This window comes from Pseudomonas sp. HMSC067G02 (genome assembly GCF_001813485.1).
In the GTDB taxonomy this organism is placed as follows: domain Bacteria; phylum Pseudomonadota; class Gammaproteobacteria; order Pseudomonadales; family Pseudomonadaceae; genus Pseudomonas; species Pseudomonas aeruginosa.
The window spans coordinates 1-54326 of record NZ_KV812622.1 but is presented as its reverse complement, the minus strand read 5'-3'; the positions used below and the strand labels follow the sequence as shown (position 1 = coordinate 54326).

Annotated in this window: 56 protein-coding genes, 2 tRNA genes and 2 pseudogenes (1 of these 60 running past the window's edge); 32 read left to right on the top strand and 28 right to left on the bottom strand. The window is 66.0% G+C overall.

Annotation, left to right across the window (positions count from 1 at the left end; genetic code table 11):
- Nucleotides 1–789 carry the 5' portion of an Mks condensin complex protein MksB gene (gene mksB, locus HMPREF2914_RS01745; RefSeq protein ID WP_003095037.1) on the bottom strand. It extends 510 nt beyond the left edge of the window, so the window shows 789 of its 1299 coding nt (coding positions 1–789); it begins with the start codon at nt 787–789; the stop codon falls past the left edge of the window.
- Nucleotides 790–1073: 284 nt separating this feature from the next.
- On the opposite strand from mksB, the gene HMPREF2914_RS01740 reads away from it, so the two are divergent.
- The 8 genes from HMPREF2914_RS01740 to can all read left to right on the top strand — a co-directional run bounded on the left by HMPREF2914_RS01740 (nt 1074) and on the right by can (nt 8071).
- Entirely contained in the window at nt 1074–1676 is a 603-nt protein-coding gene (locus HMPREF2914_RS01740; RefSeq protein ID WP_003095035.1) for a hypothetical protein, read from the top strand.
- A gap of 204 nt (nt 1677–1880) precedes the next feature.
- The gene (locus tag HMPREF2914_RS01735) at nt 1881–2927 is read left to right on the top strand and encodes a DUF6160 family protein (RefSeq protein WP_003095033.1); all 1047 of its coding nucleotides are present in this window, start codon (nt 1881–1883) and stop codon (nt 2925–2927) included.
- A gap of 1 nt (nt 2928) precedes the next feature.
- Entirely contained in the window at nt 2929–3948 is a 1020-nt protein-coding gene (locus HMPREF2914_RS01730) for a hypothetical protein (RefSeq protein WP_023092965.1), read from the top strand.
- 30 nt (nt 3949–3978) lie between these two features.
- Nucleotides 3979–4515 (top strand): DUF6160 family protein, encoded by a 537-nt coding sequence (locus tag HMPREF2914_RS01725; RefSeq protein ID WP_023092964.1) that lies wholly within the window; start codon nt 3979–3981, stop codon nt 4513–4515.
- Between the two features lie 259 nt (nt 4516–4774).
- Nucleotides 4775–5476 carry a protein TonB gene (locus HMPREF2914_RS01720; protein WP_073654283.1) on the top strand — a complete coding sequence of 234 codons (702 nt, stop codon included), beginning with the start codon at nt 4775–4777 and terminating at the stop codon, nt 5474–5476.
- The gene (gene rimI, locus HMPREF2914_RS01715) at nt 5473–5925 is read left to right on the top strand and encodes a ribosomal protein S18-alanine N-acetyltransferase (RefSeq protein WP_003095025.1); all 453 of its coding nucleotides are present in this window, start codon (nt 5473–5475) and stop codon (nt 5923–5925) included. Before HMPREF2914_RS01720 ends, rimI begins: the two co-directional genes overlap by 4 nt.
- 198 nt (nt 5926–6123) lie before the next feature.
- Entirely contained in the window at nt 6124–7362 is a 1239-nt protein-coding gene (locus HMPREF2914_RS01710; protein ID WP_023092962.1) for a C69 family dipeptidase, read from the top strand.
- A 61-nt stretch (nt 7363–7423) separates the two neighbouring features.
- Nucleotides 7424–8071, top strand: coding sequence for a carbonate dehydratase (can, locus tag HMPREF2914_RS01705; protein WP_003095021.1), 648 nt, complete (start codon nt 7424–7426; stop codon nt 8069–8071).
- Nucleotides 8072–8140: 69 nt separating this feature from the next.
- Here the strand turns inward: can and HMPREF2914_RS01700 are convergent, their stop codons facing one another.
- Nucleotides 8141–10369 (bottom strand): TonB-dependent receptor, encoded by a 2229-nt coding sequence (locus HMPREF2914_RS01700; RefSeq protein ID WP_021264080.1) that lies wholly within the window; start codon nt 10367–10369, stop codon nt 8141–8143.
- Nucleotides 10370–10519: 150 nt separating this feature from the next.
- Between HMPREF2914_RS01700 and HMPREF2914_RS32870 the strand changes: the two are divergent.
- The 3 genes and pseudogenes from HMPREF2914_RS32870 to HMPREF2914_RS01695 all read left to right on the top strand — a co-directional run.
- Nucleotides 10520–10645: pseudogene (locus tag HMPREF2914_RS32870) on the top strand (integrase); the annotation flags it as partial.
- A gap of 52 nt (nt 10646–10697) precedes the next feature.
- Nucleotides 10698–10976 carry a type II toxin-antitoxin system RelE/ParE family toxin gene (locus tag HMPREF2914_RS31065; RefSeq protein WP_003113526.1) on the top strand — a complete coding sequence of 93 codons (279 nt, stop codon included), beginning with the start codon at nt 10698–10700 and terminating at the stop codon, nt 10974–10976.
- Nucleotides 10977–10987: 11 nt separating this feature from the next.
- Entirely contained in the window at nt 10988–11293 is a 306-nt protein-coding gene (locus tag HMPREF2914_RS01695; protein ID WP_003111575.1) for a HigA family addiction module antitoxin, read from the top strand.
- Nucleotides 11294–11431: 138 nt separating this feature from the next.
- On the opposite strand, the gene HMPREF2914_RS01690 is transcribed toward HMPREF2914_RS01695, so the two are convergent.
- The 9 genes from HMPREF2914_RS01690 to lbcA form a co-directional block, all read right to left on the bottom strand.
- Nucleotides 11432–11508, bottom strand: a tRNA-Met gene (locus tag HMPREF2914_RS01690).
- A 178-nt stretch (nt 11509–11686) separates the two neighbouring features.
- Nucleotides 11687–12787 (bottom strand): redox-regulated ATPase YchF, encoded by a 1101-nt coding sequence (gene ychF, locus HMPREF2914_RS01685; protein WP_003099270.1) that lies wholly within the window; start codon nt 12785–12787, stop codon nt 11687–11689.
- 40 nt (nt 12788–12827) lie between these two features.
- Nucleotides 12828–13412: an aminoacyl-tRNA hydrolase gene (pth, locus tag HMPREF2914_RS01680; RefSeq protein WP_003099278.1), complete on the bottom strand. Its 585-nt coding sequence runs from the start codon at nt 13410–13412 to the stop codon at nt 12828–12830.
- 41 nt (nt 13413–13453) lie between these two features.
- Nucleotides 13454–14068 carry a 50S ribosomal protein L25/general stress protein Ctc gene (locus HMPREF2914_RS01675; protein ID WP_003095013.1) on the bottom strand — a complete coding sequence of 205 codons (615 nt, stop codon included), beginning with the start codon at nt 14066–14068 and terminating at the stop codon, nt 13454–13456.
- A gap of 116 nt (nt 14069–14184) precedes the next feature.
- Nucleotides 14185–15126 carry a ribose-phosphate pyrophosphokinase gene (locus HMPREF2914_RS01670; protein ID WP_003099281.1) on the bottom strand — a complete coding sequence of 314 codons (942 nt, stop codon included), beginning with the start codon at nt 15124–15126 and terminating at the stop codon, nt 14185–14187.
- Nucleotides 15127–15181: 55 nt separating this feature from the next.
- Nucleotides 15182–15256, bottom strand: a tRNA-Gln gene (locus HMPREF2914_RS01665).
- Nucleotides 15257–15292: 36 nt separating this feature from the next.
- Complete coding sequence (ispE, locus tag HMPREF2914_RS01660; RefSeq protein ID WP_023092961.1) at nt 15293–16141, bottom strand: 4-(cytidine 5'-diphospho)-2-C-methyl-D-erythritol kinase; 849 nt, start codon at nt 16139–16141, stop codon at nt 15293–15295.
- Nucleotide 16142: 1 nt separating this feature from the next.
- Nucleotides 16143–16760 carry a lipoprotein insertase outer membrane protein LolB gene (gene lolB, locus HMPREF2914_RS01655; protein ID WP_003095005.1) on the bottom strand — a complete coding sequence of 206 codons (618 nt, stop codon included), beginning with the start codon at nt 16758–16760 and terminating at the stop codon, nt 16143–16145.
- Nucleotides 16761–16764: 4 nt separating this feature from the next.
- A complete protein-coding gene (gene lbcA / locus HMPREF2914_RS01650; RefSeq protein WP_003135130.1) occupies nt 16765–18537 on the bottom strand; it encodes a proteolytic complex protein LbcA in 1773 nt (590 codons plus the stop codon).
- Nucleotides 18538–18680: 143 nt separating this feature from the next.
- Between lbcA and hemA the strand changes: the two genes are divergently transcribed.
- The 6 genes from hemA to pagL all read left to right on the top strand — a co-directional run bounded on the left by hemA (nt 18681) and on the right by pagL (nt 24075).
- Nucleotides 18681–19949: a glutamyl-tRNA reductase gene (gene hemA / locus HMPREF2914_RS01645; protein WP_003095001.1), complete on the top strand. Its 1269-nt coding sequence runs from the start codon at nt 18681–18683 to the stop codon at nt 19947–19949.
- Nucleotides 19950–19966: 17 nt separating this feature from the next.
- The gene (prfA, locus tag HMPREF2914_RS01640) at nt 19967–21049 is read left to right on the top strand and encodes a peptide chain release factor 1 (protein ID WP_023092960.1); all 1083 of its coding nucleotides are present in this window, start codon (nt 19967–19969) and stop codon (nt 21047–21049) included.
- Between the two features lies 1 nt (nt 21050).
- Nucleotides 21051–21881: a peptide chain release factor N(5)-glutamine methyltransferase gene (gene prmC, locus HMPREF2914_RS01635; protein ID WP_003114694.1), complete on the top strand. Its 831-nt coding sequence runs from the start codon at nt 21051–21053 to the stop codon at nt 21879–21881.
- Nucleotides 21875–22633 (top strand): molybdopterin-synthase adenylyltransferase MoeB, encoded by a 759-nt coding sequence (locus HMPREF2914_RS01630; protein WP_023092959.1) that lies wholly within the window; start codon nt 21875–21877, stop codon nt 22631–22633. The genes prmC and HMPREF2914_RS01630 overlap by 7 nt, the downstream gene beginning before the upstream one ends.
- Nucleotides 22623–23420, top strand: coding sequence for a glutamate racemase (gene murI, locus HMPREF2914_RS01625; protein WP_003099300.1), 798 nt, complete (start codon nt 22623–22625; stop codon nt 23418–23420). Before HMPREF2914_RS01630 ends, murI begins: the two co-directional genes overlap by 11 nt.
- Nucleotides 23421–23553: 133 nt before the next feature.
- Nucleotides 23554–24075, top strand: coding sequence for a lipid A 3-O-deacylase (gene pagL / locus HMPREF2914_RS01620; RefSeq protein ID WP_003094992.1), 522 nt, complete (start codon nt 23554–23556; stop codon nt 24073–24075).
- A gap of 125 nt (nt 24076–24200) precedes the next feature.
- Here the strand turns inward: pagL and phrB are convergent, their stop codons facing one another.
- The 4 genes from phrB to HMPREF2914_RS01600 form a co-directional block, all read right to left on the bottom strand.
- Nucleotides 24201–25646: a deoxyribodipyrimidine photo-lyase gene (gene phrB, locus HMPREF2914_RS01615; protein WP_031277502.1), complete on the bottom strand. Its 1446-nt coding sequence runs from the start codon at nt 25644–25646 to the stop codon at nt 24201–24203.
- Nucleotides 25643–26542, bottom strand: coding sequence for a MerR family transcriptional regulator (locus HMPREF2914_RS01610; protein ID WP_023092957.1), 900 nt, complete (start codon nt 26540–26542; stop codon nt 25643–25645). Before HMPREF2914_RS01610 ends, phrB begins: the two co-directional genes overlap by 4 nt.
- 9 nt (nt 26543–26551) lie before the next feature.
- The gene (locus HMPREF2914_RS01605; RefSeq protein WP_023092956.1) at nt 26552–27508 is read right to left on the bottom strand and encodes a YbgA family protein; all 957 of its coding nucleotides are present in this window, start codon (nt 27506–27508) and stop codon (nt 26552–26554) included.
- 152 nt (nt 27509–27660) lie between these two features.
- The gene (locus HMPREF2914_RS01600) at nt 27661–28644 is read right to left on the bottom strand and encodes an NAD(P)/FAD-dependent oxidoreductase (RefSeq protein WP_003094987.1); all 984 of its coding nucleotides are present in this window, start codon (nt 28642–28644) and stop codon (nt 27661–27663) included.
- Between the two features lie 413 nt (nt 28645–29057).
- Here HMPREF2914_RS01600 and HMPREF2914_RS01595 point away from each other — a divergent pair, with 413 nt between their 5' ends.
- The 3 genes from HMPREF2914_RS01595 (at nt 29058) to HMPREF2914_RS01585 (ending at nt 32647) form a co-directional block, all read left to right on the top strand.
- Entirely contained in the window at nt 29058–29975 is a 918-nt protein-coding gene (locus HMPREF2914_RS01595; protein ID WP_022580118.1) for a TIGR01777 family oxidoreductase, read from the top strand.
- Nucleotides 29972–30994 carry a ferrochelatase gene (gene hemH, locus HMPREF2914_RS01590; protein ID WP_004355227.1) on the top strand — a complete coding sequence of 341 codons (1023 nt, stop codon included), beginning with the start codon at nt 29972–29974 and terminating at the stop codon, nt 30992–30994. The genes HMPREF2914_RS01595 and hemH overlap by 4 nt, the downstream gene beginning before the upstream one ends.
- A 279-nt stretch (nt 30995–31273) precedes the next feature.
- Nucleotides 31274–32647, top strand: coding sequence for a spinster family MFS transporter (locus HMPREF2914_RS01585; protein ID WP_003094980.1), 1374 nt, complete (start codon nt 31274–31276; stop codon nt 32645–32647).
- A 1-nt stretch (nt 32648) separates the two neighbouring features.
- Here HMPREF2914_RS01585 and HMPREF2914_RS01580 read toward each other — a convergent pair whose 3' ends face one another.
- The 8 genes from HMPREF2914_RS01580 to upp all read right to left on the bottom strand — a co-directional run bounded on the left by HMPREF2914_RS01580 (nt 32649) and on the right by upp (nt 40700).
- The gene (locus HMPREF2914_RS01580; RefSeq protein WP_003099330.1) at nt 32649–33596 is read right to left on the bottom strand and encodes a Csu type fimbrial protein; all 948 of its coding nucleotides are present in this window, start codon (nt 33594–33596) and stop codon (nt 32649–32651) included.
- Nucleotides 33593–35968 carry a fimbria/pilus outer membrane usher protein gene (locus HMPREF2914_RS01575; RefSeq protein ID WP_023092955.1) on the bottom strand — a complete coding sequence of 792 codons (2376 nt, stop codon included), beginning with the start codon at nt 35966–35968 and terminating at the stop codon, nt 33593–33595. The genes HMPREF2914_RS01580 and HMPREF2914_RS01575 overlap by 4 nt, the downstream gene beginning before the upstream one ends.
- Before the next feature lie 16 nt (nt 35969–35984).
- Nucleotides 35985–36773: a fimbrial biogenesis chaperone gene (locus HMPREF2914_RS01570; RefSeq protein WP_003099335.1), complete on the bottom strand. Its 789-nt coding sequence runs from the start codon at nt 36771–36773 to the stop codon at nt 35985–35987.
- A gap of 18 nt (nt 36774–36791) precedes the next feature.
- On the bottom strand, nt 36792–37334 hold the full coding sequence (locus HMPREF2914_RS01565; RefSeq protein WP_023092954.1) for a Csu type fimbrial protein: 543 nt from the start codon (nt 37332–37334) through the stop codon (nt 36792–36794).
- A complete protein-coding gene (locus HMPREF2914_RS01560) occupies nt 37334–37867 on the bottom strand; it encodes a Csu type fimbrial protein (RefSeq protein ID WP_003135089.1) in 534 nt (177 codons plus the stop codon). The genes HMPREF2914_RS01565 and HMPREF2914_RS01560 overlap by 1 nt, the downstream gene beginning before the upstream one ends.
- 30 nt (nt 37868–37897) lie before the next feature.
- On the bottom strand, nt 37898–38443 hold the full coding sequence (locus HMPREF2914_RS01555; protein ID WP_023092953.1) for a Csu type fimbrial protein: 546 nt from the start codon (nt 38441–38443) through the stop codon (nt 37898–37900).
- Between the two features lie 332 nt (nt 38444–38775).
- On the bottom strand, nt 38776–40059 hold the full coding sequence (locus HMPREF2914_RS01550) for a uracil-xanthine permease family protein (protein WP_023092952.1): 1284 nt from the start codon (nt 40057–40059) through the stop codon (nt 38776–38778).
- A 2-nt stretch (nt 40060–40061) separates the two neighbouring features.
- Nucleotides 40062–40700 (bottom strand): uracil phosphoribosyltransferase, encoded by a 639-nt coding sequence (gene upp, locus HMPREF2914_RS01545; protein ID WP_003094968.1) that lies wholly within the window; start codon nt 40698–40700, stop codon nt 40062–40064.
- Nucleotides 40701–40867: 167 nt separating this feature from the next.
- Here upp and HMPREF2914_RS01540 point away from each other — a divergent pair, with 167 nt between their 5' ends.
- From HMPREF2914_RS01540 to HMPREF2914_RS01520, 5 genes are all read left to right on the top strand, one after another.
- A complete protein-coding gene (locus HMPREF2914_RS01540; protein WP_003094967.1) occupies nt 40868–41425 on the top strand; it encodes a hypoxanthine-guanine phosphoribosyltransferase in 558 nt (185 codons plus the stop codon).
- 1 nt (nt 41426) lies between these two features.
- Nucleotides 41427–41900: a WbuC family cupin fold metalloprotein gene (locus tag HMPREF2914_RS01535; RefSeq protein WP_003094965.1), complete on the top strand. Its 474-nt coding sequence runs from the start codon at nt 41427–41429 to the stop codon at nt 41898–41900.
- A 62-nt stretch (nt 41901–41962) separates the two neighbouring features.
- Nucleotides 41963–42448 (top strand): hypothetical protein, encoded by a 486-nt coding sequence (locus HMPREF2914_RS01530; protein ID WP_003094962.1) that lies wholly within the window; start codon nt 41963–41965, stop codon nt 42446–42448.
- A gap of 82 nt (nt 42449–42530) precedes the next feature.
- Entirely contained in the window at nt 42531–42821 is a 291-nt protein-coding gene (locus tag HMPREF2914_RS01525) for a PA4642 family protein (RefSeq protein ID WP_003094960.1), read from the top strand.
- Nucleotides 42822–43077: 256 nt separating this feature from the next.
- Complete coding sequence (locus HMPREF2914_RS01520; RefSeq protein WP_003094957.1) at nt 43078–43491, top strand: VOC family protein; 414 nt, start codon at nt 43078–43080, stop codon at nt 43489–43491.
- A 51-nt stretch (nt 43492–43542) separates the two neighbouring features.
- On the opposite strand, the gene mqo is transcribed toward HMPREF2914_RS01520, so the two are convergent.
- Complete coding sequence (gene mqo / locus HMPREF2914_RS01515; protein ID WP_003141615.1) at nt 43543–45066, bottom strand: malate dehydrogenase (quinone); 1524 nt, start codon at nt 45064–45066, stop codon at nt 43543–43545.
- 841 nt (nt 45067–45907) lie between these two features.
- Between mqo and HMPREF2914_RS01510 the strand changes: the two genes are divergently transcribed.
- Nucleotides 45908–46495: a YajG family lipoprotein gene (locus HMPREF2914_RS01510; RefSeq protein WP_003094953.1), complete on the top strand. Its 588-nt coding sequence runs from the start codon at nt 45908–45910 to the stop codon at nt 46493–46495.
- 57 nt (nt 46496–46552) lie between these two features.
- Here the strand turns inward: HMPREF2914_RS01510 and HMPREF2914_RS33060 are convergent, their stop codons facing one another.
- Nucleotides 46553–46759 (bottom strand): hypothetical protein, encoded by a 207-nt coding sequence (locus HMPREF2914_RS33060; protein WP_003094951.1) that lies wholly within the window; start codon nt 46757–46759, stop codon nt 46553–46555.
- Nucleotides 46760–47042: 283 nt separating this feature from the next.
- Here HMPREF2914_RS33060 and HMPREF2914_RS01500 point away from each other — a divergent pair, with 283 nt between their 5' ends.
- The gene (locus HMPREF2914_RS01500) at nt 47043–47321 is read left to right on the top strand and encodes a hypothetical protein (protein ID WP_003094948.1); all 279 of its coding nucleotides are present in this window, start codon (nt 47043–47045) and stop codon (nt 47319–47321) included.
- Between the two features lie 99 nt (nt 47322–47420).
- Here the strand turns inward: HMPREF2914_RS01500 and HMPREF2914_RS01495 are convergent, their stop codons facing one another.
- On the bottom strand, nt 47421–48581 hold the full coding sequence (locus tag HMPREF2914_RS01495; RefSeq protein WP_003094947.1) for a 1-acyl-sn-glycerol-3-phosphate acyltransferase: 1161 nt from the start codon (nt 48579–48581) through the stop codon (nt 47421–47423).
- Between the two features lie 96 nt (nt 48582–48677).
- On the opposite strand from HMPREF2914_RS01495, the gene HMPREF2914_RS01490 reads away from it, so the two are divergent.
- Both HMPREF2914_RS01490 and HMPREF2914_RS01485 read left to right on the top strand, forming a co-directional pair.
- The gene (locus HMPREF2914_RS01490; RefSeq protein WP_003094945.1) at nt 48678–48860 is read left to right on the top strand and encodes a CPXCG motif-containing cysteine-rich protein; all 183 of its coding nucleotides are present in this window, start codon (nt 48678–48680) and stop codon (nt 48858–48860) included.
- Nucleotides 48860–49123, top strand: coding sequence for a putative signal transducing protein (locus HMPREF2914_RS01485; protein WP_003094943.1), 264 nt, complete (start codon nt 48860–48862; stop codon nt 49121–49123). Before HMPREF2914_RS01490 ends, HMPREF2914_RS01485 begins: the two co-directional genes overlap by 1 nt.
- Before the next feature lie 12 nt (nt 49124–49135).
- Here HMPREF2914_RS01485 and HMPREF2914_RS01480 read toward each other — a convergent pair whose 3' ends face one another.
- Nucleotides 49136–49840 carry an MgtC/SapB family protein gene (locus HMPREF2914_RS01480; protein ID WP_003094941.1) on the bottom strand — a complete coding sequence of 235 codons (705 nt, stop codon included), beginning with the start codon at nt 49838–49840 and terminating at the stop codon, nt 49136–49138.
- A 425-nt stretch (nt 49841–50265) separates the two neighbouring features.
- Between HMPREF2914_RS01480 and HMPREF2914_RS01475 the strand changes: the two genes are divergently transcribed.
- A complete protein-coding gene (locus HMPREF2914_RS01475) occupies nt 50266–50880 on the top strand; it encodes an SOS response-associated peptidase (protein WP_003135081.1) in 615 nt (204 codons plus the stop codon).
- 2 nt (nt 50881–50882) lie between these two features.
- On the opposite strand, the gene HMPREF2914_RS01470 is transcribed toward HMPREF2914_RS01475, so the two are convergent.
- A complete protein-coding gene (locus HMPREF2914_RS01470; RefSeq protein ID WP_023092951.1) occupies nt 50883–53021 on the bottom strand; it encodes a methyl-accepting chemotaxis protein in 2139 nt (712 codons plus the stop codon).
- A 162-nt stretch (nt 53022–53183) separates the two neighbouring features.
- Between HMPREF2914_RS01470 and HMPREF2914_RS01465 the strand changes: the two genes are divergently transcribed.
- The gene (locus HMPREF2914_RS01465; protein ID WP_003094932.1) at nt 53184–54005 is read left to right on the top strand and encodes a M48 family metallopeptidase; all 822 of its coding nucleotides are present in this window, start codon (nt 53184–53186) and stop codon (nt 54003–54005) included.
- A 143-nt stretch (nt 54006–54148) separates the two neighbouring features.
- Nucleotides 54149–54326, top strand: a pseudogene (locus HMPREF2914_RS32865) (hypothetical protein); the annotation flags it as partial.

Below are 54326 nucleotides of genomic sequence, written 5' to 3'. Positions count from 1 at the left end.
GGTCACCGCGTTGTGCCGGCGCGCTTCCTCGCGCAGCGGCAGCAATAATTCGCGGGCGCGGCGCAGGGTCAGCTGGGCGTTGGTCTGCATCTCGAGGATGCGCGCGTGGGTGCGCAGCACCAGGTCGTCGTCGACCAGGTGGCCGAGGCGCTGCTGTTCGCCTAGCAGGCGCAGCAGGACCTGTTCGACCCGCCGCACGCCCTGCTCGAAGGCGCCGTCGGCGCTGACCAGCTGGATCATCGGCTCGACGTACTCGTCCCAGGTCGCCAGGACCTCCGCGTAGCGCTGCGCCAGGGGAATCTGCCGGTCGCTGGTCTTGGCCCGCTCGGCCACGCCGATCAGTGCCTGCTCGTCATTGCCGAGCTTCTTCAGTACATCGCGCACGCGCATGTCGAGCAGTCGCAGCTGGCGCGCCAGGTCCTGGCTGTCGCGGGTCTCGAAGGCGTCCTGGATGTACCCGGCGAGGCGCTCCAGATGGCGCAGGTAGGCCTCGATCTCCAGGCACAGACCAAGGCGATGCTCGTGGCGCAGGTAGGCGAGGAAGTCGTGGATCTGCGCGTTCAGCTCGAAACGGTTGGGGCTCTTGGCCACCGGGACCAGGATATCCAGGCGGATCCACTGGTCGAGCAGGGCGGTGATTTCCGCCGGGTTGCTTTCCGGTAACTGGGTGTTCAACTGGCTGCGCAGTTCCGCCAGGCTCAGGGTGCCGGCATCGAAGCGCTCGCAGAGAGGCTCGAGCAGGGCCCAGTGTTCGGCAAGCGCACGCAGTACGCGTCGGGGGTCGATCATCGGGAGGGCCGATCCGTGGAAAAAGCGCCGATTGTACTGCAAAGGCACGGGCGACGCAGACGCCGCCGATGAGTGCGATGCAGGCCGTCGACACGTCTGCGGCGCAGGTACGGGCCCGGTATCGGTGGATGGCATCTGGCTATCACTGAGGTGTCGAAAAGCGGCAGTTTATGACTGCGTAAGGACTTTCCTGCCCCGCCTGGTCCGGGGAATGGGGCTTCCAGGGGCTGGCACGCTTTCTGCTGAAGACCCCTGGCCTGTCTATTCCAAATGAATGCCGACTCTTGAACGACGCCGCCTACGCCGAGGCCCGCTGGGCCGAACTGCAGAACCAGGGTGACCTTGCCTGGGACCTGGATGCCATCACCAACCGCAGCGAGGCGATCGCCTTCCTCAAACGTTTCGAGAACCGCCTGTGCATCTACTCGGCCTATGTCGAGAAGCTCTACAGCAACTACAGTTTCGTGATTCCCGAGAGCGACCATGGCGGCATCACCATCCTGCCCAGCGAGCAGGCCTGGCACGACACCTTCCACGATATCCCGCTGGCCGCGGTGGAGCCCACCGGGATCCATATCCTGCCGGGCGAGACCATGGGCTATCGCGGGCTCTACCTGAAGATTCCCGGCGAGCACCGCCTGGTGGCGTCGAAGGAATTGCCGTTCCAGGAAGGGTTGAAACTGCTGATCCAGCGTTACCAGGCTCACGACGACGTGTTCCTGCCGATCCTGGTCAAGGGCGACCTGCGCGAGTACGAAGCGCGCATGCCCTCGCTGCACCTGCACCGGATCAACCCCGCCCGCCTCAGCGCACACTCCCTGCTCAGCCTCAACGCCATCAAGGGTGCCATCGCCGACCATCTGATCGGTCTGTTCCGCCAGCAGTGAAGGGCTGACGTTACCCCCGTGTGACGATGGGTAACATCCATCCTGGCCGAGCGACCGCTCATCCGCTGCAGCGAGCGCGGCGACCGCGTCGTTCGGCGGTTTTTCTCGACTATGGGTCGGCCCCGATTCGCCCGGGGCTTTCTATAGTGACTACAGGTCGCAGTGTCTCTGCCGTCGGCCACGAGAAGAACAAGAGGTGAGCCCATGTCCCGTCGTCTGCCCTTCCTGCTGCGTTGCGCGCTGTTCTGCGGCGCCGGTCTGCTGGCTGCCACCGCCCAGGCGAGGATGGAGTCGCTGGACGACGACCAGCTTTCCGACGTGGTCGGCCAGGCCTTCATCAACCTCACCACCGACGCCGCCAACGGACTGAACTTCACCCGCATCAACTTCGGCGCCGACATCGAGACCCAACTGAACATGAAGAAGCTGCAGTTGGGCCAGTACAACCGCAGCGGCGAGCTTGCCGGCAGTGCCGACATCGCCATCGACAACTTCGCCCTGGGCACGGTCAACGACGCCACCGGCGCGATCAACCCGTTCCTCATCAGCAATCCCTACATCGAGTTCGCCTACGACGGCAGCAAGATGGTCGGCATCCGTATCGGTTTCGGCGAAGCCAAGGGCTACCTCTCGGGCGATATCAAGACCCTCACCGGCAACGTGCCGGTGGACCTGTACGGCACCGGCAGCCAACTGGGAGGCAGCATTTCCTGCGGCCTGCTGGCCCTCGACTGCCTGGCGGCGAAGACCGCCATCACTCTCACCGGCAGCTCTCAGTACACCGCCCAGGCAGAGCTGGTGAACAGCTCCGGCAACCCCGACCCGATCCGCGCTGCCATGATCGGCCTGAAGAACGGCACGGCCCTGGACATGCACGACAGCACCATCATCGGCAGCCTGGTGAACGTCCTGCTGCCCTTCCTGACCTCCAACGACTGCAAGCTGATGGGCGCCCAGACCTGCTTCAACCTGGCCCAGTACCAGTCGTTCCCGATCGGCACCGTGGATCCGAACAACGCGCAGAACTTCATCGACTCGTCGAAAGGCTTCTTCATCTCGATGCAGAGCCAGAACGTCCAGTGGCGCGACCAGCAGGATCCCTCCAAGCTGGTCGCCGCGCTGGCCGGTGCGTTCCTCAACATGTCGCGCAACGCCGATGGAACGGCGCCGATCAAGGTCGACTTCGGTCAGGCCTTCAATGGCATTCCACGGCAGGACACCTGCCTGGGCGGCCTGAACAAGGGCTGCTGAGATGAGTCGCGCCTGCCTGCTCGCGGCACTGCTGACCGCCCCCTTCGCCCATGCCGAGATGACAGCGCTCGACGACGAGCAACTGTCGGACGTGCAGGGTGCCGGCATCGGCTTCGTCCTCGACAGCGCCATGGTCGACGGCAACAAGGCCACCATCGCGATCAATGGCGTGACCAACACCGCCACCGGGCAGAACGTGCCGATCACGGTAAAGGAGCTGTACGTCGCCGCCACTGGCAGCAACAAGGGCAGCACCCTGGCGCCGGTGACTCTCGGCCGTCTCAATTTCCCGTTCAAGCTGAATCTGGCCAAGGGTTCGGTGCTGACCACCCAGCTCGACGACGGGCGGGTGGTCAGCACTTTGCCGGACACCGCGGACGTGATCGAGCTGGCTTTCCCCAGCCTGGTGAGCGGCGCCGGTGGACAGCCGTGCATCGCTGGTTACGCCGGTGCCGGCAGCAACTGCTCGAGTCGGGCCAGCGAAAAGGTCGACGCCGGCATCCGCTTCGACTTCGGCGTCACTTCCACGCGCACCGATGTGCTCAACCTGGACTTCTCCGAACTGGCGATGGACGGGTCCTACCTGCGCTTCTGGGGCGCCAACGCGCGCAGCCAACTGGTTGGCGAGATGCGCCTGAACCTCTACGCCAAGACTTTCGAGATCATGTCCTGCGGTGCTGGCTCGCCCAGTTGCGTCAGCGCCGCCGAGCAGGCCGCGCGCACCGTCTACCTGACCAACGCCTATGCCAGCGTCGCGCTTGGCTACGGGAAGTCGCAGCCGTTGCTGTTCTCGGTCACCGCCGACGGCAACTTCACTTTCGAACTGCCCAAGCTGACCCTGGCCAACGCCGCCGACTTCTACGCCAATGCGCCGCGCACCAGCCTGGTGATCGAGAACCTCAACATCGGCGGTACCCGGCCAGGCTACGGGCAGGTACCGACCGGCGGCTACAACATGGGCCGCAACGAGATATCCGGGCTCAGCTTCAACTACCTGAAGGTGACGTCGCACAACCTCTGAGGTGGCGGCGCGAAACGAGGTACGCAGCACATGGCCAAGCAGACTCATCCACTGGCAGGCGGCATCGGCATCCTCGCGGCGCTGGCGCTGCTGTTCAGCGCTTCGGCCGGGGCCGAGTTGCGCTCGCTGGGCGATGGCGATCTGGACGACGTGGTCGGCCAGGCCGGGATCAGCATCAGCGCCTCGCTCAATCTCCAGGAAAATCCTTCGCAGACGCGCTGCGCCGGCGGTTGCGGCGCGCGCCTGGCGATCCAGCCGGCCGGCAGCGGCAACAACTACCTGGTGATCGACGATATCAGCGGCAAGTTCAGCTTCGACGAAGTCACCCTGGACGTGGTGACCATCAAGGACGGCTTCGGCGGCGACGGCGCCGCCTTCAACCGCCCGGTGCTGCGCGTCGGCCTGAAGGACACCAGCTTCCAGGACCTGCGCTTCACCATCGCTGGCGCCAACAAGGCGCGCGGTACCGATCCCGGGCTGGTGCAGACCAACCTGGTCAGCGCACGCATCGACGGCACCCTCAAGCTGCAGGGCAACGTCAACATCTTCACCGTCGCCCCGCGTTGAGGGCGAACCGTCGCATGGCGGGACAAAGCCGCTCCGCCGAGGTCGAAGAACCGCTATCATTGCCTGCCTGAACGCCGGGGGCGAAACCGTCCCCGCGCATCGCCTAATTGCCGGTGCCCGAGATTTGATCGAAGAACAGCGTCGCCGCGCCTTCCTGGGCGCGATGCAGATAACCAGTTGGCTGCCCCGCCAGCCGTTGCCGTTCGCCGCACCTTCGCGGCCGGAGTTGCTGGAGACCCCGCCCCGGGAAGAGCCGGCGGTGCCTGTGCGTGCGCGCGCCGCGATCGATGCGCCGCAGGCCCGCGTCCCGCAAGCCGAGGCGCCGGCCAGCGCGCCGAGCGTGGCTCCCGCCGCGCCCGCGGAAGGCCGGGGGATCCCGATCAGCCTGCCGAAGCCGGGAGCCCCGGCGGCGAAGAAAGCCGAGCTGGTCGCGCCGGTCGAAGAGGCCCCGGCCGAGCCGCCGGCGGTCCAGGCCCCGCCGCCGCGCTTCGCCTTGCAACTGCTGCAGGCGGGCTCCTGCACCCTGCTGGTCGAACTGCCCACCGGCGAACCCTTCGCCAGCCGTGATCCGGGTTACCTGCTGCTGCGCGACCTGCTGCGCGCCGCCGGCCTGCCGGACAGCCCGCGGTTGATCGGCGAACCGGTACGCTGGCCGCTGCTGGCGCGCGGCAACCTCGACCAGGGGCCGCAGGCGGCCCTGGAGTTCGTCCAGAGCTTCGTCGCCGCGCGCATGGAGGAGAGCGAGCGTAGCCGCTGCCTGTGGCTGGTCGGCCTGCCGGCGATCCGCTTCGCCGGCGAGGGCGACGAGGGCAGCCTGTTCCGCGAACTGCAGGTGGACGGTCTGGGCGCAACCTGGGCCGTGCCGGGCCTGGAAGCCCTCATGGAAGAACCCGCCCTCAAGGGCGAGCTGTGGCGCGCTATGCGCCGTGTCCGTCAGCGCTGGTCGAGCGAGATTCAATGAGCGATGCGATTTCCTTCCGCCCGATGACCGAGGCGGACCTCGATGCCGTGCTGAAAATCGAATATGCCGCCTTCAGTCACCCCTGGACCCGTGGCATCTTCAGCGAAGGCCTGAAGAACTACCATTGCTGGCTGATGTTCGAGGGTAGCCAGCAGGTCGGCCATGGTGTCATCCAGATCATCCTCGACGAGGCGCACCTGCTGAATATCACGGTGAAGCCCGAAAGCCAGGGACGTGGCCTCGGTCTGCGCCTGCTCGAACACCTGATGCGCGAGGCGGCCGGCCACCAGGCTCGCGAATGCTTCCTCGAAGTGCGCGCTTCCAACCAGGCCGCCTACCGCCTCTACGAACGCTACGGTTTCAACGAGATCGGCCGCCGTCGCGACTACTACCCCGCCGTCGGTGGGCGCGAAGACGCCCTGGTCATGGCCTGTACCCTGTTCGACTGAGGCTTGCTCCGCTTCCCTGCCGGCAACTAGCTATCACTTGGAGTAGCTGGCTGGCCTTCTGGCACCGCCGTACCCTTACCAGCATTCCGATTCTCGCCTGCATACCGCAGGCAGGTCCCTTCATGCGGTAACCCTTCGCGGGAGTGCGAAGTCAGGTCGACAGCGGCCGGTGGCAGGATGCGCAGACTGGAGCCCCCCATGTGCGACACCCTGATCCTTCGCCACCAGGGCCAGACCTGGTTCGCCAAGAACAGCGACCGCGAGCCCGCCGAACCGCAGCGTCTGCTGCGCCTGCCGGCGGTGCGCAACGATCCGGAAGCGCGCTTGCGCACCACCTACCTCGACATTCCCCAGGCCGCCCAGCGGCATGCGCTGGTGATCAGCCAGCCGAGCTGGATCTGGGGCGCGGAAATGGGCGTCAATGAGCACGGCGTGGCCATCGGCAACGAAGCGGTGTTCACCAAGCTGACCCGTCAGCGCGGCACCGCGCTGCTCGGCATGGACCTGCTGCGCCTGGGACTGGAGCGCGGCGCCAGCGCCCGTGAGGCGCTAGAGGTGATCACCGGGTTGTTGCAGCGTTACGGCCAGGGCGGCCCGGCCGGCTACCGCGACAAGCGCATCCGCTACGACAACAGCTTTCTCATCGCCGACCCCGGCGAAGCCTGGGTGCTGGAAACCGCCGGCAACCTGTGGGTGGCGAAGAAGGTCGAGCGCTGGGCCATCTCCAACGCCCTGACCCTTGGCCACGAATTCGACCTGTGCAGCCGCGACCTCGAGGACCAGGCTCGCCGCCAGGGCTGCTGGGATGGTCGCGGCGACTTCCACTTCGCGCGGGTCTTCGACACCCGCCTGCTACCCTGGGTCGGCGGTGCGCACCGGCGCTGTCGGATCAACCAGCGCTTCCTCGACAGCCTGCCTGGCGAGCCGGACTGGCACGCGCTGTTCGCCGCGCTGCGCCACCATGGCCCGCGCGGGGACCACTTCCGCCGCCACAACAACCGCCAGGTATGCATGCACGCCGGCAGCTTCTGGCGGCCTTCGCAGACCACCGCCAGTCTGGTCGCCCGCTTGCGCGACGACGGCCCGCTGCTGGCCGCTACCGGTACTTCGGCGCCGTGCCTGGGATTGTTCCAGCCGCTGTCCTTCGATCCGGCCTCCGGCGCCGCCGTGCTCAGCCAGCCGCGCGAGGCGGTACAGGAGTCTCCCTGGTGGCGCTTCGAGGGGGTGCACCGCCGCGCGCTCACCGACCGCGCCTTCCGCCGGCTCCTGCGCAGCGGCCGCGATTGGCTGGAACGGGAACTCTTCGCCGACCTCGAACAGCCCGACTGGCCGCGCCTGGCAGAGGACGCCGCAGCCTGGCACGCCTGTTGGCATGATCAGGTCGCCATGCAGCCGCTGGCGCAGCAGCGCTGGTGGCGTAGCCACGCCGCGCTGTGACGCTTGTCAAACGGGCATCGCCTTCCGTAAGGTGCTGCACCGGTCAAACGAGGGGCATGCCATGAGCGACTTGCAGCAACTGTTCGAGAACAACGTCCGCTGGGCCGAAGCGATCAAGCAGGAAGACCCGGACTTCTTCGCCAAGCTGGCCCGCCAGCAGACCCCCGAGTACCTCTGGATCGGCTGCTCCGACGCGCGGGTGCCGGCCAACGAAATCGTCGGCATGCTGCCCGGCGACCTGTTCGTCCATCGCAACGTCGCCAACGTCGTGCTGCACACCGACCTCAACTGCCTGTCGGTGATCCAGTTCGCCGTCGACGTGCTCAAGGTCAAGCACATCCTGGTCACCGGCCACTACGGCTGCGGCGGCGTGCGCGCCTCCCTGCACAACGACCAGCTCGGCCTGATCGACGGCTGGCTGCGCAGCATTCGCGACCTCGCCTATGAATACCGCGAGCACCTGGAGCAGTTGCCGACCGAGGAGGAGCGCGTCGATCGCCTCTGCGAGCTCAACGTGATCCAGCAGGTGGCCAACGTCAGCCACACCAGCATCGTCCAGAACGCCTGGCACCGCGGCCAGTCGCTGTCCGTGCATGGCTGCATCTACGGGATCAAGGATGGCCTGTGGAAGAACCTCAACGTCACCGTCAGCGGCCTCGACCAGTTGCCGCCGCAGTATCGCTTGAGTCCGCTGGGCGGTTGCTGCTGAGAGAGGCGGAAGCTCTTCCCTGCGCGTTCCCCTCTCCCTGGAGGGACAGGGGAACTGTCGAGGACGGCTTCAGAACTCCACGCTATACGTCAGGCTGTAGGTCCGCCCCCGTCCCTTGTAGTCGAACAGTCCCGCTGGTGCGAGCCCGCCGTAGTAGACCTGCGCGCGTTGTCCCCAGACCGTGGTGTAGTCCTTGTCCAGCAGGTTCTGGATGCCCGCGGTGAGGGTGCCCACCGGCAGCGCCTGGGTGCCGAGCAGGTCGAACAGCGCGTAGCCGTCGATCTTGTTGCCCGGCTCGTCGTTCAGGTTGAAGGTGCGCACGCCCTGCAGGCGCAGGCTGCGCTGGTCGTCCTTCCAGCCGACGAAGGCGCCGGCCTTGGACGGGCTGGCCGAGGTCACGTCCTGCTTCAGCCAGCGGCCGTCGACCTTCTCCTGGGAGCGGATGGCCAGGCCGTTGACGCCGACCTGCCAGTGATCGTCCAGCCAGTAGGTAGCCTGGCCCTCCAGGCCGTAGTTGCGCTTCTTGGTGTCCTGCTGCAGCACCGCCAGGGTCTTCGAGTCGTACTTGATGCTCTTGTCCGACCAGGAATAGAACGCCGCCACCTGGGTATCCAGGGCACCGTCGGTGTGCCGCCAGCCCAGCTCGACCTGCTTGGTCTTGATCCCGTCCAGCGGCGAGTCGTTCACGCTGACCCCCTGCAACAGCGGGTAGTGGCCATTGCCGTCGGCTGCGCCGTAGCGTCCGAAACCGTAGTACTTGGCCGGGTCCGGCAGCTCGAAGCCTTCGCTGTAGTTGGCCCAGACCTGTTGTTGCAGGTTCAGCTTGTAGATGGCGCCGACGTTGACCAGGTTGACGTCGTAGTCCTTGCTCCCGCCCGGAACCGCGTCGGCGGTCTTGCCGAGGCCGTTGGCGATGAGGATCTGCTGGTTCGCCGCAACGAAGTCGCTGACGTCGGTGCTCATCGACTGGCGCCGCACGCCGGCGCTCAGGGTCAGGTCGTCGGTGGCCTTCCAACTGCCCTGGAGGAAGAAGGCGCGGCTGTCGGTATCGATGTCCGGGTAGCGGCCCAGCTTGGCCTGTTCACTGGCTACCAGCCCGCCGCTGGCGGCGGCGAGCGGCAGGTTGAAGAGCATCTGGTCGGACGTGAATTTTTCCCGGTCCAGGTCCACCCCGTAGGTCAGGCTGGCGCGCTCCCAGGTCTTCACCAGGGCCAGTTTCATCCCGTAGTAGTCAGTGTCCTGCTGCGAGGCCGAGTAGTAGGAAGTGCCGTAGTTGATTGCGCCACTATTGCTGTAGCGGATGGTGGGGAAGGGGTTGAAGGCCATCTTCTCGTTGCGGTAGTAGGCCTGCAGGTAGAGGTCGTGACCCAGCACTTCCGGCGCATGGTAGGTGGCGTTGAACTGATGGCGCTTGCTTTCCGGCTCGCGGTCGAGGTCGACGCCGCCCTTGATCGAATAGGGTGCCCGTCCGCGCAGGGCATCGAAGTTGCGCCCGAGATCGAGGCCGCGGTCGCCGTCGTAGCCGGAGTCGTAGTACTGGAGGCCGAGATCGAGGCTGTGGCCATTGGCGAAAGTGAAGCCAAGGCTGCCCATCAGGTCTACCGACCTGTTGTACTGCAGGTCGGTCTGGGTGATGTCCGTCAGTACCTGGTCGCCACTGCCGTCGTAGGCCGCGCCGTTCTTCTGGTAGGCGATGGCCAGGCGGCCGTTGAACAGGTCGTTGCCGCCGCTGATCGACTGCGCCGCGCGCAGGTCGTGATCCTCGTGGCTCTGGAAGCCGCTGCGGGCGCCAAGCTCGGTGTTGAAGCGAGTGTCGCCGCCGACGCCCTTCTTGGTCACGATGTTGATGATCCCGCCGGTGGCGCCGCCGCCGTACACCGCGCTGGCGCCGGACATCACCTCGATGCGCTCGATGTTGAATGGGTCGATGGAGTCGAACTGCCGGCTGATGCCCCGCGAACTGTTCAGCGACACCCCGTCGATCATCACCAGTACGCTGCGTCCGCGCAGGTTCTGGCCGTTGTTGGTACGACCCTGGGAGCCGATATCCAGGCCCGGGATCAATTGTCCCAACGCCTCCTTCAGGGGCACGCCGGCCTGGGTCTGCTGGTCCAGTTGCTCGCGCTCGATCACCCAGACCGTGCCGGGCAACTCGCTGATGCTGGTCGGCGCGCGCGAGCCGATCACCACCATCTGCTGCTCCACCGGATCGGCAGCCAGCGCAGGAGCGGAAAACGAAGCGAAGAGGGACAGGGAAAGCGCCAGGGGAGCCGGGCGCGAAGGGATGGAGCGGGGCATGAGGAGATGTCCGAGTTGCTGTTGTTTTGATGGGCGGCAAAGCTAAACAAATCGATAATGATTATCAAATGATTCGAACTGTTTCAATGAGGCATGCCTGGCTTCCAAAGCAAGATGAAATGCCTGACACGGGGCGCTGCGCATGGCGTGGCCCTACAGCGGATCCTCGGGCATTCCTCGATGACGATGCGGTATGCGCACCTAACGCCGGAGCACTTGGAATCGGCGATGCGCTTTTCTCCGATTACTCAGTCTGGCTACAAATTGACCACATGAGGATCTGTGGTAATCTGTAGTGAAATTAACGCTTAACGTTAAGGGTTAATGAATGATTCTGACCTTTCGCTGCGACGAGACTCGTCAGCTTTTTGAGACGGGTCTTTCGAGGCGGTGGGGAGCGATCCTCACAGTCGCTACGCGTAAGCTCGCAATGCTTCATGCGGCTACGGAGCTTCGAGACTTGCGCTCTCCACCTGGAAACCGCTTGGAGCCGTTGCAGGGAAAGCGGGCGGGCCAACATAGCATCAGGATCAATGACCAGTGGCGTGTCTGTTTCGTCTGGACGGATGCGGGTCCCGAAGAAGTCGAAATAGTTGATTACCACTGAGGAGGTGGACCATGGCTACCAATGGTATGCGCCCCATCCATCCTGGGGAAATATTGCGCGATGAGTTTCTGATGGAGTTGGATATCTCTCCAGCTGCTCTAGCACGCGCTTTGAAAGTCTCCGCTCCGACAGTGAATGATATCGTTCGTGAGCAGCGTGGTATCTCCGCAGATATGGCGATTCGTCTGGGGCGTTACTTTGATACGTCCGCTCAGTTCTGGATGAATCTCCAGAGTGAGTACTCGTTAGCAACTGCTTATGCGGCGAATGGCGAGCAGATCGAACATGAGATTGAGCCGCTGCTTGCTCAGGGATAGCGGTGACGTTGATCGTAGAGCCCCGCAGATGCGGGGCTTTTTTATGCGAACCGTAAATCGGTAAAGGGGGCGTAGACGGTTTGTAGTCTGCCGACCAAAACAAAAAGGGGTTAGCTTACGCTAACCCCTTGAAAAATATGGTGGCTACACCGGGACTTGAACCTGGGACATCAGCATTATGAATGCTGCGCTCTAACCGACTGAGCTATGTAGCCGAGTGGCGCGCATTTTCCGTATCTCGGGCGGGGCTGTCAACCCCTGGGCCTAGATAATTTTCTGATCTTTCAATCGTTTAGACGGAAGGGGTCGGATCGCCGGAGAGAGGGCGATGGGGAGGGGCAGGAACGAAAAGCCCCGGCGCTTGGCCGGGGCTTTCCTGGGACGGGAAGGGGATTACACGTTGAAGCGGAAATGCATCACGTCGCCGTCCTTGACGATGTAGTCCTTGCCTTCCAGGCGCCACTTGCCGGCTTCCTTGGCACCCTGTTCGCCCTTGAACTGGATGAAGTCGTCGTAGGCGACCACTTCGGCGCGGATGAAGCCTTTCTCGAAGTCGGTGTGGATCACGCCGGCGGCCTGCGGGGCGGTGGCGCCGACGCGGACGGTCCAGGCGCGGACTTCCTTCACCCCGGCGGTGAAGTAGGTCTGCAGGTTGAGCAGGCCGTAGCCGGCACGGATCACACGGTTCAGGCCGGGTTCCTCGAGACCGAGGGACTCGAGGAACATGTCCTTCTCTTCGCCGTCTTCCAGCTCGGCGATCTCGGCTTCGATCTTGTTGCACACCGGCACCACCACCGCGCCTTCTTCCTCGGCGATGGCCTTCACCACATCCAGGTGCGGGTTGTTCTCGAAGCCGTCCTCGGCGACGTTGGCGATGTACATCACTGGCTTGCTGGTCAGCAGGTGGAAGCTGCGTACCAGGCGCTTCTCCTCGTCACCGAGGTTCTTCAGCAGCGAACGCGCCGGCTTGCCTTCGGTGAAGTGGGGGATGAGCTTTTCCAGCAGGGCCTTCTGGGCCAGGGCTTCCTTGTCGCCGCCCTTGGCGTTGCGGGCGACTTTCTGCAGTTGCTTCTCGCAGCTGTCGAGGTCGGCGAAGATCAGTTCGAGGTCGATGATCTCGATGTCGCGCTTGGGGTCGACGCTGTTGGACACGTGGATCACGTTGTCGTCTTCGAAGCAGCGCACCACGTGGGCGATGGCGTCGGTCTCGCGGATGTTGGCGAGGAACTTGTTGCCCAGGCCCTCACCCTTGGAGGCGCCCGCCACCAGGCCGGCGATGTCGACGAATTCCATGGTGGTCGGCAGTACGCGCTCGGGCTTGACGATCTCGGCCAGGGCGTTCAGGCGCGCGTCGGGCATCGGCACGATGCCGCTGTTCGGCTCGATGGTGCAGAACGGGAAGTTTTCCGCCGCGATACCGGATTTGGTCAGGGCGTTGAACAGGGTGGACTTGCCGACGTTGGGCAGGCCGACGATGCCGCAGTTGAATCCCATGCTATGTCCCTCGCGCTCAGACAGGCGCTAGAAAAGTGGTTCAGGCCTTCTGGCTGTGCAGCTTCTGCATCGCCCGGGTCCAGTCCCCGGCGAGCATTTCCGGCAGCACGCCGAGGGCGAAGTCGATGCTGGTGTCGAGCAGTTCCTGCTCGCTGCGCGGGGCGCGGCCGAGCACGTAACCGGAAACCAGGCTGCTGTGCCCCGGATGGCCGATGCCAAGCCGCAGGCGATGGAAAGAATTCTGATTGCCGAGCTGGGCGATGATATCGCGCAACCCGTTGTGCCCGCCGTGTCCACCGCCGGTCTTGAGCTTGGCGACGCCAGGGGGCATGTCGAGTTCGTCGTGGGCGACCAGGATGGCGTCCGGGGCGATCCGGAAGAATCCCGCCAGCGCCGCCACGGACTGGCCGCTGCGGTTCATGTAGGTAGTCGGGATCAACAGACGAACGTCCTTGCCCTGGTGGCTGAACTTGCCGACCAGGCCGAAATACTTGCGGTCAGCCACGAGGCTGACGCCCTGGGCATGCGCCAGGCGCTCAACGAAAAGGGCCCCCGCGTTATGCCGGGTCTGGTCGTATTCAGGACCCGGGTTTCCCAGGCCAACGATCAGTTGTACGGCAGTCACGACGGGAGCCCCTCTCTATAAAAAGGCGATCGAGTAATGAATTACTCGGCGGCGCCTTCTTCGCTACCTTCTTCCTTCACCACGCGGGAAGCGTGGATGTTGGCAACGGCCAGATCGTTGCCGTGGGCCAGTTGTACCAGCTCGACGCCTTTCGGAGCCTTGAGGTCCGACAGGTGAACGATCTGGCCCAGCTCGACCTTGGCCATGTCGACTTCGATGAATTCCGGCAGGTCTTTCGGCAGGCAGGAAACTTCGACTTCGGAGATGGTGTGGGAGATCTCGCCACCGGATTGCTTGACGCCAACGGCTACTTCTTCGTTGATGAAGTGCAGCGGTACGTGGGCGGTCAGCTTATGGTCGGCGACCACGCGCAGGAAGTCGGCGTGCATCACGAAGCCTTTCGCCGGATGGCGCTGCAGGGCTTTGATCAGTACGGTTTCCTTGGCGCCGCCAACGTTCAGGGCGATCACGTGGCTGAAGGCAGCCTCGTTTTCCAGGAGCTTGGCGATTTCGCGCAGTTCCAGGGTTACGGACTGGGGCTCTTTGTCGCCGCCGTAAACGACAGCAGGAACCAGACCGGCGTTACGACGCAGGCGGCGGCTCGCACCTTTCCCCAGATCGGAACGCACTTGGGCATTCAGAATAAAGTCGACCATTGTGTATCTCCAAAAATAACAATGCGCCCGAACGCTTGCGACCAGCGTTCGGGCGATTTCAAAGGCCCCGCCGGAGCGGGGCGTTTTCGTTCAGGCGCGTTCGCCGAGGCTGGACCTCAGCGGAACATCGCGCTGATCGATTCTTCGTTGCTGATCCGGCGCATGGCTTCCGCAACGACCGGAGCGATGTCCAGCTGGCGGATGCGGCCACAGGCCTGGGCAGCGGCGGACAGCGGGATGGTGTTGGTCACCACCAGCTCGTCCAGTACGGATTTCTCGATGTTCTCGATGGCACGGCCGGACAGCACCGGGTGGGTGCAGTAGGCGATGACCTTGGCGGCGCCGTGCTCTTTCAGGGCCTTGGCGGCGTGACCGAGGGTGCCGGCGGTATCGACCATGTCGTCTACCAGTACGCAGGTACGGCCTTCGACGTCACCGATGATGTGCATCACTTCGGACTGGTTGGCCTTGGGACGACGCTTGTCGATGATCGCAAGGTCAACGCCCAGGGACTTGGCCACGGCGCGCGCGCGCACCACGCCGCCGATGTCCGGGGAGACGATCATCAGGTTCTCGAAGCGCTGGTCTTCGATATCGTCCACCAGCACGGGGGAACCGTAGATGTTGTCTACCGGGATATCGAAGAAGCCCTGGATCTGATCCGCGTGCAGGTCGACCGTGAGGACACGGTTGACCCCGACGACGGTCAGCATGTCGGCCACTACCTTGGCGCTGATGGCCACGCGGGCGGAGCGCGGACGGCGATCCTGGCGGGCATAGCCGAAGTAGGGGATGACAGCGGTGATACGAGTGGCCGAGGAGCGGCGGAAGGCATCGGCCATCACCACCAGTTCCATCAGGTTGTCGTTGGTCGGCGCGCAGGTCGGCTGAATCAGGAATACGTCCTTGCCGCGGACGTTTTCGTTGATTTCGACGCTGATTTCGCCATCGGAGAATTTGCCAACTGAAACATCGCCAAGAGGAATGTGCAGCTGACGCACGACGCGTCGTGCAAGATCGGGGTTAGCGTTCCCCGTGAAGACCATCATCTTGGACACGCTACAGGTACCTGTGTCGACCGAAGGGATCCGGATGAAATACAGAAGAGGAAAATGGCAGGGGCGGCTGGATTCGAACCAACGCATGGCAGGATCAAAACCTGCTGCCTTACCGCTTGGCGACGCCCCTGTGGTATTGCTCGAATGCCGTTTCGGCATTCCTTTCTCAGACCAGAGTTTCCAGCTTCCGGTGCAACATCGAAACGTTGCTTCCTTTGGCGACGAACCTCTGAAGGTGGTCTGGAAGAAGGGCCGAGACTTTATCAGCTTCAGCTTTGTTTGGGAAGCTCCCAAACACACAACCTCCAGTGCCGGTTAATCTAGCTGAAACAAATTTGTTTAGCAAGATCAAAGCGTTATGAACTTCTGGGTAACGCCTCTCGACTACCGGCTGACAGTCGTTTCGGCTGTCCCCCTCGAGAACGGTGCGCACTTTAATGGCGGGAGAATCGCGTGTCAACAGTGGATCTGAAAAAATTTCTGCTGTGCTGACAAGTACTTGCGGAACCAAGACGAGATACCAGGGCTCCGGGATGTCCACCGGGGTGAGCTTTTCGCCCACGCCCTCGGCGAAAGCCGCGCGTCCGCGGGTGAAGACCGGCACGTCGGCGCCCAGGCGCAGGCCCAGGGCGGCGATGCGGTCCTCGTCCCAGCCGAGTTGCCAGAGATGGTTCAAGGCCAGGAGCGTCGTGGCGGCGTCGGAGCTGCCGCCGCCGATGCCGCCCCCCATGGGCAAGCGCTTGTCCAGCCAGATGTCGACGCCTTGCAGGCTGCCGGAGGCTTCCTGCAGCCCGCGCGCGGCGCGCACGATCAGGTTGCTGTCGTGCGGCACCCCGGCGATTTCCGTGTGCAGGCGTACCTGGCCGTCCTGGCGGGCTTCGAAATGCAGCTCGTCGCCGTGGTCGAGGAATTGGAACAGGGTCTGCAACTCGTGATAGCCATCGTCGCGGCGGCCGAGGATATGCAGGAACAGATTGAGCTTGGCCGGGGCAGGCAGGCTGAGGCGCACGCTCATGTCAGCGGCCGAGCTGGCGCGGCTGCCAGTCCTTGATCACCAGGGTGACGTCGAGGTCCTGGCCGTGCAGCTTCAGGCGCTCGGGTAGCCAGTAGCCGTTCTGTTCGGCGTAGCGGGTGTATTCGATCTGCCAGCCGTCCTGTTCCAAGCGCGCCAGGCGACTGTCGGCGTCGAGGGTCAGGCGGCTCTTGCTGTCCGGCGCCGGGAGGCCGCGTACCCACCAGAGCAGGTGCGAGACCGGCAGGCGCCAGCCTAGTTGTTCTTCCAGCAGGGCTTCCGGGGACTCCGCCTGGTAGCGGCCCTGCCCGGCGACTTCCAGGCTCACCGCGCCTTCACGCCCGGTCAGGCGTGCTGCGCCGCGGCCGAGCGGGCCGGACAGGCGGATGTCGTAGTAGCCCTGGCGCTGCAGCCAGAACAGGGTGCCGCTGCCGGAGTCGCGCGGGGCGCGGATGCCGACCTTGCCGTCGATCTGCCAGGCATCCAGCTCGCTGAGTTGCTGCTTGTGGGTTTTCCAGGTCTGCGCATCGCCCTGGCCTTCCAGGGCTTCGTGGGAGGTCAGGCCGGCGCAGCCGCTGAGCAGGGCCAGCGCGGAGGCGGCGAGGAAAAGACGTAGACGCATGGTTTCAAGGAGTCTCGGCGCCGGTCAGGCGCTTGATGGTGCGGCGCAGCACGTCGCTGTCGGGCTGCTTGTCGAGGTATTCGCGCCAGATGGCTCGGGCGTCGTCCTGGCGCCCCTGGGCCCAGAGGACTTCGCCCAGGTGCGCGGCGACCTCGTGGTCGGGGTAGCGCTGCAGCGCCTGGCGCAGGTAGCGCTCGGCGTCCGCCAGCTTGCCCTGGCGATAGTTGATCCAGCCCATGCTGTCGAGGATCGCCGGGTCGTCCGGGTTCAGCTTGTGCGCCTTGAGGATCAGCTCGCGCGCCTCGGTGTAGCGGGTAGTGCGGTCGGCCAGGGTGTAGCCGAGGGCGTTGAGGGCCATGGCGTTGTCCGGCTCGCGGGCGATGACGAAGCGCAGGTCCTTTTCCATCTGCGCCAGGTCGTTACGCTTCTCCGCCAGCATCGAGCGGGTGTAGAGCAGGTTGAGGTCCTCCGGGTACTGCTTCAGACCCTCCTGGATGGCCTGCCAGGCCTTTTCCTGCTGGTCGTTGTTGGACAGCGCCTCGGCTTCGATCAGGTACAGCTGGATGGCGTAGTCGGGTTGCTCGCTGCGCGCCTTGTCCAGGCGCTGGGCGGCTTCGTCGACGCGACCGGCCTTGAGCAGGACGTCGGTCTGGCGCAGTTGCGCCGGGAGGAAGTCATTGCCCGGGCCGACCTGGGCGTACTCGTCGAGGGCGCGCGCGGTGTCCTTCTGTTCCTCGGCGAGGCGGCCGAGGTTGAAGTGGGCGGCGTCGACGTGGCTGTCGCGCTCGACCAGTTCTTCCAGGTAGATCCTGGCTTCGTCCCAGGCCTGGGCTTCCAGGCAGACCAGCGCCAGGGAGAAACGCAGGTCGTCGTCGTCGGGGAATTGCTGGACCAGTCCGGCGAACTCGGCCTTGGCGTCGTCCAGGCGGTTCTGCTCCACCAGCAGGCGCGCGTAGGCGAGGCGCACGCGCTTGTCGTCCGGGTGTTCCTTGATCCCGGCCTTGAGCAGCGGCAGGGCCTCGTCGCTGCGCTTCATGCTCTGCAACAGGCGGGAGCGGAGCAGCAGCGGGGCGACTTCGTGGCGGCTTGCGGAGTTGTCCTCGAGCAGGGTCAGGGCTTCGTCCGGGCGGCCGTCCTGTTGCAGCAGCAGGGCCTTGCCGAACAGCAACTGGCCGTTGTTCGGGTATTTCTTCAACAGGTGGTCGAAGCTCTGCAGCAGGCCGGTGCGGGTATCCGGGTCGGTCTCCGCGGCAGACAGGGCGAGGAAGTCGAAGTGCGTGTCGCCCTGGCCGTTGAGGACCTTCTCCATGTACACCATGGACTCCTCGTAGCGCCCGGCGCGGGCCAACTGGATCGCGGCGGCGCGTTGGGCATCGAGGTTGTCCGGCGCGCTGCGCGCCCAGAGCAGGGAGGTGTCGAGGGCTTCCTGGTCGGCGCCGAGGTATTCGGCGATGCGGAAGGCGCGCTCGGAAACTCCGGGGTCGCGGGTTTTCTGCGCCTGCACCACATAGTTGCTCAGGGCGATGTCGAAGCGGTTGCGCTGCCCGGCCAGTTCGGCCACCAGCAGCGAATACAGGCTGTCCTCGCTGAAGGAGCCGTACTTTTCCGGCTTGGCCTTGGTCTCGACCGCGGTGTCTTCCACCGGCGGGGTGCCATCGGGAGTCTTGTGGATAAGTGACTGGCAGCCGCCGAGCAGCAGCGTGACGGTCAGCAGCGCAAGGGATTTGTTCATAGAGGAAGAAAGCCGGCCTTGAACCTGCGAGGGTGGCGCCATCATGACATAAGCCGTCCGGCAAGCCCAAGGGGGCCGGGACGGGCGTCGACGAAGCTGTCTATGGGGTCAATACATCGGCAATGGTTGTCCTGCCCTTGGCGAAGTAGGAGAATTGCGCGTTTCCCCGATTAGCTCAGCGATCCTGCATGGCCTTCATTGCCCTCGGCATCAATCACAAGACCGCCTCGGTGGCTGTCCGCGAGCGCGTGGCTTTCACTCCGGAACAGATGGTCGAGGCGCTGCAGCAGCTCTGCCGCCTGACCACCAGCCGCGAGGCGGCCATCCTGTCGACCTGCAACCGGAGCGAACTCTACCTGGAGATCGACCATCCGACCGCGGACGACGTGCTCGCCTGGCTGGCGGACTACCATCGTCTGACCCTCGACGAGTTGCGCGCCTGCGCCTATGTGCACCAGGACGAAGACGCGGTGCGCCACATGATGCGCGTGGCCTCCGGCCTCGACTCGATGGTCCTCGGCGAGCCGCAGATCCTCGGCCAGATGAAGTCGGCCTACGCCGTCGCGCGCGAGGCCGGCACCGTCGGTCCGCTGCTCGGCCGCCTGTTCCAGGCCACCTTCAGTACGGCGAAGACCGTCCGCACCGATACCGCCATCGGCGAGAACCCGGTGTCCGTGGCGTTCGCCGCGGTGAGCCTGGCCAAGCAGATCTTCAGCGACCTGCACCGCAGCCAGGCGCTGCTGATCGGCGCCGGCGAGACCATCACCCTGGTCGCGCGCCACCTGTTCGAGCAAGGCGTGAAGCGCATCGTGGTGGCCAACCGCACCCTGGAGCGCGCCAGCCTGCTCGCCGAGCAGTTCGGCGCCCATGCGGTGCTGCTTTCGGAGATACCCGAGGAGTTGGCCAACAGCGATATCGTCATCAGCTCCACTGCCAGCCAGTTGCCGATCCTCGGCAAGGGCGCCGTGGAGCGCGCGCTGAAGCAACGCAAGCACAAGCCGATGTTCATGGTCGACATCGCCGTGCCGCGCGACATCGAGCCGGAAGTCGGCGAACTGGACGACGTCTACCTCTATAGCGTCGACGACCTCCACGAAGTAGTGGCGGAGAATCTCAAGAGCCGCCAGGGCGCTGCCCAGGCCGCCGAGGAACTGGTCGGCAGCGGCGTCGCCGAGTTCATGCAGCGCCTGCGCGAACTGGCTGCGGTGGACGTGCTGCGCGCCTATCGGCAGCAGGCCGAGCGCCTGCGCGATGAAGAACTGGGCAAGGCCCAGCGGCAACTGGCCAACGGTGCCGACCCGGCCGAGGTGATGGCCCAACTGGCCCGCGGCCTGACCAACAAACTGCTGCACGCGCCCAGCGTGCAGATGAAGAAAATGTCCGCCGAGGGCCGCATCGACGCGCTGGCCCTGGCCCAGGAGCTGTTCGCCCTCGACGAGGGCGCGCCGCGCCACTGACCGGTACCTATGCCTGCATGAAAGCTTCTCTGCTGAAAAAGCTGGATGTCCTCAGCGATCGCTACGAAGAACTGACGGCGCTGCTCGGCGACGCCGAGGTGATCAGTGACCAGACCCGCTTCCGCGCCTATTCCCGCGAGTACGCCGAGGTCGAACCGGTGATCCTGGCGTTCCGCGACTACCGCAAGGTGCAGGCCGATCTCGAGGGCGCCCAGGCGTTGCTCAAGGACAGCGACCCGGAGTTGCGCGACCTCGCCGAGGAGGAGGTCGCCGAAGCGCGCGGCCGCCTCGCCGCCCTCGGCGACAGCCTGCAGCGCATGCTGCTGCCGAAGGATCCCAACGACAGCCGCAACGTGTTCCTGGAGATCCGTGCCGGCACCGGTGGCGACGAGGCGGCGATCTTCTCCGGCGACCTGTTCCGCATGTATTCGCGCTACGCCGAGCGCCAGGGCTGGCGGGTCGAGACGCTGTCGGAGAACGAGGGCGAGCACGGTGGCTACAAGGAAGTGATTGCCCGGGTCGAGGGCGACAACGTCTACGCCAAGCTCAAGTTCGAGTCCGGCGCGCACCGCGTGCAGCGGGTGCCGGAAACCGAATCCCAGGGCCGGATCCACACTTCCGCCTGCACTGTCGCGGTGCTGCCGGAGCCGGACGAGCAGGCAGCGATCGAGATCAACCCGGCCGACCTGCGGGTGGACACCTACCGTTCCTCCGGCGCCGGCGGCCAGCACGTCAACAAGACCGACTCGGCGGTGCGCATCACCCACGTTCCCAGCGGCATCGTGGTCGAGTGCCAGGAAGAGCGCTCGCAGCACAAGAACCGCGCCAAGGCCATGGCCTGGCTGGCGGCCAAGCTCAACGACCAGCAGCAGGCCGCGGCGCAGCAGGCGATCGCCAGCACGCGCAAGCTGCTGGTGGGCTCGGGCGACCGCTCGGAGCGCATCCGTACCTACAACTTCCCGCAAGGGCGGGTCACCGACCATCGCATCAACCTCACCCTGTACTCCCTGGGCGAGGTGATGGAGGGCGCGGTGGAACAGGTGATCGAGCCGCTGCTGCAGGAATACCAGGCCGATCAACTGGCGGCCCTGGGCGACTGACATGACCACTATCTGTACCCTTCTCAAGGATTCCCAACTGCCCGATTCGCCCAGCGCCCGGCTCGACACCGAGTTGCTGCTGGCGGCGGCGATGGGCAAGCCGCGCAGCTTCCTGCGTACCTGGCCGGAGCGCATCGTGCCGCGCGAGGCCAACGAGCGGTTCGACGACTGGATCGCCCGTCGGCGCAACGGCGAGCCGGTGGCCTACATCCTTGGCCACCAGGGCTTCTGGAGCCTGGACCTGGAGGTTGCGCCACACACCCTGATCCCGCGCCCGGACACCGAACTGCTGGTGGAAACCGCGCTGGCGACCCTCGCGGCGGACACCGCTACGGTGCTCGACCTGGGCACCGGCACCGGCGCCATCGCCCTGGCCCTGGCCAGCGAACGGCCGCTGTGGACGGTGACGGCGGTGGACCGCGTGGAAGAGGCCGTGGCGCTGGCCGAGCGCAATCGCCAGCGGCTGCTCCTGGAGAACGTCGAGGTGCGCCGCAGCCACTGGTTCTCCGCCCTCGATGGCCGGCGCTTCCGGATGATCGTCGGCAATCCGCCGTATATCCCTGCCAGCGATCCGCACCTGAGCGAGGGCGACGTGCGTTTCGAGCCGAAGAGCGCGCTGGTCGCGGGTAGCGATGGCCTCGACGATATCCGCCAGATCGTCGCCCAGGCGCCGCGGCATTTGCTGGACGAAGGCTGGTTGCTGCTCGAGCACGGCTATGATCAAGGGGCGGCGGTGCGCGAACTGCTCGGCGCCCGCGGCTTCGCCGGGGTACATACGTTGCGCGACCTCGGCGGCAACGAGCGGATCACTCTCGGACAATGGGCATGCTGAGCGACGAGGAACTGCTGCGCTACAGTCGCCAGATCCTGCTGGCGCAGGTCGACGTCGAGGGCCAGCTGCGCCTGAAGCGCAGCCGCGCACTGATCGTCGGTCTTGGCGGCCTGGGTTCGCCGGTGGCGCTGTACCTGGCCGCGGCTGGGGTCGGCGAGCTGCACCTGGCGGATTTCGATACGGTCGACCTGACCAACCTGCAACGGCAGGTCATCCACGATGGCGCCAGCGTCGGCGTCGGCAAGGTGGAGTCGGCGATGCGCCGGCTGGGCGCGCTGAATCCGCAGATCCGCCTGGTCAGCCATAGCGCCGCGCTGGATGAGGACTCCCTCGATGCCGCCGTGGCGGCGGTCGACCTGGTGCTCGACTGCACCGACAACTTCGCCACCCGCGAGGCGGTCAACGTCGCCTGCGTGCGCGCCGGCAAGCCCCTGGTCAGCGGCGCGGCGATCCGTCTCGAGGGCCAGCTTTCGGTATTCGATACCCGCCGCGACGCAAGCCCCTGCTACCACTGCCTCTACGGGCACGGCAGCGAGGCCGAGCTGACCTGCAGCGAGGCCGGCGTGATCGGTCCGCTGGTGGGGCTGGTCGGTAGCCTGCAGGCGCTGGAGGCGCTCAAGCTGCTGGCCGGTTTCGGCGAACCGCTGGTGGGCCGCCTGCTGCTGGTGGACGCCCTCGGCACGCGCTTCCGCGAATTGCGGGTGCGTCGCGATCCTTCCTGTGCCGTCTGCGGGCAACGCCATGGCGGTTGAGTCGGCCGCGGTCGGCGTTTTCGATTCCGGGGTCGGCGGGCTCAGCGTATTGCGTGAGATTCGTGCGCGCCTGCCATCCGAATCGTTGCTCTACGTCGCCGACAACGCCCATGTGCCCTACGGCGAGAAGAGCGCGGAGTACATCCGCGAACGCTGCGAGCGGATCGGTGATTTCCTTCTGGAGCAGGGCGCCAAGGCTCTGGTACTGGCCTGCAATACCGCGACGGCAGCGGCTGCGGCGGAATTGCGCGAACGTTATCCGCAGGTGCCGCTGGTGGCCATGGAGCCGGCGGTGAAGCCGGCCGCGGCGGCCACCCGCAACGGTCGGGTCGGCGTCCTCGCCACCACCGGAACTCTGAAGAGCGCGCGTTTCGCCGCCTTGCTCGACCGCTTCGCCAGCGACGTACAGGTCTTCACCCAGCCCTGTCCGGGGCTGGTCGAGCGCATCGAGGCCGGCGATCTCTATGGGCCGCAAACCCGGGCACTGCTGGAACGCCTGCTGGCGCCCATCCTCGAACAGGGCTGCGATACGCTGATCCTCGGCTGTACTCATTATCCCTTCGTCAAACCCCTGCTGGCCGAGCTGATCCCGGCGGAGATGGCAGTGATCGATACGGGAGCGGCTGTCGCCCGGCAACTGGAGCGCGTATTGTCGGCGCGGGCGCTACTGGCCTCTGGCCAGGCCGCGACGCCGCGTTTCTGGACCAGCGCGCTGCCGGAGGAGATGGAAAGGATCCTGCCGATCCTCTGGGGAAGCCCGGAAAGCGTAGGAAAATTAGTCGTTTAGTCGTTCCTGGCAGACGTGACAGCGATTTTTTGAACTAAAGCGTTTGGTCTAGTATCTGCTTTAGTAAGTGCGCTCTTATAATGCGCAGCTTGAATGCGGGGGCTTTCATGCAACTTTCGAAAAGGACGTTTCAATGAAGAAACTACTTCCGCTGGCCGTTCTGGCCGCACTTTCCTCCGTCCACGTGGCCTCCGCCCAGGCGGCGGACGTCTCGGCCGCCGTCGGTGCGACCGGCCAGTCGGGCATGACCTATCGCCTGGGCCTGAGCTGGGATTGGGACAAGAGCTGGTGGCAGACCTCCACCGGGCGCCTGACCGGCTACTGGGATGCGGGCTACACCTATTGGGAAGGTGGCGATGAAGGCGCCGGCAAGCATTCGCTGTCGTTCGCTCCGGTATTCGTCTATGAGTTCGCCGGCGACTCGATCAAGCCATTCATCGAGGCCGGTATCGGTGTGGCGGCGTTCTCCGGCACCCGTGTCGGCGACCAGAACCTGGGTTCCTCCCTGAACTTCGAAGACCGCATCGGCGCCGGCCTGAAGTTCGCCAACGGCCAGTCGGTCGGCATTCGGGCGATCCACTATTCCAACGCCGGCCTGAAACAGCCGAACGACGGTATCGAGTCCTACAGCCTGTTCTACAAGATCCCGATCTAGTCGGCACGGTCGAAAAAAGCCGGGTTCATCCCGGCTTTTTCATGCCTGCGATTCTTCCACCACGCCGCACCGCCCCATGGAAAGAGCGAGCCATTTGGCGGGAGGCGATAGCTCGCTGACGCGCCCTACGCGCGACCATCGCGCGGCGGCAGGTTGCGGAAAGCCGCCAGCGCCTGTTCGCGGCTGGCCTTCAGGTCGACCATCGGCCGTGGATAGTCGACCCCGGCGAACAGCCCCAGGCTGGACGGATCGTGGATCGCCTTGCGCTCCAGGCCGGCCAGTTCCGGCAGCCAGTGGCGGATGAACTCGCCGCGTGGATCGAAGCGTTCGGACTGCGAGAGCGGATTGAACAGGCGGAAGTAGGGGACGGCGTCGGTGCCGGTGGATGCGCTCCACTGCCAGCCACCGTTGTTCGCCGCCAGGTCGCCGTCGATGAGGTGGCGCATGAACCAGCGTTCGCCTTCGCGCCAGTCGATCAGCAGGTTCTTGCTGAGGAACATCGCTACCACCATCCGCAGGCGATTGTGCATCCAGCCGGTGGCGAGCAACTGGCGCATTGCTGCATCGATGATCGGTATGCCGGTGCGCCCCTGTTGCCAGGCTTCGAGTTCCGCCGGGGCCTGGCGCCAGCGCAGGGCTTCGGTCTCCTCGCGGAAGGGGCGGTGCCGGGAGACCCGTGGGTAGCCGACCAGGATGTGCTTGTAGAACTCGCGCCAGAGCAGCTCGTTGATCCAGATCGCGGCGCCTTGCTGGCCGCCGCTGAACTCGCCGCGGTTGGCAACCAGCGCGGCGTCCAGGCATTGCCTGGGCGAGAGTACGCCGGCGGCCAGGTAGGGCGACAGTTGGCTGGTGCCGGGAAGCGCCGGGAAGTCGCGCCGTTCATGGTAGTCGGCCAGGTGCTGGTCGGCGAAGTCGCGCAGGCGTTCCTGCGCTACCTCTTCGCCTGCCGGCCAGAGGCGGCGCAAGCTATCGGCCGGCCGCGGGAAGGCGGGCACGGCATCCGGCAGCGGGTCGCTGGCCAGCGCGTGCGGTGGTTGGGGCTGCGGACGCGGGCGGACACCCGGCAGGGCCTGGTACAGCCGTTCGTGGCAGACCTTGCGGAACTGGCTGAACACCTGGAAATAGCCGCCAGTTCGGGTCAGCACCGAGCCGGGGGCGAAGAACAGCTGGTCGAGGTGGCTGTGGAAGGCCACGTCCTGTTCGCGCAGGCGTTGGCCGACGGCCTGGTCGCGGCGTTCCTCGTTCACCCCGTATTCCTGGTTGACGTGTACCGCGCCGATTCCCAGCTCCCGGCAGAGCCGGCCGATGACTTCCGGGGCTTGCCGCCAGTGGCCGCAGTCGCGCACCAGCAGCGGGATGTTCAGCGCGGCGAGCTGGCGTTGCAGCTCGCCCAGGTTGCGCAGCCAGAAGTCGACCTTGCAGGGCGCATCGTCGTGTTCCCGCCACTGCGCCGGGCTGAGCAGGTAGAGGGCCACGCAAGGGCGCCCATCGGCGGCGGCGAGGAGCGCGCTGTTATCGGTGGTTCGCAGGTCGCAGCGAAACCAGATCAGGTTCATCGGAAGTCCGTTCATGGGTTCAACAGGCCTCGTTCGCCGAGCAGGCGGCGGGCTTCCAGGGGCGTGCTCGCCAGCAGCAGGCCGGCTAGCGCCAGGGTTTCGAAGGCTTCGCGCTGGATCTCCACGGCCGGTCCGACCAGCACCACCGGGCAGCTCACCCCTGCCAGCAGGCGCGGCAGGTGCTCCGGGTTGAGGCGATGACTGGCGTACAGCAACACGCCGCGAGCTTCCAGGCGTTCGCAGGCCAGGGCCAGTTCGGCCGGTGGCAGCGGCCAGTCGAAGACCTGCAGCGGCACCTCGCCGCTGCCGAGCAACCAACTGCACAGCCAGAGGTTCGGTTCCAGCGACAGCTCGGACTGGTTGACCAGCAGCAGCGGCGTGCCCTGTTGCAGCCGCTGCTGGTGATAAAGGCGGGCGCCCAGCTTGCTGCGCAACCAGGAGAAGAAGAAGGCCCGCTCCATGCGCGCGCCGAATTGTCCCTGCCAGCGTCGTTCGAGGTGCTGCAGCAAGGGTTGCAGAAGCTTTTCGCAGAGGGTCGCTACCGGATAGAGCGACGCGGCCTGGTTGAACAGATCGTCGAGGCGTCGCTCGGCCAGCGCGGCGATGGCGTCCAGCAGTTGTTCGTGCAGGCGTTCCCAGGGGGATTCGACATCCGCCGCCGGGGTTTCCTCCGGACGCTCCAGCAGCGCGCGCACCTGGCTGATGGCGACGCCACGCTCGAGCCAGACGAGTATCCGGCGGATGCGCTCGACCTGCTCTTCGCTGTAGAGCCGGTGACCCTTGCCGGTGCGTTGCGGCACCACCAGGCCGTAGCGGCGCTCCCAGGCGCGCAGGGTGACCGGATGGACGCCGGTCAGACGAGTGACTTCGCGGATCGGCAGGCCGCCGCGTTCGAGGTGGGGCGAGTTCATCGGGAAATCCTAGAGCGCGTTGCGCAGGCCGAGTTCGGTCGGGTGCGGTTGCAGGTAGGCCTGCTGGGCGATGTATGCATGCGGGTGGCGACGGAAGTGGTGCTTTAGCAGGGTCAGCGGTACCACCAGCGGCACGCTGCCATGCCGGTATTGCTCGATCAGCTCGCGCAATTCACGCCTGTCTTCGGCTGCGAGGTCGCGTTTCAGGTAGCCGCTCAGGTGCAGCAACACGTTGCCATGGCTGCCGCGGGTCGCGCAGCGGCGTAGGCCCTGCATCAGCTCGCCGAAGTAACGCGTGCCGAGGGCTTCCGGCTGGTAGTGGCCGGCTTCGCCGAGCAGGCGGCCGAGACTGCGGTAGTGCTCCGGCGAATGCGCCAGCAACTGGTACTTGTAGCGGCTATGGAAGGCGACGATGGCCGAATGGCTGAGGCCGCGCTGGCACAGGGCCTGCCAGTGGGCATGGGCGAACACGCGGGTGAGGAAGTTCTCCCGCAGGACCGGATCGTGCAGCCGGCCTTCTTCTTCCACCGGTAGCTCCGGCAAGGCTGCGCAAAGGGCTGCGGCGAAGCGTCCACGGCCTTCGGCGCGCGGCGCGCCGCCGCCTTCTGGATAGACCTTGACCCGTTGCAGCCCGCAGGACGGCGAACGTTGCATGAAGATGAAACCGTCCAGCGTATCCGCCCGTTGCGCCACCCGCCGCGCATATTCGGCGAGCGCTTCGCCGACCGCCAGGCCGTCGCGGCTCCGCGCCTCGGCGGCTTCCGGAGTGCCTTCCAGGCGAATCGCCGGGCGCGGCGTGCCCAGGCCGATGGCCTGTTCCGGGCAGAAGGAGACGAACTCGACGTGCCGCGCCAGTTCCTCGCAAAGCGCGGATCGCTTGTGGCCGCCGTTGAAGCGCACCGGTTCGCCGAGCAGGCAGGCGCTGATGCCGAGTCGGGGCGTCAGGGAAGGGTGAGATTCGTGCATCGGTGTCGTCTCCCGAGGGGAAAGGAGGTTCGCGCGCAGCTCGACAGCCAGGCGGTCATACGACACATCCTAGAACTTATCTTGTACAGGTCAATGTATTTGTATAGGTATTTTCTTGTCACATCGGGCCGCCAGGCGACGGCCCGATCCCCTCAGAGATGTTCCAGCAGGCGCCGCGCGGCTTCCTGGCCGCTGAGCCAGGCGCCTTCGACGCGGCCGCTGGAGCACCAGTCGCCGCAGGCGTAGATGCCCAGGTCGGGATCGCCGAGGGCGCCCCACTGGTGAGCCTCCGCCGGGCGTGCATAGAGCCAGCGGTGGGCGATGCTGAAGGCGGCTTCCGGTACGGCGCAGCCGATCACTTCGGCGAAGGCGCAGCGCAGATGCTCGACCACGTCCTCCTTGGCCATGTCGATGTGTTGCCGGCTCCACTGGCTGGTGGCGTGCAGCACCCAGGTATCGAGGGCGGTGTCGCGCCCCGGCTTGCTGCGATTGCAGGCCAGCCAGGCGATCGGACTGCCGTGCACGAAGCAGCCCTGCACCGGGGTGTCGAGTACCTCGCGGAAGCCCAGCGCCACCGCCCAGGTCGGCTCCATGACCACGCTCGCGGCGGTGGCCGCCAGTTTCGGCACGCTGGCCAGCAGCGGCGTGGCCTGGGGAGCGGGGATGGCGATCAGGACCTGGTTGAACGGACCGTGGTTCTGTCCCTCGGCGTCCTGCAGGTGCCAGTGCTGCTTGCCGCGGAAGACCTCGGTGATGCGGCAGGAGAAGACCACTTGCAGATCGGTGAGCAGGGCGCGGGTGATCGCACTCATCCGTGGGATGCCGACCCAGCGTGGCTGCTCGTCCGGGGAGGGGCTCAGCTGGCCGTCGCGGTATTGGTAGAGAGCGGGTTTCCACTCGTCCACCCAGCCTTCCTCGCGCCAGTGTTGCAAGGCGTCGAGGAAGCGCCGGTCGCGGGCGGTGAAGTATTGCGCGCCGAGGTCCAGCGTGCCGGCCTCGCTGCGCTTGCTGGCCATGCGGCCGCCGCTGCCGTGGCCCTTGTCGAACAGCTGTACGGTCTGGCCGGCGGATCTCAATGCGTGGGCGGCGGAAAGCCCGGCGATGCCAGTACCGATGATGGCGATGGGGACGCTCATGACATGCCTCTCTGGTTGTGTAGCGTCTGGACAGGCGAATCAGGTTTCTTGTACAAGCTTGATTTAATGTACAGTATTGCGCGTGCTTCGAGGCGCACCTTGCATCGCGCCGATGGCGCGCTTGCGGCGCACGGCTCGCTTCCTGGCCTGTCGAACCTTCAGACGTTCCGTTCGGAAGTATCAACCGAGTTATCTGAAGAATAGACGGCTGGCGCCGTTCACTAAGGCACCAGTGCGATGCAAGCCCTGTTCCTTGGCTGAGTCGAAAACGACGCCAGGGTTCCCCGGCCGGAGCCGACGGATCTTCCATCCACAGGATAACGCTGGAATGGGGGGAGGATGCACGGTCATCGGGCAGATCGATGTCCAGGGTCCAGACTGAAAGGGCACGCAGGCAAAACGAGGAGACAGCCATGCACATTCTCTTGACCGGCGGTACCGGCCTGATGGGTCGCCGCCTGTGCGCCCGCTGGCGACAGGCCGGACACCGGCTGACCGTGTTCAGCCGGCGGCCGCAGCAGGTGGAATCGCTGTGCGGCGTCGGCGTGCGCGGCATCGATCGTTTCGACGAGTACGGCGACCAGCCGCTCGACGCGGTGGTCAACCTGGCCGGCGAGCCGATCGCGGACAAACCCTGGAGCCACAAGCGCAAGGCGCTGCTGTGGGAAAGCCGGGTACGCCTTACCGAGCGCCTGGTGGAATGGCTGGACGCTCGTGAGCAGCGCCCGGACCTTCTGTTATCGGGTTCTGCGGTGGGTTGGTATGGCGACAGCGGCGAGCGCCCGGTGACCGAGGAGGGGGCGGCGGCCGGCGAGGATTTCGCCAGCGAGCTATGCCTAGCCTGGGAGCAGATCGCCCGCGAGGCGGAGAAGCTCGGCACCCGTGTCGTGCTGTTGCGCACCGGCCTGGTGCTGGCCTCCGAGGGCGGCTTCCTCGGGCGCCTGTTGCCGCTCTACCGGCTCGGCCTGGGCGGACCGCTGGGTGACGGCCGGCAATGGATGCCGTGGATTCATATCGAGGATCAAATCGAGCTGATCGATTTTCTTTTGCGGCGGCCCGATGCCAGCGGTCCCTATAATGCGTGCGCTCCCAACCCGGTGCGCAACCGTGATTTCGCCAAGGCCCTGGGCCGGGCGCTGCACAAGCCGGCGCGGATACCGACCCCCGGGTTCGTCCTGCGCCTCGGGCTGGGAGAAATGTCCGGATTGCTGCTCGGCGGCCAGCGAGCCTTGCCGCAACGCTTGCAGGACGCCGGCTACCGTTTTCAATTCACCGACCTGGACGTGGCGCTGGCCGATGTCCTGGACGCCCGACGAAAGGATCAGGCATGACCGAGAATGCCCTGCTGTTGCTCAACCTGGGCTCCCCGGATTCGACCCGGGTGGAGGATGTTCGCCGCTATCTCGACCAGTTCCTCATGGACCCTTACGTGGTCGACCTGCCCTGGCCGCTGCGGCGCCTGCTGGTGTCGCTGATCCTGATCAAGCGTCCGGCCGAATCGGCGCATGCCTACAGCTCGATCTGGTGGGACGAAGGGTCGCCACTGATCGTCCTCAGTCGTCGCCTGCAGGAGGCGATGAAGCCGCACTGGCCGCATGGGCCGGTGGAACTGGCGATGCGCTACGGCCAGCCGGCCATCGAGAAGGTCCTGCTCGACCTGGCGCGCCGTGGTATCCGGCGGGTGACCCTGGCGCCGCTGTATCCACAGTTCGCCGACAGCACCACGACCACCGCCGAACAAGAGGTGCGCCGGGTGATCGCCGCCCATCGCCTGGAGCTGGAGGTCAGCACGCTGCCGCCGTTCTACGACCAGCCGGTCTACCTCGATGCCCTGGTGGAAAGCGTGCGTCCGTACCTGCAGCAGCCCCACGACCATCTGTTGCTGAGCTTCCATGGCTTGCCCGAGCGGCACATCCGCAAGCTGGTGAAGGATCCTGCCCACGACCTGCTGGCCGAGAACAGCCGCAACGTCAGCCCCGAAGCCCTCGCCCTCTGCTACCGCAGCCAGTGCCTGCGCACCGCCGAGGCCTTCGCCGAGCGCGCCGGCCTGGAGCAGGGGCGCTGGTCGGTGGCGTTCCAGTCGCGCCTGGGGCGCGCCAAGTGGATCGAGCCCTATACCGACGCCAAGCTCGACGAACTGGTGCAGCGTGGGGTGAAGCGCCTGCTGGTGATGTGCCCGGCGTTCGTCGCCGACTGCATCGAGACTCTGGAGGAAATCGGCATGCGCGGCCGCGAGCAGTTCATCAGCGCCGGCGGCGAGGACCTGGTGCTGATTCCCTGCCTCAACGACCACCCCGCCTGGGTCGGCGCCCTGGCCGACATGAGCGGGCGCTTGGCCAGGCCGCTCTGAGAGCCTGTTCATGATCCGCTGCGCGGCGCGGTATGAAGGCTTCGAAGTGCTCATTTGCCGCTCGTCAGCTCCGCTTCCCCGCCCAGCTCGCGAGATGCTGGACAGGCTCTGAGCGCACGCGGCGGCGAATGACCTGGCGGTCATTCGCCGGAACCCGCTTCCCGCATTCAGCAGTTCTATAGTCCCTTGCCCTGGGTATAAGCCCGGATGTTGCCGGCTTATCCTGCCTGTCGACCCTCCCTTCGCATCCGCCGCTTCGGCGGCGTCCAGGAGTTCGGCATGCATAACAACAATAACGGCTATCCCTCCAACCTTGCGGCCTGGACCACGGTGGCGATCCTCATGGTCGCCTATGTGCTGTCCTTCATCGACCGGCAGATCCTCAACCTGCTGGTCGGCCCGATCCGCCGCGACCTGGCCATCAGCGACACGGAAATGAGCCTGCTGATGGGCTTGTCCTTCGCCCTGTTCTACACCCTTTGCGGTATCCCGCTCGGACGCATGGCCGACAACCGCAGCCGGCGCGGTCTGATCCTGTTCGGCGTGCTGGTGTGGAGCGCGATGACCGCGGCCTGCGGTCTGGCGCGCAGCTATTGGCAATTCCTCACCTTCCGGGTCGGCGTCGGGGTCGGCGAGGCGGCGCTGTCGCCAGCGGCCTATTCGCTGATCGCCGACAGCTTCCCGCGCGAGCGTCGGGCGACGGCGATCAGCGTCTACTCGATGGGCATCTACCTGGGCTCGGGGCTGGCCTTCCTGCTCGGCGGGCTGGTGATCAAGTTCGCCTCGGCCCAGGGCGACGTGCATCTGCCGCTGTTCGGCGAGGTGCGCCCGTGGCAACTGATCTTCCTCATCCTCGGCGCCGCCGGCGTGCTCTTCTGCCTGTTGCTGCTGGCGATCCGCGAGCCGGCCCGGCGCGGAGTCGGCGCAGGCGTGGCGGTGCCGCTGGGCGAGGTCGGCGCCTACCTGCGGGCCAACCGCAAGACCGTGCTCTGCCACAACTTCGGTTTCGCCTGCCTGTCCTTCGCCGGCTACGGCAGCGGCGCCTGGGTGCCGACCTTCTTCGTCCGCACCCACGGCTGGGACGCCGGTCATGTCGGGGTGGTCTACGGCAGCATCGTCGCGGTGTTCGGCTGTCTCGGCATCGTCTTCGGCGGGCGCCTGGCCGACTACTGGGCGAAGCGCGGGCGCAGCGACGCGAACATGCGCGTCGGGCTGCTCGCCGCCTGGGCGGTGATTCCCTTCACCCTGGTCTATCCGCTGCTGGACAACGCCAGTTGGGCGGCGGCGCTGATGGCGCCGACGGTGTTCTTCCTGAGCATGCCGTTCGGCGTGGCCCCGGCGGCGATCCAGGAGATCATGCCCAACTCGATGCGCGGCCAGGCCTCGGCGATCTACCTGTTCGTGGTCACCCTGTTCGGTCTCGGCGTGGGCCCGACGGCGGTGGCGCTGGTCACCGATTTCGTCTTCGCCGACGACATGGCGCTGCGCTACTCGCTGCTGCTGGTGACCCTGGCCGCGGTGCTCGGCGCGGTGGTCCTGCTGGGGATCGGCCTCAAGCCCTATCGCGCCAGCCTGGAGCACCTGAAGGACTGGAGCCTGCGACGGGAAGGCGAGGGCGGCGAGGATTGGAAGGCGTCCCGGCAGCCGGCCTGACTCAGTAGGTGAGGATGACCCGCACGGTATCGCTGTAGGTACCGGCGGGGACGTTGCCCTGTGCCGGGTTGACGATGGCCCGGTACGGCACGTTCTGCGCGGCGCCGCTACCGGTGCCTGCCTGGGTGTTGCTGGTGGTCCAGACCGTCGAGTCGCCCGGTTTGTAGAGGTTGTACTGGATCGCGTTGGCGCCGCTGAGCATTCGCCGCCAGCCGCCGCTGAAGTTGTTGCCGTTGTCGAAGCCGATGGTATAGGTGGCGTTCAGGGTGCAGCGCACGCCAATGTTCTGGTTCACCGCGGTGAAGGCCGAGACCAGCGCGGCGCTGCCGAAGCTGAGGTCCGGAGCGCTGTCGATGAAGCAGTCCTTGAGCACCGTCAGGGTAACGTTGACGCTGCTGCTGGCGGTGCCGTCGTCGTATACGCAGACTGGGCCGATGCCCGCCGCGCACAGGTGCCAGGCCCAGTTCAGGCCGATGGTATCGGTATAGGTGCCGGCCGGCAGGGTCACCCCGGTGGCGGTGCGCAGGTACAGCGGCAGGCTGCCGTCGGTGGCGTTGAACAGGCCGAGGATGCCGAGGAAGGTGGTGCTGCTCCAGCGTACCGTCGAGCCGACGTTGTAGACGGTGCCGCAACCGTTGTCCTTGCAGATGCTGTAGGGCAGGTAGGTGCCGCTGGCGGCGTTGTACAGCCGCGGCGTGGTGCCCAGCGGATTGGCGGTGCTGGCGATGGTCGCGTCGATGGTGTTGGTGCTGAGGATCGACAACAGGCTGCCGGTGCACTTGAAGCCGGTGGTGCCGGTGATGGTCTGGGCGGTGCTGGCCACGGTGAACGAGCTCAGGCTGCCGAAATTGCCGGTGCCGGAGCTGGTGGTGCAGGCGGCGAGCAGCAACGGGCTGGCGCAGAGCGTAGCGAAGCCGAGCAGGCAGGCGGACGTGGAGTGGCGGCTCATGGCGTATCTCCGATCGGGGCCGAGCAGGTCAGCGGGCCGACCTGGCTGACGGTGGGTTTGCGCGTGTCCAGGCGGAAGCGTGCCTGGCAGGCCCGGCCGTCGGGGCGGACCACGCGTAGCTGGTTGTCGCTTTGCAATCCTTCGAAATAGACCTGGCCGTCCCAGCCGACGCTGGCGCGCTGGCCGCTGCCGGTTTCTTCGGCCCGGCTACCCAGCGGCAGCGGTTCGCCGCGCTCGTCCACCAGGCTGATGCTGGCGGCGACCACGGCACGGATCGGGAAATCCAGCAGCAGGCCGCTGCCCTGGCGTACCGCCACGCGCTGCTCGACTTCGGGCGCGCTGACGTTGGCCGGAAGGTCCAGCGGCTCGATCTGGAACTTCGCCGGGTAGTAGGCCGCGACCCAGGGCACCAGCAGGTGGCCGTTGTCGTCGGTGCTGCCCATCAGTTGGTTCTCGTAGCGGATCGGCACCTGTGGATAACCCTTGGTGCTGACCAGGACGAAGGCGTCGTTGATCCGGTTGCTGGCGAACACGGCGTTGTCCATCCATACCAGCGAGCCGCTGAGATCGGCCCAGCGCGTGTAGTTGCCGGTCTCGCCATAGAGGCCGCCCTGCAGTTGCACGTTCTGCATGCGCCAGGTCAGGTCGGCCTGCTGATAGCGGCTGGCGCCGCCGCCATAGCCGAGGTTCCAGCCGAGGCCGCCCTGGCTCGGCGTGGAGCGGCTCCAGATCACCCGCTCGCTGTAGCGCCGGTCGCTGTCGCGGGTGACGCCGATGTTCAGCAGGCCGTTGATGTCGAAGGGAATCACCAGTTGCATCAGCGCGCTGTAGCCGTCGCCGTCGAGATCTTTGTTCAGCGCCAGGTAGAAGCTGCTACGGCTGCCGATCGGGCGGCTGTAGGAGAGGTTGGCCAGGCGCGTGCGGCTGCCGTCGCGGGCGCGGATGTCGAAGTAGCCGGTACCGATGGTGCCCTGCTCGTCGAAGGTCAGGCTGGCGGTAGCCTGGTCGGTGCGCCGGCTCAACTGGTACTCGCCGTCCAGGGTGCCGAGGTCGCCATAACCGGCGCTGCGCTCGATGTGTTGCAGGCTGAGGCCGAGCCGTCGCGAATAGTAGGAGTAGCCGAGCAGGTATTGCTGGCCGCTGTCGCCCTGGCCGTCGCTGCCGCTGGCCGCCAGGCTGAGGGTGCCGAAGGTGGCCACGGCGATGTCGCCGCCGATGCCGAGCAGGCGCAGGTCGCTGGCGGCCTCGGCGTGGGTGGAGAGGGTCAGGCGGTCGCTGACGCCGTAGCGATAGATGCCGCTGGCGGCGTTGTCGGCATAGGAGAAGTTGCGCAGGCCGTAGTCGTCGCGCAGGCGCCCGACGGACAGGTCGAAATCGCTCAGGCCGCGCGCCAGCAGGGTGTTGGATACGTAGAACGGCAGGCTGGTCACCACTTGTCGGCCCTGGGCGTCGGTGGTCACCACCGTGGCTTCGCCGGCTCCGTTGATGTACGGCACGTTGCTGATGGCGAAGGGACCGGGCTGCAGGTCGGCGCTGCTGGCCTTGTAGCCGTTGATGAACAGGTCGACGGTGCTGGGTACGGCGGCCTGGCCGTCGAAGCGCAGCAGCGGATAGGTGACCAGGTCCGGACGTACGCCGAAGTTGCGGGCGAAGCGAAAGCCGCCCATGCGTACCGGGGTGGTCCAGTTCAGCGCGCCGTTGACGTAGTCGCCCAGTTGGTAGCTGTGCATGTTGCGTTCGTCGTTGTACAGCCAGTAGGTGTCATAGCGCAGGTAGCGGCTGTCGAGGTTGTCGGCGTCGCCGAAATAGCGGGTGTAGACGCCGGTGTTGGAGATCACCCCGAAGCCGTCGAACAGACGTTGCTCGAGCAACGCGGAAAGCCAGGGCGTGGCGCCGTCGGCGGGGTCCGAGTAGTACAGGTCGTAGTTGAACAGTGCGCCGAGGCTGCTGCGCGCCGGGGCGCGGGCGACCAGTCCGGGATCGTCGAAGCGCTGCTCCGGCAGCCAGTCCGGCGGCACTTGCAGGTGCAGTTGCTGGCTGGCGCTGTCATAGTCCGCCCGGACCTCGGGCAGGGCGTCCACCGCGACCTGTCCGGCGGGGTTGCCAGGCAGGCGCACGCCGGCTTCGCGCAGGGCCGCGGCGTCGAGCAGGTAATGGCCATCGGCGGCGTTGACCGGCACCACCTGGCCGCTGTCGCGGCCGTTGATCACCAGTTCCAGGTAGTAGAGGACGTTGCCGCCGCCGCCGGACGGAGCGGGTTGCGGCGGCGGCAGTCCGGCCAGGTAGTCCGCCGCATGGACAGGGGAGAGCAGCGCCAGGCCGATCAGTAGCGAGCGGTGGCGGCGAGAGCGCCGCTGACACGGGCGAGGCACGGGACCGACGTCCGCCTCAGTACCCGGGAACGCTGATCGGCGCGTCGTTGTCCGCCAGTTGCAGTTTCAGGGTCATGCCGGCGTCCGGCAGCAGCCCCGGCGGCAGCGGCCAGCGCATCTGCCGGCCGGGCAGCACGTAGCCGAGCAGGCCGTCCAGCAGCGCCAGGCTGCGGCCGTTGCCCTCCCAGCGGACATGGCTGAGGCGGGCGTGCACGCTACCCTCGTTGCGCACCTGCAGGTAACGCTTGCCCTGTTCCTCGACCAGCCGCCAGGCCAGCTTCGGCCGGGTCGCGTCGGCCGGGTCGCGCTCGACATCGCTGCGGGGCTGGGTCCAGACGCCGTCGGCGCTGACGAACAGCGGCACCGAATAGCGCATCTGGAACTGCAGGGCGAGACCGGGGCTTCGTTGCGTCTGCCCCGCGCTGCCGTCGGGCACTTCGTCGATCAGCACCCGGTAGGCGTCCTCCGGCGTGCTGGGCTGGCCGCCCTGGCGGATCAGCCGGACCAGTTGCCGGCGGCCCGGCTCGACCTTGACGAAGGGCGGGCTGGGAATCACTGCCTGCTGGTTGCGATAGACGTCCTGGAAATCCGCCTGGGACCAGCCGAGCACGCGCACCTGCAGGGTCACCGGTTGCTTGCCGCGATTCTCCAGCCACAGCGCCGTGGCCGGTTGGTCGGCTTCGATGGCCGGGTTGATCGGCCAGATCAGCACCGCACTGGCGGCTTGTGCCGGGCCGCCCAGGAACAGCGCCAGCAGCGCCGCAAGCCAGCGGCCGGGGCGGAGAGGTAGGTGTGGACTGGGCATGTGATCCTCCATGACGGCTCAGAACGAAAGGGTGACGGTGACGGTATCGCGGTAGTTGCCGGCGGACGGCAGGCTGCCGACCGCGAACAGGCGCGCGTATACCGTGTAGGTCTGGGTGCTGGCGGGAAAGTTGGCGATGGTCCGCGCGAGTGCCCCGTTGCCCCAGACCTGGGAGTAGGCGGCATCCTGGTAGAGCTGGTAGGCGAGGGTCTCGTTACCGCTCACCCGCTTCAGGTAGCGCTGGCTGCTGCTGCCGCCATTGACCCCGTAGTCGAGGGCGACGGAGACGGTCATTCCCGGAGTGCAGGTCAGGACGATGGAGCCGGCCCCGGAGCTGCTGGCGACGTTAACCGGACTGGCCAGGTTGCCGAGGGTGCCGAAGCTCAGGGTGCCGAGGTCATAGGCGTTGTCGCTGATGGCGGTGCCGAAGGCGCAGCCGTTGGCGACCACCGCCTGGACCTGGAAGGCGCGGCTGATCGGCGATGGATCGGCATGCGCGACCAGGCTCGGCAGCGGGAGCAGGAGAAGCGACAGGAGTAGATGCCGGCTGGACATCGGCATCACCAGCTGATGGTCACGTTGACGGTGTCGCGGTAGGTCCCGGCGACCGGCGTGGTCTGTGCCGGCACCAGGCCGTAGATGGGGTACCACTGGTCGTTGCCGTTGCCGGTGGCGGCAACGCCGGTGGTGTTGTCCCAGACGATGCCGCCGGGGCGGTCGCTGTACAGGTTGTAGGTCAGGGTGAGGGCGGTGTTGGCGATGTTCGCCATGCGCCGCGTGGCGACGCTGCCGTAGAGCCCGCCGTCGAGCGTGATCGCATAGGTCTGGCCGCTGACGCACTTGACCCGGATGGAGCCTGCGCCTTGCTGGCTGGTGGCGCTGATGGCGTTGTTCAGGGAGGCGTACTGGCCGAAGTCGAGGGTGCCGAAGGTGATCGCGCCACCGCTGCCGACGCTGCCTGCCTCGCAGGCCGGGAGCAGCGTGGCGCTCAGGACGATGGTGGCGGTCTGCGCGTTTGCCGGGTTGCAGCCGAGCAGGCAGAGCAGTCCTCCGGTGAAGTAGCGGTTCAGGCTCATCGGTCCCCCCAGGACCATGCTGCCCGGCGCCGCGCCTGGCGGCGCGTCTTACCAGGCGATGGTGACCAGCAGGGTGTCGGTGTAGGTCCCCGCCGTCGGCGTGGGTGTGCTTTGTCCGGTGGGCACCACGCGGCCATAGAGGGGGATGTTGACCGCGGTGCCGGTGGAGACCGAGGAGATGTCCACCGGTGTGTTGGCCTGGATCAGCGCGCTGCGCGCGGCGTCCGAATAGATGTTGTAGGCGATGGTGCTGGTGGTGGTGGTGTTCTGCATGTAGCGCTGGCCGCCGCTGGCGTGCAGGCCTGCGTTCACCGTCAGGCTCGGGGTCAGGCCGGTGCTGCACTGGATCTGGATATTGCCGCTGGTGCCGACGGTCTGCGCGTCGACCACGTTGGTGAGGTCGGAATGGCTGCCGAAGTCCAGGGTTCCCCACTGGTTGATACCGCCGCTGACGCTGCCGTTGATGATGGTGCAGCCGGCACCGATGACCATCTGCACGCCGACCTGGCCGATTAGCGTACCGGCGGCCTGGGCGGTGCCCAGCAGGCTGGCGCAGGCACAGAACAACAAGACTGCCGGAGTGCGTTTATTCATCTCTAACTTCCTGTCGATAATGAATGTCGGTGGCGCAGAAGGACGTTGGCGGATAAATAAAGTTCCCACGACTTTAAATGATCGGCCTTATATGTCCGCCAAACTCGAAGTTCATGGCTGACGACGCGCCGGGTGCGGCGCAGAGCGGCTAGCCAGTCATGTTTGACTGGCTATATAGCAGCGCGAGTAGATCTCTGCTAGTCAGATGGCGTGGTTATTTGGGAAATCCAAGGAAGTTTAATTACAAAGTAGTAAGCGATTGACTACATGATTTGAAAATAACGAGGCGGGTGGAATACGGACGGAACAGCGAAGTGTTCCGCCCGTTGGTTTCAGTGCGAATCCTTGTGCTGTTCGTCGAGCGCCTTGTTCTGCCAGCCGTCGTTGCCCGGCAGCAGCAGGTTGAGGACGATGGCGACGATGGCGCACAGGGCGATGCCCTTCAGGCCGATGTCGTCGGGACCGGTACCGCTGCCGATCAGCACGCCGCCGATGCCGAACACCAGGGTCACCGAGACGATCACCAGGTTGCGCGCTTCCGAGAGATCGACCTTGTGCCGGATCAGGGTGTTCATGCCGACCGAGGCGATGGTGCCGAACAGCAGGCAGAGGATGCCGCCCATCACCGGTACCGGGATGCTTTGCAGGATCGCGCCGAACTTGCCGACGAAGGCCAGGGTGATGGCGATCACCGCCGCCCAGGTCATGATCTTCGGGTTGTAGTTCTTGGTCAGCATCACTGCGCCGGTGACTTCCGCGTAGGTGGTGTTGGGCGGTCCGCCGAACAGGCCGGCAGCCGAGGTGGCCAGGCCGTCGCCGAGGAGAGTGCGGTGCAGGCCGGGCTTCTTCAGGTAGTCCTGGCCGGTGACGCCGCCCACCGCGATGACCCCGCCGATATGCTCGATGGCCGGGGCCAGGGCCACCGGGACGATGAACAGGATCGCCTGCCAGTTGAATTCCGGCGCGGTGAATTTCGGCAGTTCCAGCCAGGGTGCGGCGACGATCGCGGCGGTGTCGACCACGCCGAAGACGAACGACAGGGCGAAGCCGACCAGCACGCCGGCGATGATCGGCACCAGGCGGAAGATACCCTTGCCGAATACCGCCACCACCAGGGTGGTGAGCAGCGCCGGCATCGAGATCATCATCGCGGTGCGGTACGGCAGCAACTCGCTGCCGTCGCCGGCCTTGCCCATCGCCATGTTCGCCGCGATCGGCGCCATCGCCAGGCCGATCGAGATGATCACCGGGCCGATCACCACCGGCGGCAGCAGTTTATCGATGAAGCCGGTGCCCTTGATCTTCACCGCCAGGCCCATGAAGGTGTAGACGAAGCCGGCGGCGACCACCCCGCCCATGGTCGCGGCCAGGCCGAACTGGCCCTTGGCGAGGATGATCGGGGTGATGAAGGCGAAGCTGGAGGCGAGGAACACCGGTACCTGGCGCCCGGTCACCAATTGGAACAGCAGGGTCCCGAGGCCGGCGGTGAACAGCGCGACGTTGGGATCCAGATCGGTGATCAGCGGCATCAGCACCAGCGCGCCGAAGGCGACGAACAGCATCTGCGCGCCTGACAGCACCTGGCGCCAGAGCGGCTCCTGGAAGGCATCGCCCATGTTCAGGCTTCCTTCTGCTTGGTACCGAAGATCTTGTCGCCGGCGTCGCCCAGGCCCGGAATGATGTAGCCGTTCTCGTCGAGCTTCTCGTCGATCGAGGCGGTATAGATGATCACGTCCGGGTGGGCCTTGCGTACCGCCTCGATGCCCTCGGGGGCGGCGACCAGCACCATGGCGCGGATTTCCTTGCTGCCGGCCTTCTTCAGCAGGTCGATGGTGGCGACCATCGAGCCACCGGTGGCGAGCATCGGGTCGATGATCAGCGAGCGGCGCTCGGCGATGTCCGGCGCCAGTTTTTCCAGGTAGGTGCGTGCTTCCAGGGTCTCTTCGTTGCGGGCGACGCCGACCGCGCTGACCTTGGCGCCGGGAATCAGGCTGAGCACGCCGTCGAGCATGCCGATGCCGGCGCGCAGGATCGGCACCACGGTGATCTTCTTCCCGGAGATCTTCTCCACCGTAACCGGGCCGGCCCATCCGGGGATTTCGTACTGTTCCAGGGGCAGGTCCTTGGTCGCCTCGTAGGTCAGCAGGGCGCCGACTTCCTGGGCCAGTTCGCGGAAGTTCTTGGTGCTGATATCGGCACGGCGCATCAGGCCCAGTTTGTGGCGGATGAGGGGGTGGCGGATCTCATGTACGGGCATGGGCGACTGTCTCCAACGGGGGCGGGCAAAAAAATTGCGCTAGCGTAATGCATTCCGCACAGTCTGGACCATTATTCTGATTCGCACTCGACCGCCGGGGGTTGCCCGATGGCGACCGGATGAGTACCTTTGCCGACTTTTTCTCAGCCCAGCCAGGGAGAAGCACCATGTCCGTCGATCTCGCGCACATCCGCCAAGTCATGGCGGAAGCCGACTGCCTGTTCAACAACGACGAGGTCGAGGCAGCCATCGGTCGCGTCGCCGAGGCGATCAACCGCGATCTCGGCGAGACCAACCCGGTGGTCTTCTGCGTGATGAACGGCGGCCTGATCTTCTCCGGCAAGCTGCTCCCGCTGCTCGACTTCCCCCTCGAACTGTCCTACCTGCATGCGACCCGTTACCGCAACGAGACCTCCGGCGGCGAACTGTTCTGGAAGGCCAAGCCGGAAATCTCCTTCATCGACCGTGACGTGCTGATCATCGACGACATCCTCGACGAAGGGCACACCCTCTCGGCGATCATCGACTTCTGCAAGCATGCCGGCGCACGCGCGGTGCACACCGCCGTACTGGTGGACAAGGAACACGAGCGCAAGGCCCGGCCTGACCTCAAGGCCAGCTTCACTGGCCTCTACTGCGCCGACCGCTACGTGTTCGGCTACGGCATGGACTACAAGGGCTACTGGCGCAACGCCGCGGGCATCTTCGCGGTCAAGGGGCTCTGAGATGGCCGGACCGCGCTACCTCGACCAGCAATTGTTCGCCGAACTGGCGAGCGGGGCGGGTAACGCGCCGCGTGGTCGCCAGCATCACAACTTCCACCGCATGGAGGAGCCCTGCCACCGCATGGCAGTGGGCCTCCAGCCGAATACCTACATCCCGCCGCACCGGCACCTGGATGCGGGCAAGGCCGAGGCGCTGATCGTGCTCAAGGGCCGTCTCGGCCTGCTGGTCTTCGCCGAGGACGGGGAACTCCTCGACAAGCGCGAGTTGAGCGCCGCTGGGGACTGCCCCGGTGTCGACCTGCCGCCCGGGGTGTTCCATGCCCTGGTGGTGCTGGAGCCGGACAGCATCCTGTTCGAATGCAAGGCCGGGCCTTACCGCCCGCTCGGCGAAGGCGAGTTCGCCAGTTGGGCGCCTGCCGAAGGCAGCGCCGATGCGCCGGCCTACCGGGACTGGATGCGCGCCCAGTTCGCCTGAGCGCTTCGGCGGCGGGTCGGCAGCCATGCTAGAGTGCCGGCTCGCCCTGTCCGGAGGTCCCGATGTTCGCCCGTAGCCTGTGCGGCTCCCTGCTCCTGTTCGTCAGTCTGGCCGGCCTGGCCGCCGAGAATCCCCCGATGCACGCGCGCTTCCTGCCGCCCGACGACGGCCAGTTGCGCCAGGAGGCGCCGGAGCAGCAGCAACTGATCCAGATCACCGAGTACAGCGTGGTGCTGGGCAACCAGCGGCAGTCCAACCAGCAGCCGATCCCGATCACCACGCCGACCCTGCTGCGCCTGAAGGGCAAGCCGCTGAGCAAGGGCGCGACCCTGGCCCAGGTGCTGATCCAGTTCGACAGCGAAGGCAAGAGCCTGAAGAAGCCGGTCTACGATGCCGGGACCCGCACCCTCACGCTCAACTACCCGCTGGCGCAGTACCCGGCGTTGCTCGACCTGCTGCGCAACCAGACGGTCTATTGCCAGTTCCTCGCCTATCCCAACGGCCATGTCTGGGCCGACCTGCACACCGGCGCGGTACGCGCGCGTTGAGCCTCGCCGCGCGCCGGGAGTAAACTGCCTGGCCTTATCCCGCGCCGGGCGAGCCCGGCCCCAGAGCCGTTGAGAGAAAGCGATGCGCAAAGACAAGAAACAGATCATTGGCGAAGAGATCAGTGACGAGTCGATCAAGCTGTTCCTCGGCGTCGAGCCGGCCGACGACACGCCCCCCTCGCTGCACAAGCTGATCAAGGCCTATCGCGGCCTGCGCATCGACGACTTCGAGCGCTTCCTCACCTTCTTCCGCGAGGCCGGCTACGATCTCGATGCGCGCGACGCCAAGGGCAACGACTTCGTCGCCCTGGTCGCCGACCAGCGCCAGGCCGCGCCCTACATCGAAGCGCTGCAGGCGGCCAAGGGCGCCTGAGCCGGCCATGCGGTGAAAAGCCCGCCCTTCGGCGGGCTTTTTCGTTGCGCGGCCCGCCGAAGAATCCCACCCGTCGGCGAACGCCAGCACCCGAATGACGGCTGGCGGTGGCAAGGGACGATAGGCATACGGGCCTTCTCGCATTGCGGAGCGCCAGGGAGACAGGGGGGGGCGAATGGCCAGGACTGCTTTATTCGCTCTGCGAGAGGCTGCTGCTTTTCTACACTCACAGGAAAAACAGCCTGCCGAGGTTCCCATGTACGTCCAGCCCTACGTCTGCTTCAACGGCCGTTGCGAAGAGGCCCTGCGTTTCTATGAACACGCCATCGGTGCCAGGGTGAGTTTCCTGTTCCGTTTCGACGAGGCGCCCGGTCCGGTGGTGGTGCCGGAAGGCTGGTGCGACAAGGTGATGCACGCCAACCTGCAGATCGGCGACAGCCAGATCATGGCCTCGGACGGGCACGGGCCGGCGTTGCAGCCGATCTCCGGGATTTCCCTTTCGCTGAATACCCGCGACCCGCAGCAGGCGCGGCGCTGCTATGACGCCTTGCTGGAGGACGGCGGGCGGGTCGAGCTGGAGTTGGGCAAGACCTTCTGGTCGCCCTGTTTCGGTACCCTGGTGGACCGTTTCGGGGTGTCCTGGATGATCAACTGCGAGGCCGGCGCCTGACTCCGCAAATGAAAAAGCCGCCCGAAGGCGGCTTGTTCCGTAGCGCGCGGCTCACTCGGCGTTGACCGGAGCCTGCACGTCGTTCTTCGCGGTCAGTTCCAGCACCTCGCTGCAACGGCTGCTGACGCTGCGGTACAGCTCGGCGTCGCTTTCCAGCTCTTTCTCGCGAGCCGGGAAGATTTCCTTCAGCTTGGCGCTCCACTCCGGCGAGCGGGCCTGCTCCGGGAAGCAGCGCTCGATCAGGCCGAGCATGATCGAGACGGTCACCGAGGCGCCCGGCGAGGCGCCCAGCAGGGCGGCGATGGAGCCGTCGTGGGCGGCCACCAGCTCGGTGCCGAACTGCAGGATGCCGCCTTTCTTTGGATCCTTCTTGATGATCTGCACGCGCTGGCCGGCGACTTCCAGGCGCCAGTCCTCGGCCCTGGCTTCGGGGTAGAACTTGCGCAGGGCTTCCAGGCGCTGTTCCGGCGATTGCATGACCTGGCCGATCAGGTAGCGGGTCAGGTCCATGTTGTCGCGGGCCACCGAGAGCATCGGCAGGATGTTGCCCGGGCGTACCGACAGCGGCAGGTCGAGGAACGAGCCATGGCGCAGGAACTTGGTGGAGAAACCGGCATAGGGGCCGAACAGCAGGGATTTCTTGCCGTCCACCACGCGGGTGTCCAGGTGCGGCACGGACATCGGCGGCGAGCCGACCTCGGCCTGGCTGTAGACCTTGGCCTGGTGCTGCTTGACGATTTCCGGGTTGTCGCAGCGCAGCCACTGGCCGCTCACCGGGAAACCACCGAAGCCCTTGCCTTCCGGGATGCCGGAAAGTTGCAGGAGCGGCAGGGCGCCGCCGCCGGCGCCGAGGAAGACGAAGCGTGCCTGGATCTCGCGGTCGCCGCCGTTGCGGGTGTCCTTGACGGTGACCCGCCAGCCGTTATCGGCGCGGCGCAGGTGGGTGACCTTCTGGTTGTAGCGGATCTGCGCGCCCGGCTGTTGCGCCAGGTGTTGCAGGAGCTGGTTGGTCAGGGCGCCGAAGTTGACGTCGGTACCGCCCTCGACGCGGGTCGCGGCGATCGCTTCGTCGGCCGGACGACCCGGCATCATCAGCGGCATCCACTCGGCGAGGGTGGCCTTGTCCTCGGAGTAGACCATGGTCTCGAAGGCGTGGTGCCTGGTCAGCGATTCGAAGCGCTTCTTCAGGTAGGCGATGCCTTCGCTGCCGCGCACGAAGCTCAGGTGCGGCACCGGGTTGATAAAGGTCTTCGGCGAGCCGAAGGTGCCCTTGGCGACCAGGTGCGACCAGAACTGCTTCGACACCTCGAACATGGTGTTGATGCCCACGGCTTTCTTGATGTCGATGCTGCCGTCGGCCGACTGCGGGGTGTAGTTCAGCTCGCACAGGCCGGCGTGGCCGGTGCCCGCGTTGTTCCATGGGTTGGAGCTTTCGATCGCGCCGGACTCCTGGAGTTCGACGACTTCCATCTTCAGGTTGGGGTCGAGTTCCTTGAGCAGGACCGCCAGGGTCGCGCTCATGATGCCGGCGCCTACCAGCAGCATGTCGACTGTTTCGTGATCGTTTTGCGCCATTAACGCTTCTCCAAAATCTTCAGCACCAAATTGACGACAGACGGGGCGGGGCCGAGGCCGGTACGGGCCGGCAGGCAGCGGCGGAGGGAGCCGTCATGTCCGATTCTTCGCAACAACGGCGGGACGCCGGGCGTCATCGCCTATGGATGCCGGGCGCGGGGCTGGCGATCTGGCAGCCTGGCTGGCCCATGCGGGCATCCGGTCGTGCAAGCACATTCGCGACGGAACGGGCCGTCAGGCTCTGGTCATGAGGTATCCGCTGCGGTCGCGTCTGCGGGGGGCTGTTTCAAGCGCTAATGGCGCACTTACCGACGCAAAACTCTTCATTGCTCGCCACACTCTCGTGAAGTAGTGAAATACCTTCGATCCACGCTCTTTTGGAGACATGGGCCGGAAGGGCTCGTCTGTCGCGGGCATGCCTTCGCAGAATCGTGCGGGGTCATGCGGCATTCCTTGCCGAAAAACTCGCTACAGGCGTTTCAGGGCGTCTGCCTCATGGGGCAGCGCTCTACTGGCGGCTCTCTGTGGGGGGATGGCGCGGGGGCCGGAACCCGATCAGGAGGCGTCCTTATAATCGGGGGGCGATTATAACGGTGAAAATCAAAAAATACCCCGCTCCTTAGACTTTTTTCCCATTCCCGGTCACGAAGTGCCCGCCGGCGAAAGCCCCCTGGGACAATCCGCCGCGCCGTATCTGCCAAACGCCGGGCATGCGTGCCCTGCGCCACCTGCCACAGGCGAGGAACCGCGCCCCGTGGCGAACGTCCAAGGCAATGCTGCGGTGCCTTCGCGGCGCCGTTATACTGCCGGCCATTCGTGCCCAACCCATGGAGAGATGAGCATGCTGCATCGCCTGTTGCTCAGCCTGATGACCGCAAGCGCCCTGGTTCTCGGCGGCTGCGCCCTGAGCCCGCAACAACTGGACCCGCAACCGGTCCTTAAAGGACCGTTGACCGCCGTCGGCCATGGCCAGCCGGTGGTGGTCAAGGTGGTCGATGGCCGTCCCGGCCCGTCCCTGGGCACCCGCGGCGGCCTCTACGCCGATACCAGCACCCTGACCGTCCGTAGCGAGGACGTGGTGCCCAAGCTCCAGGCCCAGGCCGAGACGGCCGTGCGCCTGCTCGGCTACACGCCTTCGGCCAACGCCTACAACGCGCCGCAACTGACCCTGACCCTGGCCGAGCTGAAGTACCAGTCGCCGAAGGACGGCGTCTACGTCACCCAGGCCGACATCACCGCGACCTTCCGCGCCGACGTGCAGAACAGCAGCCGGCGTTACACCGGTCGCTACGGCGCCTCGCTGAACCAGCGCTTCGGTATGGCGCCGAACCAGGCGACCAACAGCAAGCTGGTCAGCGAGGTGCTCAGCGACGCCCTGACCCGCGTATTCAAGGACCCGACCATCGCTCAGACCCTCGGCCAGCAATGAGCCGGCGGTAACGAGAAAGCCCGGCGGATGCCGGGCTTTTTCATGCGCTCGGGAAACTCAGGCGGCCTGGTGGAACGGGTCCGGCTCGCCGATGCTGATGCGTTCGTCGGTCTCAGGCAGGTCGAGGTGTTCATGGCCGCAGGCGGTGCAGTACACCAGCCAGCGGTCGTCCTGGACATTGAAGGAAAGATCGACGATCACGGCCTCGATCTCGTCCAGGTGGTCGATCAGATAGTTATGTTCGTGGGGTGCGGTTTCCAGCATGACGACTCTCCTGTGTTGTCGTTTGCCTGGGTGGGGTTCTGTGACCGGCAAAGCACTTTCAGACTAGCCGGTCACGCTGGCGAGGCCGCGCCTTTTTTAGACGGATTGCTGCTAACCGCTGCGCTTCGTCGCGACAACCCGGGTGCCGCTGGCCGTCGCTCATGCATTCTGGATAGAATTCGACCAGTCCTTCCCCGCCGTCCCCGACGGTCCGTCCTGTCATCAGCTCACCCAAGGCGTTATTCGGTAGCCCCGGCGTGTGGTCCTGTTGCGGAGGTTATCGATGTCCTTGCAAGCCTTGTGGGCGCTGTTCCTCGCCCATCCCGCGCAGGCCGTGAACGGCCTTGCGCTGTTCTTCGGTGTCGCCGGCGCCTGGCTGCTGCTGGCCACCCGCGCACGCGAGCGTCGCGCCCTGGCGCGCTGGGCCGCGGAGGGCGAGGCGGGGGAGGAGGCATTGCCGATGGACGAGGCGACCCTGCGGATCAACCTGTTCTTCTACCGATTCGGCGCCGCCTGCCTGGGCCTGGCGCTGCTGGTCAGCTGGGCCAGCACGCGGTTCTGAGAGGGCCTGCCTCGGCGAGCCGAACCGCACGCGGATAACCGTCTGCGGGTTCGAAGCCGTTGTCCGATGGAGAAGCCCGGCGGCGCCGGGCTTTCGTCTTCAGGATTGCTGCCTGATCCGGTATTGGTTGAGTACCGGGTTGGCGTATTGCAGCACCAGCCAGGGGCGCTGCTCGGCCGGGCATTGCTCCAGGCGGCGGTTCCATTCCTTGCGCGCCTTCTCCAGTTCTTCGCTGCCGAACAGGCTCTCGGCCGTGGGGACGGCGAGGTCCGGGTCGCGGTTCTCGCTCATCTCGTAGGCCAGGTAGTGCACCGGGAACAGACGGTAGTTGCCGAGGATCTGCCGGTCCAGTTCGGCGGCCAACTGCTTGGCGTCGCTGAACTCGCCCTCCAGTTCGGCGCCGAAGTTGATGTGCACGCGGCCCTTGTAGCCGGTGATGCCCAGGGCGATGCTGGCATCGTCCTCGCCCGGCGCCTTGCGGTATTCGCCGGTGCTGGCGCGGGTGTGCAACTCGCGGGCCTTGGCCAGGTCGCAGGGGTCGTATTCGTAGCTGATCGACACCGGGATGAAATGCAGGGCGCGCACCATTTCGGCGAAGGGTTCGTCCTTGCGGCTCATGTGGAACATCTTGAGGATCGCCGAGTCGGTACGGTCGTCGCCGTCCTTGGCCCGCCCTTCGGCCTGTGCGATCCACACCGACTGGCGGTCCTCGCGGATCGAGTGGTTGATGTAGGCGGAGAGCGTCTGGTAGGCGGCGAGCTTCTCGCGCCGGCCGCTCAGCGAACGGTGCACGATGAAGCTTTTGTTCAGGCGCATCAGGTCGCTGACGAAGGATTTCTGCAGCAGGTTGTCGCCGATGGCGATGCGCGGGGTCGGCAGGCCGGCGTGGTACACGGCGTAGTTGACGAAGGCCGGGTCCATCACGATATCGCGGTGGTTGGCGATGAACAGGTAGGCGCAGCCTGGCTTGAGGCGATTGACCCCGGAGTAGGTGACGCCATCGGTGGCCTTCTCGATGGTGTGGTCGACGTAGGGCTCGAACTTGTCCTGTAGCGTGGCGACGCTGCGGATGCCGGTGACCTCGCGGGCCAGGCGATGGGCTATAAGAGGTTTGAGCAGCCAACCGAGGGGACCGGCCAGGCGCGGGAAGCGGTAGCGGACCAGGGCGCCGAGGAAGGCGTCGTCGCTCAGGAGGCGTTGCAATACCGCGGGGACTTCGGCGTCACTGTAGGGTCGGATGGCTTCGAACTCGCCCATCATGCTTTCTGGTTCCATATGGATGCTGCGAAGGCCGCCCAGGGGGTGGCCGAAAATTGAACCGCGCGATTATAAACGGAACTCATAGGGGGTGCAGCGATGCTCGAAAGCCAGGCCTATAGCTGCCCTTACTGCGGGGAACCGGCCGAGGCGCTGCTCGACCTGAGCGCCGGCGACCAGCAGTACTACGAGGACTGCCCGGTGTGCTGCCGGCCGATCCTGTTCGACCTGCGCACCGATGGGCAGGACTGGTCACTGAACGTCCGCCGGGAGGATGACTGATGCAGCGCGTATATGAGCCGGCCGACCTGCTGGAAGCCGAGATGCTGGTGGGAATGCTCGCCAGCGAAGGGATCGCCGCCCATGTCAGCGGCCGCCACCTGGTCGGCGCCATCGGCGAACTGCCGCCTGGCGGACTGCTGGCGTTGTTGGTGGCGGACGAGCAGACGGAGCGGGCGCGGGAGCTGATCCTCGCCTACAACGCCGCCGCCCCGCTGGCCGAGGAGCCGCCGGAGCCCTGCGGCCCCGGCAGCCTGTTGTGTTGAGGCGGCCGCCGCTCAGTCGGCCGCCAGTTCGAAGACCTGCCAGCGCACCGAGCTGACGCCCTTCTCCAGGCTGACCCGGCTGACCAGGCGCTCCAGCTGCGCCGGAGCCTCGGGAGTGCCGAGCAGTTCGGCGCGGACTTCCAGCTTGGCCGGGTTGTCCAGATCCTCGCTGTGCAGCGATTGCAGGCGCAGGTCGCTGCTGCCGAGGCTGTGCAGCATCAGGCTGCGTACCTGGATCTCGTCCTCGGCGCGGCAGACGATCTGCACTTCGTAGCGTTGCTCGGCCTCGCTGGCCGGCAACACGTCCTGGCGGTTCAGGCGTTGGGCGATGTCGCGCAACAGGATGTTGGCGCAGAGCACCACCAGGCTGCCGAGCGTGGCCTCCAGCAGCAGGCCCATGCTGCACAGGACGCCGATGGCGGCGGTGCACCAGAGGGTGGCTGCGGTGTTCAGGCCGCGCACATTGAGGCCGTCGCGCATGATCACGCCGCCGCCGAGGAAGCCGATCCCGGAGACCACGTAGGCGGCGATCCGCGAAGCGTCGCCGGCCAGGCCGGGCACGCCCTGGGTCATCAGCACGAACAGGCAGGCGCCAGTGCTGACCAGCGCATTGGTGCGCAGGCCGGTGAGGCGTTGGCGCAGTTGGCGTTCGGCGCCGATCAGGGCGCCCAGGACCAGCGCGACCGCGACGCGCAGGAGAAATACTTTCCAATCCATGTTTCACCTCGTTGCCGGCCGACGGCCGGAGCTGGCGCGGGCCGTCGGTCCGCGCGGATAAAGGACGATGGATTGCGCAGGACCGCGGCTTCCCGCTGCGCGGATGGCGCGAGGGAAGGGACACGAAGGGAAAATGGGGATGCGTCATCCCGGACGGGATGCGGATCGCCACTGTCCGCCATGTTCGGCGAGGCAGTGGCAGAGGGTTCTGCTGGACTAGCTCGCCGGATGGACCTGTCGCAATCGACTAGGGCTGTTGTCCAATGCAGGACTCCTGTGTGGGTTACAGAATGCGGGCGGCACCATAAGCCTGGAGGATAGGCGCGTCAAGTTAAGATTGGGTTTCATTCAGCTTGCGTTCGGCAAGGCCAGTGTGGCGCTTCGGGTTACACTGTGCGGCTTTCCCTCACCAGGCAGTGCCAAGCATGAGTGGTCGTTACGCCCTGTTCCGCTGGAATCCGTCGCTGGCGGCCCTGCCGGGCTTTCCGGCGGATTGGCGGGCGCACTGGAACATTTCTCCGGCGAACCAGGTGCTGATGGTTCGCGAGGACGCCGGTGCGCGCCGCGCCGACCTGGCGCGCTGGGGGCTGACCCCGGCCTGGCTCACCGACCTGTCGCGTACGCCCAGCCACGCGCGGGCGGAAACCCTCGCCGAGCAACCGATGTTCCGCGAGGCGTTCCAGCAGCGCCGCTGCCTGCTGCCGGCCAACGGCTTCTATGAATGGCGCGGGGTGCGCAAGCGTCCGTACTGGGTTTCCACCGGCGAGCGCCTGTTGTTCTTCGCCGGTATCTGGGAGGCCTATCCGGTGCAGGGACAGACCTGGCTCAGCGTGGCCCAGGTATCCCAGGCGGCCGCCGAGTTCCGCCGGCCGCTGCTGCTCGACGAGGCCGAGCAGGATACCTGGCTGGCTCCGGACACGCCGCTGCCGGCGCTGATCAGCCTGCTCGCCAAGCCCCAACCGAACCTGCGCAGCGTGGCCCTGGCCGGCTTCGTCAACAAGCCTGAAACCGACGGGCCGGAGTGCCTGACCCCGGCCTGACGCTAGACCCTGAACTGATTCACCAGGCGCCGCTGCTGCTCGGCCAGGCGGGTCAGCTCGGCGCTGGCCTGCGAGGCCTCGTCGGCGCCGCCGGCCACCTGGTTGGCGACCTGGCCGATGTTGGCGACGTTGCGGTTGATGTCCTCGGCCACCGCGCTCTGCTCCTCGGCGGCGCTGGCGATCTGGGTGTTCATGTCGTTGATCACCGATACCGCCTGGGTGATCGACTCCAGCGCTTCGGCCGCCTGGCGCGCATGGCGCACGCTGTCGTCGGTGCGGTCCTGGCTGTCCTGCATAACCTTCACCACGTCGCGGGTGCCCTGCTGCAACTGCTGGATCATGCTCTGGATTTCTTCGGTGGCCTGCTGGGTCTTCTGCGCCAGGTTGCGTACCTCGTCGGCCACCACCGCGAAACCGCGACCCTGCTCGCCGGCGCGGGCGGCCTCGATGGCGGCGTTGAGGGCGAGCAGGTTGGTCTGCTCGGCGATACCGCGGATCGCCACCAGGATCGCGTTGATGTTTTCGCTGTCCTTGGCCAGGTTCTGCACCACGCCGACCGCGCGGCCGATCTCGCTGGCCAGGGCCTGGATCGCCGCCGAGCTGCTTTCGACGATCTGCTTGCCCTGGTGCGCGGCCTGGTCCGCGTGGTTGGCTGCCTCGGCGGCGTGGGTGGCGTTGCGCGCCACGTCCTGGGCGGTGGCGGTCATCTCGTGGACCGCGGTGGCCACCAGTTCGATCTCCGCCAGTTGCTGCTGCACGCCCTGGTTGGTACGGATGGCGATGTCGGCGGTGTGCTCCGAGGAGTCGCTGACCTTCTGCACCGATTGCACCACCTGGCCGATCATGTTCTGCAGCTTGCCGAGGAAGGTGTTGAAGCCTTTGGCGATGGAGCCCAGCTCGTCGGCGCGCTCGCTGCTCAGGCGGCGGGTGAGGTCGCCTTCGCCCTGGGCGATGTCGTCGAGCATGCCGACCAGTTGGCGCAGCGGCCGGGCGATGCCGTAGCCGACCAGCCAGACCACCAGCAGGCCGAGGGCCGCTACCACCAGGCCGGCCAGGCTCATGCCGAGGATATCCTGCTGGCGCTGGTCGCTCAGCTCGCCCTGGAGTTGCTGCAGTTCGCCGAATATCGCCGCCTGGGGAATCTGCAGCATGAGGGTCCAGCGCACGCCGCTGTCGGCGATGGTGAAAGGCAGGAACAGCTCGATGTGGCCGTGCTCGGCGTCGATGTCGTAGAGCGGCTGGTCGATCGTGAGGTTCTTCAGGTTGTCCACTTCGTTGCCGTCGAGGACGCTGCCGGCGGGCTCGCCGAGCTTGCTGTCGTCGCGGGTGTAGGCCACCAGGCGGCCGTTGCTGGCGATCAGCGCCATTTCCCCGGCGCCATCGTAGAGCTGCTGGTCGGCGCGCTTGAGCAGGTCCTGGATGAAGGCCAGCGAGAGGTCGGCGCCGACTGCGCCGCGGAACTGGTCGCCGACCATGATCGGCACGTTGAAGGACGACATCATCACGGTCTTGCCGCCCATTTCGTAAGGGGCCGGGTCGATGATGCAGGGACGCTTGTTCTCTTTCGGACAGGCGTAGAATTCGTTCTCGCGCACCCCGGTGGGCAGCAGCTTTTCGCTATCGATACTGTCGGTCATGGCCTCGACGATCGGCTTGCCGTCGGCGCCGCGATACCACCAGGGCAGGTAGCGACCATCCGGGCCGTAGCCCTTGCCGGGTTGCCCGGCGAAGGCGGCGTCGGTATCGAAGGCATTGGCTTCCCAGGCCATGAAGGTGTCGAGCAGCTTGGGGTTGTTCTGCACGGTGCTACGCAGCAGCGCGGAGATTTCGTCGCGGCTGGCGTTCAACTGCGGCATGCCGTCGGCGCCCAGCTCGCCGAGCAGGCGGGTGCTGTTGGCCAGGCCGTGGACCACCGTCAGCGGATACTCCAGCTCGCGCTGGATCTGGCTGACCTGGGCGCGGGCCAGGGCCACCAGGCGCTCGTTGATGACCTTCTCCAGCAGGCCCTGGGTGCGTTGCTGCACCAGTTCCTGGGTTCGCGCGCCGGCGAACAGGGCATACAGCACCAACACCACGACGACGCTTAGAACGCTGGCGCCGGCGAGGGCGGCGACAGAAAACTGGATCGACTTGAGCTTCATGATGGGACTTCCGACCCTTGTTGGAATTGTCTCTGGCGAGGTTATCGGCAAGAGGGCGGCAAATCCTTAATCGGCCGATGGAGATTTCCTCGCCAACGGCTGTTGCCGGCGCTCGAGGCGCGGCCTACCATGCGCTCGGCCTTCAGAGGAGAACAAAGGACCATGGCTCATCCCTTCCGATTCGCCACCCTCGCCGGCGCGCTGCTGCTCGCCGGTTGCCAGGCAGTGAACACCACCAGCGGCGGCGCCGTCGGCGTCGACCGCAAGCAATACATGTTCAGCATGTTGTCCAGCCAGGAAGTCGACCAGATGTACGCCCAGTCGTACCAGAAGACTCTCGGCGAGGCGAAAAGCGCCGGCGTGCTCGATACCAGCAGTGCCGACGCGCGGCGAGTCAAGGCGATCGCCCAGCGGCTGATCCCGCAGACCGCCGCCTTCCGCCCGGACGCCACCAGCTGGAACTGGGAAGTCAACGTGGTGAAGAGCGACGAACTCAACGCCAACTGCGGTCCCGGCGGCAAGATCATTTTCTACACCGGGCTGATCGACAAGCTGAAGCTCACCGACGACGAGATCGCCGCGGTGATGGGCCACGAGATCGCTCACGCCCTGCGCGAGCATGGGCGCGAGGCCATGTCCAAGGCCTACGGCGTGCAGGTCGCCAGCCAGATCGGCGCCCTGGCCGGCCTCGGCCAGGAAAGCCTGCAACTGGCCAATACCGGCGTCGACTACCTGATGACCCTGCCCAACAGTCGTGCCAACGAGAACGAAGCCGACCTGATCGGTCTCGAGCTGGCCGCCCGCGCCGGCTACAACCCGGAAGCGGCGATCACCCTCTGGCAGAAGATGGGCAAGGCCAGCGGCGGTGCCAGCCAGCCCGAGTTCACCAGCACCCACCCCTCCGACAGTTCGCGGATGGCCAATCTCCAGGCCGCGATTCCCAAGGTGATGCCGCTGTACCAGCAGGCCAGGCGCGGCAAGTGAGGCCAGGGCGCGCGGTCGCGGGGGGCGGCCGGCGCGCCGACAGGCTTACCATCGGAAACGCCTGTTGTGTATTTCCGTAACCTGCTGTTTGGTATCTCGCCGGCGTTCGGCCTAGACTGCTGGCCGACCCGCTTGCGGGACCCGTGGACGAACAGCCACTCTCACGCCCTGGAGCTCATGTGAAATACGCCGTACTCGGAGCCACCGGCCTGCTGGGACATCACGCCGCGCGCGCCATCAGGGCCGCCGGTCACGATCTGGTGCTGATCCACCGTCCTTCTTCGCAGATCGGGTATCCGGAATTTCTGGTTGATAAAATGC

Coding starts and splice junctions, on each gene's coding strand:
- HMPREF2914_RS01630 (WP_023092959.1), top strand. CDS start 21,875: ATGCTGAGCGACGAGGAACTGCTGCGCTACAGTCGCCAGATCCTGCTG.
- HMPREF2914_RS01485 (WP_003094943.1), top strand. CDS start 48,860: ATGCAGCGCGTATATGAGCCGGCCGACCTGCTGGAAGCCGAGATGCTG.
- HMPREF2914_RS01675 (WP_003095013.1), bottom strand. CDS start 14,068: ATGGTCGACTTTATTCTGAATGCCCAAGTGCGTTCCGATCTGGGGAAA.
- lolB (WP_003095005.1), bottom strand. CDS start 16,760: ATGCGTCTACGTCTTTTCCTCGCCGCCTCCGCGCTGGCCCTGCTCAGC.
- HMPREF2914_RS01735 (WP_003095033.1), top strand. CDS start 1,881: ATGTCCCGTCGTCTGCCCTTCCTGCTGCGTTGCGCGCTGTTCTGCGGC.
- ispE (WP_023092961.1), bottom strand. CDS start 16,141: ATGAGCGTGCGCCTCAGCCTGCCTGCCCCGGCCAAGCTCAATCTGTTC.
- HMPREF2914_RS01595 (WP_022580118.1), top strand. CDS start 29,058: ATGCACATTCTCTTGACCGGCGGTACCGGCCTGATGGGTCGCCGCCTG.
- HMPREF2914_RS01555 (WP_023092953.1), bottom strand. CDS start 38,443: ATGAATAAACGCACTCCGGCAGTCTTGTTGTTCTGTGCCTGCGCCAGC.
- HMPREF2914_RS01495 (WP_003094947.1), bottom strand. CDS start 48,581: ATGATGGGCGAGTTCGAAGCCATCCGACCCTACAGTGACGCCGAAGTC.
- prmC (WP_003114694.1), top strand. CDS start 21,051: ATGACCACTATCTGTACCCTTCTCAAGGATTCCCAACTGCCCGATTCG.
- hemH (WP_004355227.1), top strand. CDS start 29,972: ATGACCGAGAATGCCCTGCTGTTGCTCAACCTGGGCTCCCCGGATTCG.
- prfA (WP_023092960.1), top strand. CDS start 19,967: ATGAAAGCTTCTCTGCTGAAAAAGCTGGATGTCCTCAGCGATCGCTAC.
- HMPREF2914_RS01525 (WP_003094960.1), top strand. CDS start 42,531: ATGCGCAAAGACAAGAAACAGATCATTGGCGAAGAGATCAGTGACGAG.
- HMPREF2914_RS01550 (WP_023092952.1), bottom strand. CDS start 40,059: ATGGGCGATGCCTTCCAGGAGCCGCTCTGGCGCCAGGTGCTGTCAGGC.
- HMPREF2914_RS01580 (WP_003099330.1), bottom strand. CDS start 33,596: ATGAGCCGCCACTCCACGTCCGCCTGCCTGCTCGGCTTCGCTACGCTC.
- HMPREF2914_RS01570 (WP_003099335.1), bottom strand. CDS start 36,773: ATGCCCAGTCCACACCTACCTCTCCGCCCCGGCCGCTGGCTTGCGGCG.
- HMPREF2914_RS01540 (WP_003094967.1), top strand. CDS start 40,868: ATGTCCGTCGATCTCGCGCACATCCGCCAAGTCATGGCGGAAGCCGAC.
- HMPREF2914_RS01500 (WP_003094948.1), top strand. CDS start 47,043: ATGTCCTTGCAAGCCTTGTGGGCGCTGTTCCTCGCCCATCCCGCGCAG.
- pagL (WP_003094992.1), top strand. CDS start 23,554: ATGAAGAAACTACTTCCGCTGGCCGTTCTGGCCGCACTTTCCTCCGTC.
- HMPREF2914_RS01610 (WP_023092957.1), bottom strand. CDS start 26,542: ATGAACTCGCCCCACCTCGAACGCGGCGGCCTGCCGATCCGCGAAGTC.
- HMPREF2914_RS01530 (WP_003094962.1), top strand. CDS start 41,963: ATGTTCGCCCGTAGCCTGTGCGGCTCCCTGCTCCTGTTCGTCAGTCTG.
- HMPREF2914_RS33060 (WP_003094951.1), bottom strand. CDS start 46,759: ATGCTGGAAACCGCACCCCACGAACATAACTATCTGATCGACCACCTG.
- HMPREF2914_RS01475 (WP_003135081.1), top strand. CDS start 50,266: ATGAGTGGTCGTTACGCCCTGTTCCGCTGGAATCCGTCGCTGGCGGCC.
- HMPREF2914_RS01490 (WP_003094945.1), top strand. CDS start 48,678: ATGCTCGAAAGCCAGGCCTATAGCTGCCCTTACTGCGGGGAACCGGCC.
- HMPREF2914_RS01535 (WP_003094965.1), top strand. CDS start 41,427: ATGGCCGGACCGCGCTACCTCGACCAGCAATTGTTCGCCGAACTGGCG.
- HMPREF2914_RS01585 (WP_003094980.1), top strand. CDS start 31,274: ATGCATAACAACAATAACGGCTATCCCTCCAACCTTGCGGCCTGGACC.
- murI (WP_003099300.1), top strand. CDS start 22,623: ATGGCGGTTGAGTCGGCCGCGGTCGGCGTTTTCGATTCCGGGGTCGGC.
- HMPREF2914_RS01600 (WP_003094987.1), bottom strand. CDS start 28,644: ATGAGCGTCCCCATCGCCATCATCGGTACTGGCATCGCCGGGCTTTCC.
- upp (WP_003094968.1), bottom strand. CDS start 40,700: ATGCCCGTACATGAGATCCGCCACCCCCTCATCCGCCACAAACTGGGC.
- mqo (WP_003141615.1), bottom strand. CDS start 45,066: ATGGCGCAAAACGATCACGAAACAGTCGACATGCTGCTGGTAGGCGCC.
- HMPREF2914_RS01510 (WP_003094953.1), top strand. CDS start 45,908: ATGCTGCATCGCCTGTTGCTCAGCCTGATGACCGCAAGCGCCCTGGTT.
- HMPREF2914_RS31065 (WP_003113526.1), top strand. CDS start 10,698: ATGATTCTGACCTTTCGCTGCGACGAGACTCGTCAGCTTTTTGAGACG.
- HMPREF2914_RS01480 (WP_003094941.1), bottom strand. CDS start 49,840: ATGGATTGGAAAGTATTTCTCCTGCGCGTCGCGGTCGCGCTGGTCCTG.
- HMPREF2914_RS01520 (WP_003094957.1), top strand. CDS start 43,078: ATGTACGTCCAGCCCTACGTCTGCTTCAACGGCCGTTGCGAAGAGGCC.
- ychF (WP_003099270.1), bottom strand. CDS start 12,787: ATGGGATTCAACTGCGGCATCGTCGGCCTGCCCAACGTCGGCAAGTCC.
- HMPREF2914_RS01700 (WP_021264080.1), bottom strand. CDS start 10,369: ATGCCCCGCTCCATCCCTTCGCGCCCGGCTCCCCTGGCGCTTTCCCTG.
- lbcA (WP_003135130.1), bottom strand. CDS start 18,537: ATGATGGCGCCACCCTCGCAGGTTCAAGGCCGGCTTTCTTCCTCTATG.
- HMPREF2914_RS01565 (WP_023092954.1), bottom strand. CDS start 37,334: ATGCCGATGTCCAGCCGGCATCTACTCCTGTCGCTTCTCCTGCTCCCG.
- HMPREF2914_RS01560 (WP_003135089.1), bottom strand. CDS start 37,867: ATGGTCCTGGGGGGACCGATGAGCCTGAACCGCTACTTCACCGGAGGA.
- HMPREF2914_RS01465 (WP_003094932.1), top strand. CDS start 53,184: ATGGCTCATCCCTTCCGATTCGCCACCCTCGCCGGCGCGCTGCTGCTC.
- HMPREF2914_RS01695 (WP_003111575.1), top strand. CDS start 10,988: ATGGCTACCAATGGTATGCGCCCCATCCATCCTGGGGAAATATTGCGC.
- phrB (WP_031277502.1), bottom strand. CDS start 25,646: ATGAACGGACTTCCGATGAACCTGATCTGGTTTCGCTGCGACCTGCGA.
- HMPREF2914_RS01470 (WP_023092951.1), bottom strand. CDS start 53,021: ATGAAGCTCAAGTCGATCCAGTTTTCTGTCGCCGCCCTCGCCGGCGCC.
- HMPREF2914_RS01710 (WP_023092962.1), top strand. CDS start 6,124: ATGTGCGACACCCTGATCCTTCGCCACCAGGGCCAGACCTGGTTCGCC.
- can (WP_003095021.1), top strand. CDS start 7,424: ATGAGCGACTTGCAGCAACTGTTCGAGAACAACGTCCGCTGGGCCGAA.
- HMPREF2914_RS01605 (WP_023092956.1), bottom strand. CDS start 27,508: ATGCACGAATCTCACCCTTCCCTGACGCCCCGACTCGGCATCAGCGCC.
- hemA (WP_003095001.1), top strand. CDS start 18,681: ATGGCCTTCATTGCCCTCGGCATCAATCACAAGACCGCCTCGGTGGCT.
- rimI (WP_003095025.1), top strand. CDS start 5,473: ATGAGCGATGCGATTTCCTTCCGCCCGATGACCGAGGCGGACCTCGAT.
- HMPREF2914_RS01725 (WP_023092964.1), top strand. CDS start 3,979: ATGGCCAAGCAGACTCATCCACTGGCAGGCGGCATCGGCATCCTCGCG.
- HMPREF2914_RS01730 (WP_023092965.1), top strand. CDS start 2,929: ATGAGTCGCGCCTGCCTGCTCGCGGCACTGCTGACCGCCCCCTTCGCC.